At 68.7% G+C, this 55665-nt stretch carries 51 protein-coding genes and 1 tRNA gene (2 of these 52 cut by a window edge); 15 read left to right on the forward strand and 37 right to left on the reverse strand.

The features are described 5' to 3' along the window. The 3 genes in view from J2X20_RS03240 to J2X20_RS03250 are tightly spaced (each overlapping or abutting the next) and all read right to left on the reverse strand, a layout consistent with a single transcriptional unit that may run on beyond the window. On the reverse strand, positions 1 to 2567 hold the 5' portion of the coding sequence (locus J2X20_RS03240; protein ID WP_310260770.1) for an ATP-binding protein. 250 nt of this gene lie to the left of the window's left edge; only the first 2567 of its 2817 coding nucleotides appear in the window; its start codon is at positions 2565 to 2567; its stop codon lies off the left edge, out of view. Then, entirely contained in the window at positions 2567 to 3253 is a 687-nt protein-coding gene (locus J2X20_RS03245) for a hypothetical protein (RefSeq protein WP_310260772.1), read from the reverse strand. The genes J2X20_RS03240 and J2X20_RS03245 overlap by 1 nt, the downstream gene beginning before the upstream one ends. After that, positions 3250 to 4551, reverse strand: coding sequence for a hypothetical protein (locus J2X20_RS03250; protein WP_310260774.1), 1302 nt, complete (start codon positions 4549 to 4551; stop codon positions 3250 to 3252). Before J2X20_RS03250 ends, J2X20_RS03245 begins: the two co-directional genes overlap by 4 nt. A gap of 166 nt (positions 4552 to 4717) precedes the next feature. Here J2X20_RS03250 and J2X20_RS03255 point away from each other — a divergent pair, with 166 nt between their 5' ends. The 5 genes from J2X20_RS03255 (at position 4718) to J2X20_RS03275 (ending at position 8112) form a co-directional block, all read left to right on the forward strand. Next, a complete protein-coding gene (locus J2X20_RS03255; RefSeq protein WP_310260776.1) occupies positions 4718 to 5587 on the forward strand; it encodes a PEP-CTERM sorting domain-containing protein in 870 nt (289 codons plus the stop codon). A gap of 77 nt (positions 5588 to 5664) precedes the next feature. Further along, positions 5665 to 6465 carry a DODA-type extradiol aromatic ring-opening family dioxygenase gene (locus tag J2X20_RS03260; protein ID WP_310260778.1) on the forward strand — a complete coding sequence of 267 codons (801 nt, stop codon included), beginning with the start codon at positions 5665 to 5667 and terminating at the stop codon, positions 6463 to 6465. Positions 6466 to 6524: 59 nt separating this feature from the next. Next, positions 6525 to 6893 carry a hypothetical protein gene (locus J2X20_RS03265; protein WP_310260780.1) on the forward strand — a complete coding sequence of 123 codons (369 nt, stop codon included), beginning with the start codon at positions 6525 to 6527 and terminating at the stop codon, positions 6891 to 6893. Beyond that, positions 6890 to 7438 carry a MerR family transcriptional regulator gene (locus J2X20_RS03270; RefSeq protein ID WP_310260782.1) on the forward strand — a complete coding sequence of 183 codons (549 nt, stop codon included), beginning with the start codon at positions 6890 to 6892 and terminating at the stop codon, positions 7436 to 7438. Before J2X20_RS03265 ends, J2X20_RS03270 begins: the two co-directional genes overlap by 4 nt. Beyond that, a complete protein-coding gene (locus J2X20_RS03275) occupies positions 7435 to 8112 on the forward strand; it encodes a hypothetical protein (protein ID WP_310260784.1) in 678 nt (225 codons plus the stop codon). The genes J2X20_RS03270 and J2X20_RS03275 overlap by 4 nt, the downstream gene beginning before the upstream one ends. On the opposite strand, the gene J2X20_RS03280 is transcribed toward J2X20_RS03275, so the two are convergent. Together J2X20_RS03280 and J2X20_RS03285 are read right to left on the reverse strand one after the other, a co-directional pair. Then, a complete protein-coding gene (locus J2X20_RS03280; protein ID WP_310260786.1) occupies positions 8090 to 8686 on the reverse strand; it encodes a cold shock and DUF1294 domain-containing protein in 597 nt (198 codons plus the stop codon). The two genes, J2X20_RS03275 and J2X20_RS03280, sit on opposite strands and share 23 nt — an antisense overlap. Before the next feature lie 64 nt (positions 8687 to 8750). Further along, positions 8751 to 10439: a DEAD/DEAH box helicase gene (locus tag J2X20_RS03285; protein WP_310260788.1), complete on the reverse strand. Its 1689-nt coding sequence runs from the start codon at positions 10437 to 10439 to the stop codon at positions 8751 to 8753. Positions 10440 to 10953: 514 nt separating this feature from the next. Here J2X20_RS03285 and J2X20_RS03290 point away from each other — a divergent pair. After that, the gene (locus J2X20_RS03290; protein WP_310260790.1) at positions 10954 to 11496 is read left to right on the forward strand and encodes a DUF2087 domain-containing protein; all 543 of its coding nucleotides are present in this window, start codon (positions 10954 to 10956) and stop codon (positions 11494 to 11496) included. Here the strand turns inward: J2X20_RS03290 and J2X20_RS03295 are convergent. The 3 genes from J2X20_RS03295 to orn form a co-directional block, all read right to left on the reverse strand. After that, positions 11476 to 13230 carry a chorismate-binding protein gene (locus J2X20_RS03295; RefSeq protein WP_310260792.1) on the reverse strand — a complete coding sequence of 585 codons (1755 nt, stop codon included), beginning with the start codon at positions 13228 to 13230 and terminating at the stop codon, positions 11476 to 11478. The genes J2X20_RS03290 and J2X20_RS03295 overlap by 21 nt on opposite strands. A gap of 10 nt (positions 13231 to 13240) precedes the next feature. Further along, positions 13241 to 13612, reverse strand: a complete 372-nt coding sequence (locus J2X20_RS03300; RefSeq protein ID WP_310260794.1) for a hypothetical protein — start codon at positions 13610 to 13612, stop codon at positions 13241 to 13243. Positions 13613 to 13842: 230 nt separating this feature from the next. Then, entirely contained in the window at positions 13843 to 14403 is a 561-nt protein-coding gene (gene orn, locus J2X20_RS03305) for an oligoribonuclease (protein ID WP_310260796.1), read from the reverse strand. 49 nt (positions 14404 to 14452) lie between these two features. Here orn and J2X20_RS03310 point away from each other — a divergent pair, with 49 nt between their 5' ends. From J2X20_RS03310 to J2X20_RS03325, 4 genes are read left to right on the forward strand one after another with little or no spacing between them, the layout of a single operon-like run. Then, a complete protein-coding gene (locus tag J2X20_RS03310) occupies positions 14453 to 15724 on the forward strand; it encodes a M48 family metallopeptidase (RefSeq protein ID WP_310260798.1) in 1272 nt (423 codons plus the stop codon). Further along, the gene (locus J2X20_RS03315; protein ID WP_310260801.1) at positions 15721 to 16056 is read left to right on the forward strand and encodes a 4a-hydroxytetrahydrobiopterin dehydratase; all 336 of its coding nucleotides are present in this window, start codon (positions 15721 to 15723) and stop codon (positions 16054 to 16056) included. Before J2X20_RS03310 ends, J2X20_RS03315 begins: the two co-directional genes overlap by 4 nt. Further along, complete coding sequence (gene rsgA / locus J2X20_RS03320; protein WP_310260805.1) at positions 16053 to 16955, forward strand: ribosome small subunit-dependent GTPase A; 903 nt, start codon at positions 16053 to 16055, stop codon at positions 16953 to 16955. The genes J2X20_RS03315 and rsgA overlap by 4 nt, the downstream gene beginning before the upstream one ends. Continuing rightward, positions 16952 to 17635: a DUF3047 domain-containing protein gene (locus J2X20_RS03325; protein WP_310260808.1), complete on the forward strand. Its 684-nt coding sequence runs from the start codon at positions 16952 to 16954 to the stop codon at positions 17633 to 17635. Before rsgA ends, J2X20_RS03325 begins: the two co-directional genes overlap by 4 nt. 1 nt (position 17636) lies before the next feature. Here J2X20_RS03325 and J2X20_RS03330 read toward each other — a convergent pair whose 3' ends face one another. From J2X20_RS03330 to J2X20_RS03355, 6 genes are all read right to left on the reverse strand, one after another. Then, positions 17637 to 17903: a hypothetical protein gene (locus tag J2X20_RS03330; RefSeq protein ID WP_310260810.1), complete on the reverse strand. Its 267-nt coding sequence runs from the start codon at positions 17901 to 17903 to the stop codon at positions 17637 to 17639. Between the two features lie 63 nt (positions 17904 to 17966). Then, positions 17967 to 18692 (reverse strand): SDR family oxidoreductase, encoded by a 726-nt coding sequence (locus J2X20_RS03335; protein WP_310260813.1) that lies wholly within the window; start codon positions 18690 to 18692, stop codon positions 17967 to 17969. Between the two features lie 2 nt (positions 18693 to 18694). After that, complete coding sequence (locus tag J2X20_RS03340) at positions 18695 to 19651, reverse strand: CsgG/HfaB family protein (protein WP_310260815.1); 957 nt, start codon at positions 19649 to 19651, stop codon at positions 18695 to 18697. Positions 19652 to 19743: 92 nt separating this feature from the next. Further along, complete coding sequence (locus tag J2X20_RS03345; RefSeq protein WP_310260818.1) at positions 19744 to 22104, reverse strand: penicillin acylase family protein; 2361 nt, start codon at positions 22102 to 22104, stop codon at positions 19744 to 19746. A gap of 123 nt (positions 22105 to 22227) precedes the next feature. Further along, positions 22228 to 23016, reverse strand: a complete 789-nt coding sequence (locus tag J2X20_RS03350; protein WP_310260821.1) for an SDR family oxidoreductase — start codon at positions 23014 to 23016, stop codon at positions 22228 to 22230. A 67-nt stretch (positions 23017 to 23083) separates the two neighbouring features. Beyond that, complete coding sequence (locus tag J2X20_RS03355) at positions 23084 to 24199, reverse strand: ABC transporter substrate-binding protein (protein ID WP_310260824.1); 1116 nt, start codon at positions 24197 to 24199, stop codon at positions 23084 to 23086. A 201-nt stretch (positions 24200 to 24400) separates the two neighbouring features. On the opposite strand from J2X20_RS03355, the gene J2X20_RS03360 reads away from it, so the two are divergent. Further along, positions 24401 to 26032 carry a sensor histidine kinase gene (locus J2X20_RS03360; RefSeq protein ID WP_310260827.1) on the forward strand — a complete coding sequence of 544 codons (1632 nt, stop codon included), beginning with the start codon at positions 24401 to 24403 and terminating at the stop codon, positions 26030 to 26032. Here the strand turns inward: J2X20_RS03360 and J2X20_RS03365 are convergent. The 14 genes from J2X20_RS03365 to J2X20_RS03430 form a co-directional block, all read right to left on the reverse strand. Then, positions 26026 to 26226, reverse strand: coding sequence for a hypothetical protein (locus J2X20_RS03365; RefSeq protein WP_310260830.1), 201 nt, complete (start codon positions 26224 to 26226; stop codon positions 26026 to 26028). The two genes, J2X20_RS03360 and J2X20_RS03365, sit on opposite strands and share 7 nt — an antisense overlap. Positions 26227 to 26280: 54 nt before the next feature. Next, positions 26281 to 27777 (reverse strand): sucrose phosphorylase, encoded by a 1497-nt coding sequence (gtfA, locus tag J2X20_RS03370; protein ID WP_310260833.1) that lies wholly within the window; start codon positions 27775 to 27777, stop codon positions 26281 to 26283. Next, positions 27774 to 29075, reverse strand: a complete 1302-nt coding sequence (locus J2X20_RS03375; RefSeq protein WP_310260836.1) for an MFS transporter — start codon at positions 29073 to 29075, stop codon at positions 27774 to 27776. Before J2X20_RS03375 ends, gtfA begins: the two co-directional genes overlap by 4 nt. Then, positions 29072 to 29971, reverse strand: a complete 900-nt coding sequence (locus tag J2X20_RS03380; protein WP_310260839.1) for a PfkB family carbohydrate kinase — start codon at positions 29969 to 29971, stop codon at positions 29072 to 29074. The genes J2X20_RS03375 and J2X20_RS03380 overlap by 4 nt, the downstream gene beginning before the upstream one ends. An 8-nt stretch (positions 29972 to 29979) precedes the next feature. Further along, entirely contained in the window at positions 29980 to 32286 is a 2307-nt protein-coding gene (locus J2X20_RS03385; RefSeq protein WP_310260842.1) for a TonB-dependent receptor, read from the reverse strand. Between the two features lie 247 nt (positions 32287 to 32533). Further along, positions 32534 to 33586, reverse strand: coding sequence for a LacI family DNA-binding transcriptional regulator (locus J2X20_RS03390; RefSeq protein ID WP_310260849.1), 1053 nt, complete (start codon positions 33584 to 33586; stop codon positions 32534 to 32536). A gap of 319 nt (positions 33587 to 33905) precedes the next feature. Next, on the reverse strand, positions 33906 to 35585 hold the full coding sequence (locus J2X20_RS03395) for an MFS transporter (RefSeq protein ID WP_310260853.1): 1680 nt from the start codon (positions 35583 to 35585) through the stop codon (positions 33906 to 33908). A 230-nt stretch (positions 35586 to 35815) separates the two neighbouring features. After that, a complete protein-coding gene (locus J2X20_RS03400; RefSeq protein ID WP_310260856.1) occupies positions 35816 to 36475 on the reverse strand; it encodes a 2-hydroxychromene-2-carboxylate isomerase in 660 nt (219 codons plus the stop codon). Continuing rightward, complete coding sequence (locus tag J2X20_RS03405; RefSeq protein WP_310260858.1) at positions 36472 to 36699, reverse strand: DUF1289 domain-containing protein; 228 nt, start codon at positions 36697 to 36699, stop codon at positions 36472 to 36474. The genes J2X20_RS03400 and J2X20_RS03405 overlap by 4 nt, the downstream gene beginning before the upstream one ends. Next, positions 36696 to 37208 (reverse strand): YbaK/EbsC family protein, encoded by a 513-nt coding sequence (locus J2X20_RS03410; RefSeq protein WP_310260861.1) that lies wholly within the window; start codon positions 37206 to 37208, stop codon positions 36696 to 36698. Before J2X20_RS03410 ends, J2X20_RS03405 begins: the two co-directional genes overlap by 4 nt. 35 nt (positions 37209 to 37243) lie before the next feature. Further along, entirely contained in the window at positions 37244 to 37645 is a 402-nt protein-coding gene (locus tag J2X20_RS03415; RefSeq protein ID WP_310260863.1) for a hypothetical protein, read from the reverse strand. 10 nt (positions 37646 to 37655) lie between these two features. Then, the gene (locus J2X20_RS03420) at positions 37656 to 38048 is read right to left on the reverse strand and encodes a DUF3224 domain-containing protein (RefSeq protein ID WP_310260865.1); all 393 of its coding nucleotides are present in this window, start codon (positions 38046 to 38048) and stop codon (positions 37656 to 37658) included. Continuing rightward, positions 38045 to 39280 (reverse strand): cyanophycinase, encoded by a 1236-nt coding sequence (locus J2X20_RS03425; RefSeq protein ID WP_310260868.1) that lies wholly within the window; start codon positions 39278 to 39280, stop codon positions 38045 to 38047. Before J2X20_RS03425 ends, J2X20_RS03420 begins: the two co-directional genes overlap by 4 nt. Before the next feature lie 136 nt (positions 39281 to 39416). Next, the gene (locus J2X20_RS03430; RefSeq protein WP_310260872.1) at positions 39417 to 40874 is read right to left on the reverse strand and encodes a cyanophycinase; all 1458 of its coding nucleotides are present in this window, start codon (positions 40872 to 40874) and stop codon (positions 39417 to 39419) included. A gap of 166 nt (positions 40875 to 41040) precedes the next feature. Here J2X20_RS03430 and J2X20_RS03435 point away from each other — a divergent pair, with 166 nt between their 5' ends. Continuing rightward, complete coding sequence (locus J2X20_RS03435; RefSeq protein WP_310260875.1) at positions 41041 to 43734, forward strand: TonB-dependent receptor; 2694 nt, start codon at positions 41041 to 41043, stop codon at positions 43732 to 43734. Here the strand turns inward: J2X20_RS03435 and J2X20_RS03440 are convergent, their stop codons facing one another. From J2X20_RS03440 to J2X20_RS03450, 3 genes are all read right to left on the reverse strand, one after another. Beyond that, entirely contained in the window at positions 43735 to 44154 is a 420-nt protein-coding gene (locus tag J2X20_RS03440; RefSeq protein WP_310260879.1) for an acyl-CoA thioesterase, read from the reverse strand. Beyond that, on the reverse strand, positions 44151 to 44774 hold the full coding sequence (locus J2X20_RS03445) for a YceH family protein (protein WP_310260881.1): 624 nt from the start codon (positions 44772 to 44774) through the stop codon (positions 44151 to 44153). Before J2X20_RS03445 ends, J2X20_RS03440 begins: the two co-directional genes overlap by 4 nt. A gap of 161 nt (positions 44775 to 44935) precedes the next feature. Then, complete coding sequence (locus tag J2X20_RS03450) at positions 44936 to 45718, reverse strand: SDR family oxidoreductase (protein WP_310260884.1); 783 nt, start codon at positions 45716 to 45718, stop codon at positions 44936 to 44938. A gap of 130 nt (positions 45719 to 45848) precedes the next feature. Here J2X20_RS03450 and J2X20_RS03455 point away from each other — a divergent pair, with 130 nt between their 5' ends. Next, the gene (locus J2X20_RS03455; RefSeq protein ID WP_310260887.1) at positions 45849 to 47525 is read left to right on the forward strand and encodes an electron transfer flavoprotein-ubiquinone oxidoreductase; all 1677 of its coding nucleotides are present in this window, start codon (positions 45849 to 45851) and stop codon (positions 47523 to 47525) included. 72 nt (positions 47526 to 47597) lie between these two features. After that, complete coding sequence (locus J2X20_RS03460) at positions 47598 to 48413, forward strand: DUF72 domain-containing protein (protein ID WP_310260891.1); 816 nt, start codon at positions 47598 to 47600, stop codon at positions 48411 to 48413. Here the strand turns inward: J2X20_RS03460 and J2X20_RS03465 are convergent. Beyond that, positions 48410 to 49027 (reverse strand): FMN-binding negative transcriptional regulator, encoded by a 618-nt coding sequence (locus tag J2X20_RS03465; protein WP_310260893.1) that lies wholly within the window; start codon positions 49025 to 49027, stop codon positions 48410 to 48412. The genes J2X20_RS03460 and J2X20_RS03465 overlap by 4 nt on opposite strands. A gap of 20 nt (positions 49028 to 49047) precedes the next feature. On the opposite strand from J2X20_RS03465, the gene fdhD reads away from it, so the two are divergent. Beyond that, complete coding sequence (gene fdhD / locus J2X20_RS03470) at positions 49048 to 49830, forward strand: formate dehydrogenase accessory sulfurtransferase FdhD (RefSeq protein ID WP_310260896.1); 783 nt, start codon at positions 49048 to 49050, stop codon at positions 49828 to 49830. Here fdhD and J2X20_RS03475 read toward each other — a convergent pair. The 5 genes from J2X20_RS03475 to tilS all read right to left on the reverse strand — a co-directional run. Beyond that, complete coding sequence (locus J2X20_RS03475; RefSeq protein WP_310260899.1) at positions 49821 to 51899, reverse strand: sensor domain-containing diguanylate cyclase; 2079 nt, start codon at positions 51897 to 51899, stop codon at positions 49821 to 49823. The genes fdhD and J2X20_RS03475 overlap by 10 nt on opposite strands. Next, positions 51896 to 52873: a tripartite tricarboxylate transporter substrate binding protein gene (locus tag J2X20_RS03480; protein WP_310260901.1), complete on the reverse strand. Its 978-nt coding sequence runs from the start codon at positions 52871 to 52873 to the stop codon at positions 51896 to 51898. The genes J2X20_RS03475 and J2X20_RS03480 overlap by 4 nt, the downstream gene beginning before the upstream one ends. A 210-nt stretch (positions 52874 to 53083) precedes the next feature. Then, positions 53084 to 53176: transfer RNA gene (locus J2X20_RS03485), tRNA-Ser, on the reverse strand. Positions 53177 to 53455: 279 nt separating this feature from the next. Continuing rightward, a complete protein-coding gene (locus tag J2X20_RS03490; RefSeq protein WP_310260904.1) occupies positions 53456 to 54724 on the reverse strand; it encodes an aspartate kinase in 1269 nt (422 codons plus the stop codon). Positions 54725 to 54783: 59 nt separating this feature from the next. Further along, on the reverse strand, positions 54784 to 55665 hold the 3' portion of the coding sequence (gene tilS / locus J2X20_RS03495; protein ID WP_310260907.1) for a tRNA lysidine(34) synthetase TilS. The gene runs 441 nt beyond the window's last position; 882 of the gene's 1323 nt are visible here — the last part of the coding sequence; the start codon falls outside the window, past its right edge; it ends in the stop codon at positions 54784 to 54786.

The raw sequence follows: 55665 nt of genomic DNA on the forward strand, positions 1-55665 counted from the left end.
TCGTCATCCTTCATCAGGCCGACCAGCAGGATCAGGCTCTTCAGCACCTGCTGGCCGCCGGAGGCCTCGCCGTCGTTGAGCCCGACCTCGCCCTTGCCGTCGAAGTTGAACTTGACCTGCAGGCCGGCCTGGGCAAGCACGGTGTCGTCGTTGTCCAGATGCGGCAGCACGGCCTCGGCCGTCGTGCCGGCCAGTTCACCCAGCTCGGCGACGTTCTTCTTGTAGCGGCGCACCGTGGCACGCAGCACGTCGATATAGCGCTCGCGGGCATTGAAGGCCGCGATGCGCGCCATCTCGTTGCTGGCGCGGCGGTCGCTGAGCTGGCTGTCCTGCTCATGCACCTGGGCGGCCATGCGGGCATGGCGCTCGACGACGCTGGCGTCCACCTCCCAATGGCCGCCTTCCAGCTCCTGGTCCACATGATGGGCGCGGATCTCGGCCTGGCGGGCGTTCTCGAACTCATTGCGTGCGGCGGCGAGTGCAGCCGGCGTGACCCAGGACTTGGGAAACTGGGCCTTCTGTGCACGCGACTCGCGGGACGCCTTGCGCAGCGCCTCGCGCCTGGCTTCGTGCTCGCGCAGACGGCCGGCGGCCGAACCCTCGCCGTCCTTCAGCGCGATCTGGGCGCCTTCGTAGGCCTGCTCGCTGCGCGTGGACTCGCGCACGACGCGGTCGTGCTCGCTGTCCAGCGTGCTCATGCGCGTGGACGCCTCGGCGCGGGCCTGGCGCAGTACCGGCAGGCGTGAGCGTGCCTCGGCGAACTCGTCGGCACGCTCGCTCAATTCCTGGGCCGCCTTGTGCCCCACAGCGGCGCGCTGCACGTCCTTGAACTGGCGTTCGACCTCGGCCTGGGCCTTGGCGATGCGGCTCAGCTCGCCGTCCCAGCGGGCGAGCTCGGCTTCCAAAGCGCCGCGGCGCGAGTCGACGGCCGAGGCACCGAACTGGTGGTCGCGCGGCTCGACGAAGACGCTGCGGCCGCCGCGGCCATCGCGGTAGTAGGCGTCCGTCGTGATCCATTCGCCACTCGTCTTGGCGCCCTCTTCCGTCGATGTGACGCAGCGGATGGCGCCCAGCTGGCGCACCAGCCAGGTCGGCAGCGGCGCGCTGACGTTCAGCGCCGCCAGCAGCGAGCCGGCCGGCGCCTGACCTGCAGCCTGGGTGTCGGCGACGACGTAGTGGCGGTAGCGCTGCTTCGCCGCAATGTCGAAGGCGCGACCTTCGTCGCTGCGATGCTTGAGCACGACCACCCAGCGCGACGGGCGCAATAAACCTTCGGCAGCGGCGCGCCAGGTCTCGTCGGCGATGTCGATGCTGTCGGCCACCAGGTAATGGGCGATGCCGGCATCGTCCAGGGCCCGCTTCATCGGCGCGACCTCCGGCGGCGGCGGCGGCAGCCGCTTGCCGCTCAGCTCGCCGAGCTGGGCCTGGGCGCGCGAGGCCTTGTCGCTGGCGCGGGTGTAGTCGGCGCGCAGGCGCTCGCGCTCGGACGCCAGCTCCTGCATCTTGGCCGTCAGCGCGGCGGCATCGGCTTCCACGTCGGCCAGGGCCTTCAGCTCGTCCTCGCGCTTGACCAGGGCCTCGGCGGGCCGCTCGGCCTCGCGGGCCGCGTCGAAAGCGGCACGGGCCTCGCGGCGTTCGCCATCGAGCGCCTTCAGCCTTTCCTTGGCCGCTTCCTGCGCCGTGAACAGGCCATGCAGGGCTGCGCGCTTCTCGCTCAGCGCCTTCACATCGCCCGAGGCGAACAGGCGCTGGCGGTGCAGCTCGCGCGCATCACGGGTGATGCGCTCGCGGGCCTCGCTCCAGCGCAGCACGGGCAGCACCTCGGTGGCCAGGCGCTCGCGTTCCTGGATCTTGAGCTGGTACTGGCGATGACTGTTGACGCGGTTGGCCAGGTCGCTGAGCTGAGCTTGTGTATGAGCCAGCTCCGCACCGGCCTGCTCGACTTCCTTGCCCAGCTGCTGCTGGTGGCTGCGCGCCTGCTCGTAGCGGTCCAGCACCTCCTGGTCGCCAAAGACCTCGAAGACCAGACGCAGCAATTCCTTCGGCGACAGCTCGCAGAGGCGATCGGTCTGGCCCTGCTCCAACGCCAGTACGCGGCCGATAGCGCGCGTCAGGCCGGCGGCTTCGAGACGCTTCTTCCAGGCCTCGATGCCCAGCCAGTCGCGGTCGCCCTTCTCGGCCAGTTGCTCGATCTCGTGCACGCCATCGAGGATGACGTAGCGCCTCACCCAGTCGCCGCCATGGCGCTCGATGCGGCAGGCCAGCGTCACCTGGTCGGCATACAGCAGCGACGAGGCGAAGGGCCGGCTGCTGTTCTGACGCGAGCGCGGGCGGTTGTCCACCAGGGCGCGCAGCCAGGCCGTCTCGGCGTTGGCATGGCGGGCATAGGTCTTGTAGGTGCGGCCGCCCGAGCATTCCAGGCCCAGCAGGGTGCGCATGGCGTCCAGCAGCGTGGTCTTGCCCGAGCCGTTGGGACCGGCGATGGTGATGATGGCGCCGTCCAGCGGCAGCGTGACGCGCTGGCAGTAGTCCCAGTGCAGCAGTTCAAGCGATTGCAGGTGGAACATCAGTCGTCGAGTTCTTGTTGTTCGGCTTCTTCAACGGGGCGCGGCAGCGGGTGGCCGGCGCGGGCCATCACGTCGCCCAGGGCGCCATCGAGGATGCGCGGCGCCAGCAGGTCGTAGTCGATCAGCAGGTCCAGCAGCGGGCCTTCGGCAATGTCTTCGCCGCGGCGCGTGACGAAGCCGTGGCGCTCCAGCAGCTTGAGGTTGGTGTCTAGGCGCAGCTTCTTGCCGAGCTGGTCGCCGAAGTCGGCCAGCAGGCTGCGGTAGCTGATCAGCGGCGCGACGCTCGCCGCCTGGGGCATGGGCTTGTCGGTGGCGAAGAACTCGCCCTGGCCGGCATGGATGGCATCGCTGCGTGCCACCTGGCGCTGGCGCTTGGGCAGCACGATGAGGCTCCACAGCACGACGAGCAGGGCCACGCCGTCGCGCGGCAGGTCGAGGTTGTTGTTGGCGGCCAGGCCCGTTTCGCCGAAGACGGCGCTCTCGGCCGGGCGCAGCAGGGCCACCGAGATATGGTCGGCGTGCACGTTGTCCACCAGCTGCAGGCCAACGCCGGCCAGGCGGGCGCCGAGCTGTGTCCACAGCTCGGTATCGATCAGCGCGCGGCGCACCAAGGGGTGGCTGCGCGGCAGCCAGCGGCGGGCCAGCAGTTGCGCGGCGAGTTGCTGCGAGTCGTCGAGAGGGCTCATTGGGAAGAGGATTCAGGGGTGAGGACGCCGCGGCTCATCCATTTGACGAACTCGTCGTCGACGGGGCCTTGCTCGGCCGACCAGCGCACGCTCCAGGGCTGGCGGGCCATGTCGCCGGTGGCACCCTTGAGGTGGCGCGCCTGGGCGTCGCCCAGCAGCGGCAGCAACTGGGCACGGTAGGCGGCGCGGGCATAGCTGCCGCCCAGGATGGCGGGCGTCAGGTCGCGCTCGACGGGATCGCCGGCCCAGGCGGTCAGCAGGGCCTGCATCTGGTCCATGTCGGGCGGCAATTGCATGACGGCCAGCTCGCCGGTCGGCGCGGCCTGGCCTTGGGGCAGCGCGGCGGCCTCGGCAGGCTTGGGCCGGTCGCGCTCGAATTCGGCTTCGGCGGTGTCGACGAGGTCGCGCTGGGCCACGAGCACCGGATGCACCGGCCGCTCCCAGGCGCCATTGAGCAGCGCGGCCAGGTCGCCCTGGCTCTGCAGCCAGCGGCGCACGTCGGTCGTGGTGATGCCAGTGGAGCCCAGCGTGACGCGCTGACGGTCCGCCTGCTGCAAAGCCCGGTTGAACTGGCTGGCCATGGCCAAGAGGCGCGCCTGGGCCAGGCCCAGCTCGCGGGCCAGGCGCTCCAGCCGGGCCTCGCCGGCCGATTCGGCCTGGGCAATGATGGCCCCCAGGGCCTCGCCGGCGCGGTCCACCAGGGTCAGCGCCTTCTCGAAGCGGGTGCGGGCGCGGCGCAGGGCGAACTCGCTGCCGCTGGCGATGGCGTCGGCAAATTCGTCATACAGGCGCGACAGCTGGGCCAGCAGATGCTGCAGCTGGGCGGGCTGCAGGGTGCCGAGCTGGTGGGCACCGGCCACGCCGGCCAACAGTGAAGCCAGGTCGCCGTCGGGCGCCTGCTCCTGGGTCAGCGGCTGCAGCAGGCCGACGAGCTGCTGGGCCAGCGGCGTGACGGCATAGGTCTGGGAGGTGGCGTCCCAGGACAGCAGGTCGGCCTCGCGCAGGCGCTTCAGCGCGCTGTCCAGCACCTCGTCGCGCAGCACGTGGAAGGCCTGGTTCAGCGCCTCGCGGGTCAGGCGTGACTCGCGCAGGGCCATCAGCTCGAAGAACACCCACAGCCGCAGCCGCGTCAGGCCGGCCGGGCCCTGGAACAGCGCCCGCAAGGCGATCTGCAGGGCGTCCTGGCGCTCCAGCTGCCACCACAGCAGGGCCTCCACCGGCGCGGCGCCGTCGCGGAAATAGTCCTCGACGCGGTCGGGGCGCAGCGAGTCGTCGGAGTCCTGGGGTGCGGTCAACATGGGGCGCGGATTATCGACGGGCCCGGAAGCCGCCAAATTAGGGGGTGTCGAGGGCTTTGACAGCCTGAGGCGGCGGCATGCCCCGGCACGGTGCCGGCCCCCATGTCAGCGGGGCAATGGCATCGAACTTGCATCACTGACACCCATAACCCGGAGGAGAGCAGAAATGATCCAACGCGCCTTGTTCGCCACTGCCGCCCTGGCCCTCTCCACCCTCGCGCCGCAAGCGCAGGCGGCCGTTGTCATCGACTACGCCAACTTCCTCACCGCCTGTGGCAACACGCTGACCTGCGTGGGCGCGACCAGCCCCACCGCTGGCGGCGACCTGCGGTTGACGCCCTCGACCTTCGCTACCGGTGGCGCCGGCTACAGCACGACCGCCATCTCCCTGGGTTCCGGCGCGACCTTCAGCACCACCTTCCAGTTCCGCATGAGCGAGGCGGCCGGCATCGACCCGGCCGATGGCTTCACCTTCGTCGTCTCCAAGGCCACGGCAGGCCTCGGCGGCCTGGGTGGTGGCCTGGGCTATGCCGGCGTCGCCAACAGCGTCGCCATCGAGTTCGACACCTACAACAACGGCGAGGTCGGCGGCAGCAACCACGTCGGCATCGACGTCAACGGCTCGCTGGCCAGCCTGGCCCCGGTCAGCCCCTACGGCATCAGCAGCTGCGAGTTCGCCAACTACGGCGCCACCGGCTGCATGAGCAACGGCAAGATCTGGTCGGCCTTCATCAACTACGACGGCACGACCAAGAAGCTCAACGTCAGCGTGCAGGAAGCCGGCTCGGCCCTGATCCAGCTGATCACCAACTACGACATCGACATCGCCGCGGCCCTGGGCACCAACGACGCCTTCGTCGGCTTCACCGCCGCCACCGGCTCGGGCTACGAGAACCACGACATCCTGAACTGGCGCCTGGCCAACGACACCTCCATCACCACCGACCCGGGACGCCTGCCCGAGCCGGCCAGCCTGGCCCTGCTGGCCCTGGCGGGTGGCGCAGCACTGACGGCCCGCCGCCGCCGCGCCGTCTGAGCGTCGTTCGACTTTTGCGAATGCCGGCGTCAAGCCGGCTGAAACCAGGCCCGCACCAGCGGGCCTAGTCTTGGGGCATGCAAAACCATCGCCTGCCCACCTTCTTCCTGTCCCATGGCGGCGGCCCCTGGCCCTTCATGGACGGCGACTACCGTCGCGCCCACGCCCAGCTCGAGGCCTCGCTGCAAGCCCTGCCGGCCACGCTGCCGGCGAGACCGAAGGCCATCCTGATGATCTCGGCCCACTGGGAGGAGGCCGCCTTCACGGTGATGACCTCGCCGGCGCCGGGCATGCTCTACGACTACGGCGGCTTCCCGGCCCACACCTACGAGGTCGTCTACCCGGCTCCAGGTGACCCGGTGCTGGCCGAGCGCGTCGTTGCACTGATCCAGGCCTCTGGCCTGCCCGCCGCACGGGATGAAAAGCGCGGCTTCGACCATGGTGCCTTCTGCACCCTGGTGCCCATGTATCCGGACGCCGATGTGCCGGTCGTGCAGTTGTCGCTGAAGCGCGGCCTGAACCCTGCCGAGCATCTCGCCCTGGGCCGGGCCCTGGCGCCGCTGCGCGACGAAGGCGTGCTCATCCTCGGCAGCGGCTTCAGCTTCCACAATCTGCGCCTCTACGGCGAGGCCGGCCGCGAGCCTTCGGTGGCCTTCGACGCCTGGCTGCAAGACGCCCTGCCCGCGCCGGAGGGCCGCGCCGAGCGCCTGCTGGCATGGGCCCAGGCGCCCGCCGCCCGCCTGGCCCATCCGCGCGAAGAGCATCTGCTGCCCTTGATGGTCGCCGCCGGCGCGGCCGAAGGCGACACGGCCACGTGCAACTATCACGAGACCGAATTTCTCGGCGGCGTGACTGCGTCCAGCTTCCGCTTCGGATGAGCGCTTGACCTGACGGCTGCCGTCACCCTGAGGCTCATGGCCTTCCATCTGGAGACGCCATGAACCTCGACGACGCCCAATTCCTCGCCGCTGTAGCCGACGGCTCGCTGCCCGCCAGCGACTTTGGCCACCGCCAGCATCTGCGCCTGGGCTGGCTGCATCTGCAAACCGCGTCACTGGAGGTCGCCATCGAGCGCACCTGCGCCGACATCACCCGCTTTGCAACTCACCATGGCGCCCACGCCAAGTTCCACCGCACCATCACCGAGGCGCTGCTGAGGCTGATGGCGGCTCGCGGTCCCAACGATGCCGCCTTGGTGGACAACGCGCGCGGTCTGCTGGCCCGCCACTATTCGCCGACACTGCTGGCCACGCCCGAAGCTCGCCTGCGCTTCCAACCACCCGACCTGATGCCCCTGCCCGCATGAGCCCGCAGCTGACCCTGGGCCGCCTGGCGCGCGCCACCGGCCTGGCGCGCTCCTCCCTGCTGCACTATGAAGCCCTGGGGCTGCTGAAGCCTCTGGCGCGCAGCGAGAGCGGCTACCGCCTCTATGGCGAGGCCGAGGTGCAGCGGCTGCAGGCCATCCGCCGCTATCGCGAGGCCGGCCTGTCGCTCGAAGCCATCCAGCATCTGCTGTCACGACCTCATGCCGAGGGTCCTGCCCATCTGCTGGAGCAGCGCCTGCTCGCGCTCAGCGACGAGGTGCAGCGCCTACGCGAGCAGCAGCAGGAACTGGCGCGCCTGCTCGCCATGCCGGAGTTCCACGCACTGCGCCGCGCCCGCGGCAAGGCCGACTGGGTGGCGCTGCTGCGCCAAGCCGGCTTCAGCGACGACGACATGCAGCGCTGGCACGCCGGCTTCGAGGCGGCCGCCCCTGAGCAGCACCAGGCTTTCCTGAAGTCGCTCGGCTTGTCGGCCAAGGAAGTGGCCGCGATTCGCCATGCAGCCACGTCCGCGACACTGCGGGCATGAACAAGACCGCACTGATCGAACGGCTCGCCGCCTGTCACCGCGACGGCAGCCGCCTGAAAGCCGCCGACTGGGCCGACGCCGTGCGCGACGAGGCCGATGCCTATGCCGTGCAGGACGGCGTCGCCCAGGCCCTGAGCTGGCGCTTCGAGCGCTGGAAGTCCGGCGGCGCCAGCGCCCAGGGGCCGTTCAGCCATTCGCCGGTGAACCCGGTGGCGGGCAAATCACTGCTGGGCGTCGAGGCCGAAGTGGCGCTGCGGGTTGACTCGAGCGGTGCGCCCGAAGCCATGTGCATCGCCATCGAACTGGTCGCCTCGCGCTGGCAGGAAGGCCTGGACGCCCCCGCCTTGCTGCGCATGGCTGACCACCAGTCCAATGCCGGCCTGCTGCTCGGGCCCTGGCGGCCCTATCGCGAGCTGGACTGGTCCCAGCTCGAATGGCGGTTGACCCTGCCCGGCCAGCCCGACATCGTGCGCCGCGGCGGCCACTCGCTGAACCAGCCGGCCGGCGTGCTGCCCGCGTGGTTCCGCCATGCCACGCGAAACGGCGCCAGCATCGCTGCCGGCACCGTCGTGACGACCGGCGCCTGGGGCGGCCTGCATCCGCTGGCCGGCCCGGCCCTGGGCAGGCTGGCCATCGAGGGCCTGGGCGAATTCAGCTTTTCAGCAGCGGCGTGAAAACCGCGGTGAAGGCCGCGATGTTGACGGCCACCGTCAGCCAGTAAACACGCCGGAAGGCCGGCTTGACGCTCTTGTGCCGCAGCGTTTGCTGGGCCAGCAGAGCGCCCGGCCAGCCGCAGGCCAGGGACAACGCATGCAGGGTGTTCTCGCCCACGCGCCAGTCGCCGCGCCGGGCCGCCCGCTTGTCCAGGGCATAGACGATGAAGGTCGCCATGCTCATGGCGGAATACAGGCCCCAGAGCCAGTTGGGCACGCCCCACAGCAGGTGCACGGTGAGCACAAAGCCCGCGAAGGCCGGCACCAGCAACAGCACCCGTCCGCGGTCACGCGGTGCGGCGGGCGCAGGTGGCGCCTTGACGGGCCGCACGGCCAGGGCTCGAGGTTTGCCCTGGGCATCGCGTCCGGCCGCAAAACTCAGGCGCTCCCCCACCACCGGCCGCTGCGCGCGGGCCGCAAAGGCCTGGATGTGGACGAAGAGGCGGGCCGCGCCGCCGTCGGGAGCGATGAAGCCATAGCCCTTGGCGTCGTCCCATTGGACAAGGGTGCCGGTTTGCCTGTCGTTTGAACTCATCATGAAAAAAGGGCCCGCACAGCGGGCCCTCCATCATCGCCGGGCGGCCGAAGCCGCCGCGGTGTCAGCGGCCGAAGCCACCCTTGCGCGGGCCGCTCGGCGGACGGCGGTCGCCGAAAGCCGGCTTGGCGCCGAAGCTGGGCTTGGCACCCGGCTGGAAGGGGCGCTGCTCGCCACGCGGCGCAAAGCCACGATCTTCACGGGGCTGGAAACCGCGATCCTCACGGGGTTGGAAGCCACGGTCCTCGCGCGGCGCGAAGCCGCGGTCTTCACGGGGCTGGAAGCCGCGGTTCTCACGCGGCTGGAAGCCACGTTCGTCGCGCGGCTGGAAGGCCGGGGCATCACCACGCGGCGCAAAGCCACGCTGCTCGCCACGCGGAGCGAAGCCACGGTCGTCACGCGGCGCAAAGCCGCGGTCCTGGCCGCCATTCCCGTGATTGAAGGGCTTGCCGCCACCATGGAAGGGGCGGCCGCCGTCTTCGCGACGGAAGGGCTTGTTGCCGAAGCCGGGACGGCCACCGAAGTTGCCACGCGGGCCACGGTCGTCAAAGGAACCGGCCGGGCGAGGCGGGAAGATGCGCGGCTCTTGCGTCTTGGGCTCCAGGCCGGCGATGTGCTGGACCGGAATCGTCTGCGTCGTGAACTGCTGGATGCGGCGGATCATGGACACGTCGTCGCGCAGGCCCAGCGTGATGGCCAGGCCCTGGCGGCCGGCGCGGCCGGTGCGGCCGATGCGGTGCACATAGTCCTCGGCCTTCATCGGCAGGCCGTAGTTGATGACGTGGCTGATGGTGGGCACGTCGATGCCGCGGGCGGCGACGTCGGTGGCCACCAGCACCTTCAGGTCACCACGGCGCAGGCCCATCAGCACGCGATTGCGCTTGCCCTGGGGCATGGCACCGTGCAGGGGGGCGACGGCGTGGCCGAGCTCGGCCAGGCGGTCGGCCAGCCAGTCGGCGTCGCGCTGGGTGCTGGTGAAGACGACGGCCTGGTCCAGTTCCGGCTGGGCCAGGATGGACTCCAGCAGCTGGTCCTTGTGATGGGGGTTGTCGGCCCAGTGCAGGCGCTGCTCGATGTTCTCGTGCGTGTCGGTATGCGACGCAACCTCGATGCGCTGCGGATCCTTCAGCAGACTCTGTGCGAGACGGCCGACGTGGCCGGCGAACGTGGCGCTGAACATCACCGTCTGACGCTCGACGGGCGTGTTGCCTGCAATCATCGTGATGTCGTCGATGAAACCCATGTCCAGCATGCGGTCGGCTTCGTCCAGCACCAGCATCTCGACGTTGCCCAGCACGCACTTGCCGGACTGGATGTGGTCGATCAGGCGGCCAGGGGTCGCGATGAGGATGTCCAGCGGGCCGGTCAGCTGGCGGATCTGCAGCGGATAGGGCATGCCGCCCAGCACCGTCGCGACCTTCAGGCCGGGAATGAAGCGGCCGTAGGTTTGTGCGGCCTTGGCAACCTGCATGGCCAGTTCACGGGTGGGCGCCAGCACCAGGATCTTGGGGCCGTAGATCTTGCCCTTCTCGCGACGCTTGCTGTCGTCGCCGCGGGCGGCCAGGATCTTCTCCAGCGCGGGCAGGATGAAGGCGGCGGTCTTGCCGGAGCCGGTGCGCGCCGAGACCATCAGGTCCTTGTTGGCGATGGCTGCGGGGATGGCCAGCCCTTGCACGTCGGTGGCGTTCTCATAGCCGGAATCCTTCACGGCCTTCAGGACCACTTCGCTCAGGCCCAGGTTCTCGAAACTCATGTCTTACTTCTTTCAGTCAAAAGCCCGTCCGTGCCGCAGTGAAAAGCGGGCATGCGGGCGCTGAACAGACCATGCCGTTCAGCAGTCAAAGTCGCTGGGAGAAAGCTCGTGTCGGGCGGCTCGGGTTGCGGGCGCAACGCCGGGTGCGGCACGGGGGAACAGTCAAAGCGACGGCTTCATCGCCGCCGACCGATCCACGAGGGGTGTTCGAGAAGCCACAAGAACTGTGGGCCGAACGAGGTCAGAGGAGACGTACGAAGCTCGGGGTAAGCCGAGCGAAGCCGCGACTGTAGCACGGATCAGGGTTTTCACGGAAGCCACCCCGCAGGCACGGGTGTGCGGTCTGGCACACTCTTGGCCCGGGTCGGCAGAACACCCAGGCCTTGCCGCGCGGCAACCACCGCGAGCTGAACCTGCCAAACCAACGCCTTCGTTCACGTGGACCCCTCGCGTGCGCCCTGGCTGCAAGTCGGCAAGCCCAGCCTCTCGTATGGCGTGCGCATGGAGTGCCACCATGGCCCGTGAATCCCTGCCCCTCGTCGTGGACGATCTGTCCGCCTTCGCCAAGTCGCTGCGCGCCCAGTTGCTCAAGCATGAGCTGCCGCAGCCGCCCGGCCACCAGACCCTGCTGAACATGCTGGCCCGTGCGGCCGGACATCGCAATCTGCAGGCACTGAAGGCGCGGGCGGCGCCCGCACCCCTGCCCAAGCCGCCCGTGCCGGCCACCGAACTGAGCGACATCGTGAAGCGCACGCTGCGCCTCTTCGACGATCGGGGCCGGCTGACGCGCCTGCCCGTCAAGCGCTCGCTGCAATTGATGGCGCTGTGGGGCCTGTGGATGCGCTTCGACGCCAAGCGGCCCTACCGCGAACGCGAGGTCAACGAGATCCTGACCGCCTGGCACAGCTTCGGCGACTACTGCACGCTGCGCCGCGACCTCATCACGCAGAAGCTGATGGCCCGCACGCCGGACAGCTCGGTCTACACCAAGCTGCCCGCACGCCCGGGCGAGGATGCGATGGCGCTGATGCGGGCGCTACGCCAGCTCGGCAGCTAGCCAGCCGCGCAGGCTGTTGAAGAAGGCCAGGCCCGAAGCGCGGGCCAGGTCTTCGCGGGTGAGGCGCGCCTCGCGGATGCGGCCCTGGGCCAGCAACTCGCCGCGCAGCACGCCGGGCAGCAGGCCGGCGGCCAGTGGCGGCGTCAGCCATTGGCCGGCTATTTGCAAGGCGAGATTGCCGAAGCTGCACTCGGTCAGCTCGCCGGCCTCGTTCCAGAGGATGACGTCGAAGGCGTCGGCGGGCTTGGTGAAGGCATACAGCTCGCGCCGCGTCGTCTTGTGGGCCAGGTATTCGGCGCGCGGGCCTCGCGTCGGGATGTGCCGATCCGCCAGCGCCAGGCGCACGGGTTCGGCCGTCGGCGTCAAAGCGCTCAGCGTGTGACCCAGGCGCCCTTCGGCGTCGCAGGTCAGGCGCAGCCGCCAGTTGCCCTGCGGCTTTTCGGCGGCAACCGCCTTCAGGTACGCCCGTGCCTCGGCCAGCGAGAAGCGCAGGCCGAAGTGGCGCGCCGTGCGCTGCATGCGGGCCAGATGGGCGTCGCCGCGCAGCGCCGCGCCGGCCTCCAGGCGCAGCGTCTCCAGGGCCTCGACGGGTGCCTCGGCGCGCGCCAGGAAGCGCGACTTGGCTCGCCACTCGGCAATCTCGGCAGCGGGTTCGCTGTCCAGCGTGATGGCGCTGCCGACGCCGCAGGTCAGCGCGTCCTCATGAAACTCGACGGTGCGGATGGGCACATTGAAGCTGGCCACGCCGCCGGGCTGGATCAGGCCCAGCGCGCCGCAATACCAGCCCCGTGCCGTGGGCTCCAGCTCGCGGATGATCTGCATGGCCCTGACCTTGGGCGCGCCGGTCACCGAACCGCAGGGGAAGAGCGCCGCGAAAGCATCGGCCAGCGTCAGCCCGCTGCGGCTGACCGCCGTCACCGTCGATGTCATCTGCCAGACCGTCGGCAACGCATGCAGCTCGAACAGCCGCGGCACCCGCACCGTACCGAGCTGGGCGACGCGGCTCAGGTCGTTGCGCAGCAGGTCGACGATCATCAGGTTCTCGGCCCTTTCCTTCTCGCTGGTGCGCAGATGCTGCTGGGCGGCCTCGTCGTCGACACGGTCGCGCCCCCGCGGTGCCGTGCCCTTCATGGGCTGGGCGGCCAGCAGCCAGCTGGCCTTGGCGCCGGGCACGGGGCGCCAGTCGAAGAAGAGCTCGGGCGACACGCTGGCCGCGCCGGCCTCGCGCAGAAACAGGCTGAAGCCGCCGGGCTGGCTGGCATGCAGGGCGAGGAAGAGTTGCTCGGGGTCGAGAGTGCCCGCCGTGGCACGCAGCCGCGTCGTCAGATTGATCTGGTAGCAGTCGCCGTCGCGGATGTAGTCCCGGATGCCCTCGATGGCAGCCGTCGCATCGGGCTCGGTGTCCTGCCAGCCCAGCAAGCCGGTGTAGGCCTGAGGCAGTTCGGGCCAGGGCTCGGGTGCCGTCTCGTAGACGGCGAATTCGGCCAGGGGCGCAGTAGCCGCCTGCGTGGCCAGGGCCTTGTCGAAGGCGGCAGCCGCCTCGTAGCGCAGGCCGCCCAGCACCCAGGCGCCGGCCCGCGCGGCAACCTCGGCTTGCGAGATGACGGCGGACACCTCGTCCAGCCGTGTCGCGCGCAACCAGCGCGACGGCGGCGCACTCCAACAGCCGCGCAGTCGCTCGCCGTCCTCGCGGGCCAGCGGGTGGCGGGGGAAATCAAAGGCGGCGTGCAGCACGCGGCCGGGCTTAGAAAGCGGTCAACGCGGACAGCGGCTCGCAGGCCTTGTCGTCGCCCACGTCGGGTCGGAAGCACAGCGCATAGGCCTTGCCCTGGATCGTGCGATCCACCGTGCTGCCCGCCGGCACGCCTATCCACTCGACGTGCAGTTCGGCCTCAGGCGCATCGGCGCGCGGCGCGTCGACGAGGCGCACGCCGCAGCGGCCAGTCATGGACTTCACGCAGCGCAGGCTGAGCTTGCGGTCGCTCAAGGTATAGGCCAGCTCCCAGTCGCGACGCGTGTCGGTGCTGCGTACGACCTTCTGCACCAGGCGCGGCGCGCTGGCTGCCAGTTCTACGGCACGGCTGCCGCCGGCGAACAACGCCAACAAAAGAACCATGGCGCCTCCGGGCCGAGCGCCGGGCCGCTCCCTAGCCGGCCCGCTCAGGCGATGTGCTCGCGGCTCGAAGCCGTGAGCATCGCCGTCCCCTCGGGGGCTGAGGCCGGACACATGGCGCCCAGTGGGCGGCATGTGCCTGCCGAAGAGCTGCGGCGCCTGCCGTAGCGCGGTCTGCAAGACCGACCGGGATCGCCCGCGTCCGGCGGGGCGAGCCTGGGCGAGGGGCTGCGTCATGCCAGGTTCAGGAAGTGGGTGCGGTAGTGCACCAGTTCGTCGATGGACTCATGGATGTCGGCCAGGGCCGTGTGGGCCTGGGCCTTCTTGAAACCCTCCAGCGCGGCGGGCTTCCAGCGCTTGGCGAGCTCCTTCAGCGTGGACACGTCCAGGTTGCGGTAGTGGAAGAAGCTCTCCAGCTCCGGCATGTAGTTGGCGAGGAAGCGGCGGTCCTGGCAGATGCTGTTGCCGGCCATGGGGCTCTTGCCCTTGGGCACGTATTGCTTCAGGAAGGCGATGGTCTGGGCGGCGGCCTCGGCTTCGGAGACGGTCGAAGCCTTGACGCGGTCGATGAGGCCGCTCTTGCCATGGGTGCCCTTGTTCCAGGCGTCCATCTTGTCCAGCGTCTCGTCGGTCTGGTGCACGGCAAAAACCGGGCCTTCGACGCGTTTCTCGAGGTTGGCATCGGTCACGACGACGGCAATCTCGATGATGCGGTCGGTGTCGGGGTAGAGCCCCGTCATTTCGAGGTCGATCCAGATCAGGTTGTTTTCGCTGAGGGCAAGGGTGTCGGACATGGTGGGCTCACTCTGAGGATGGCGAATTCTCGCAGCCTAAAATTTGCCCATGTCTCCCCTGCTCCTGTCCGCCGCATTTGCGCTCGCGCTCGCGGCCTCGACCCTCGTCAAGTTCTGGCTGTCCTCGCGGCAGATCCGCCATGTGGCCGCCCACCGCGGCCAGGTGCCGCCGGCCTTTGCCGGCAGCGTCACGCTGGCGGCCCACCAGAAGGCGGCCGACTACACCATCGCCCGCTCCCGCTTCGGCCTGCTGGCCCTGGCCTTCAATGCCGCCGTGCTGCTGGGCTGGACGCTGCTCGGCGGGCTGAACGCGCTGAACGGCTGGGTGCTGGCCGCCAGCGGCGCCCTGCCCGAAGGCTGGCAGCCCATGGGCTATCAGCTTGGCCTGGTCGCCGTCTTCGTGCTGATCGGCTCGCTGCTGGACCTGCCCTGGGAGCTGTGGTCCACCTTTCGCATCGAGCAGGCCTTCGGCTTCAACCGCACCACGCTCAAGCTCTTTTTCGTCGACATGGCCAAAGGCCTGGGCGTCGGCGTGCTGCTGGGCCTGCCCATCCTGGCCCTCATCCTGTGGCTGATGGGCGCCATGGGCCCGCGCTGGTGGCTGTGGGCCTGGGGCGCCTGGATGGGCTTCAACCTGCTTGTCATGGTCATCTACCCGACCGTCATCGCGCCGCTGTTCAACAAGTTCGAACCGCTGACCGACCTGGCGCTGAAGGAACGCGTCGAGCAGCTGATGGCACGCTGCGGCTTCGCGGCCAAGGGCCTTTTCGTCATGGACGGCAGCCGCCGCTCCGCCCATGGCAATGCCTATTTCAGCGGCTTCGGCCCGGCCAAGCGCGTCGTCTTCTTCGACACCCTGCTGTCCAAGCTCAACGGCGGCGAGGTGGAAGCGGTGCTGGCGCATGAGCTGGGCCACTTCAAGCACAGGCACATCACCAAGCGCATCGTGTTGATGTTTGCCATGAGCCTGGCCGGCTTTGCGCTGCTGGGCTGGCTGATGCAGCAGCCGGCTTTCTACCTGGGCCTGGGTGCCCAGCCCAATCTCGGCGCGCCCAACGACGCGCTGGCGCTGATCCTCTTCCTGCTCGCCGGCCCGGTGTTCGGCTTCTTTGTCACGCCGCTGGCCAGTCATTTCTCACGCCGCGACGAGTTCCAGGCCGATGCCTATGCCCGCGCCCAGGCCAGTGGCGCCGACCTGTCGTCGGCCCTGCTCAAGCTGCACGAGGACAATGCGGGCACGCTGACGCCCGATCCGGTCTACGCCCGCTTCTACTACTCCCACCCCCCGGCCGCTGAGAGGCTTGCCGCACTCGCCGCATGAACGACCTGCTCCTGGCCCAATGTGACCCCAAGGCGCCCTTGATGGATGCCGACACGCGCGCCCGCGTGCTGGCCGCCCTGCCCGGCTGGCAGCCAGACGCCGACAACAAGGTCATCGGCCGCCGCTTCGGCTTCGAGAACTTCTACCAGACCATGGCCTTCGTCGACGCGGTCGCCGAGATCGCCCATGCCCAGGATCACCATCCCGACATGCTGGTCAGCTACGACGCCTGCACCATCAGCTACACGACGCATTCGCGCGGCGGGCTGACATTGAACGACGCCATCTGCGCGGCACAAGTGAGCGCCTTGCCCGAAGCGACCGCTACATGAGCAAGTTCCAGGCGCTGGACCTGGGACTGGTCGTGCGCGGCCATGGCCGCCACTACATCGTCGAGGATGCGGACGGCAAGCGCTTCGTCTGCCATCCGCGCGGCAAGAAGAGCGACGCGGTCGTCGGCGACCAGGTGCGCTTCGCCGAGTCTGGCGACGAAGGCGTCATCGAGGCCGTCGAGCCGCGACGCAATCTGCTGTTCCGCCAGGACGAGTGGAAGACCAAGAGCTTCGCGGCCAACCTCGACCAGCTGCTGGTGCTGGTGGCCGTCGAGCCCGTCTTCAGCGAAAGCCAGCTGGCGCGATCGCTGATCGCCGCCGAGTCCGCCGGCATCCGCATGGCCATCGCGCTGAACAAGACCGACCTGCCCGGCACCGATTCGGCCCGCGAGCGCCTGGCGCCCTACCGCGCCATGGGCCTGAAGATGTTCGAGGTCGCGCTGAAGGCCGACCGCGAAGGCTCGCGCGCGACGCTAGACCCCTGGCTGGCCGATCAACGCACCTTCGTGCTCGGCCCCAGCGGCACGGGCAAGAGCACGTTGATCAATCTGCTGGTGAAGGACGCCCAGGCCCAGGTCGGCGAGATCTCCCAGGCCCTGAACTCCGGCCGCCACACGACGACGACGACGCAGTGGTACTGGACCGACGAGACGCGCACGACGGCGCTGATCGACTCGCCCGGCTTCCAGGAGTTCGGCCTGCGCCAGATCGCTGCCGCCGACCTGTGGCGTTTCATGCCCGATCTGCGCGAGCATGCCGACTGCCGCTTCGCCAACTGTTCACATATTCACGAACCCGGCTGCGGCGTGCGCGCAGCGGTCGAGGCGGGCTTGATCAGCGCCAGCCGATACCGCATATATGGCGAAATCCTCGAAGAACTCCAACGCAAGACCTGGTGAAGACCACCTTACTGACTCTTTGCGCAGCGGCTCTGCTCGCGGCCTGCGCCACGCCCAGCCCACCGCCGCCCGCAACCGCTGAAGGGTGGCAGCCGCTGGCCCTGCCGGGCAAGAAGCCCACGATCTATCACTGGACCGAGAAGGACGGCCGCCAAGCCCTGGAGGCCTCCGCAGAACGCTCGGCCAGCATCTGGCGCAAGCGCCTGGATCCGGCGCTCGCGAGCGTCAGCGAGGTCAGCTTTTCCTGGTGGACCCAGAGCCTGATCGCCGGGGCCAATGTGGCCGACATCGACCATGAGGATGCCGTCGCCCGCGTCATCTTCGGCTTCGCCGGCGACATCGACAGGCTGCCGCTGCGCACCCGCATGAAGTTCGAGCTGGCCCAGGCCCTGACCGGCGAGCTGCCGCCCTACGCGACGCTGATGTATGTCTGGGACAGCAAGCTGCCGGTGGGCACCGTCGTCATCAACCCGCGCAGCGACCGCATCCGCAAGATCGTCGTCGACTCCGGCCCCGCCGAACTGCGCCGCTGGCGCGACCACCGACGCAACCTGGCCGAGGACTTCCGCCTGGCCTTCGGCGAAGCGCCGGGGCCGCTGACCTCAATGGCGGTCATGACCGACAGCGACAACAGCCGGGCATCGGCCCGCACCTGGTACGGGCCCGTCGAGCTGAAGTAGCTCAGTGCTGCTCGGGCGAGCGCAGCGACAGGGGCGCGGCGTCCGGCACTTCACGCGCCTCGACGTCGACCACGTCCCCCGCCGGTTGGCGGCGCTGGGCCCAGGGGTTCTTGTTGACGCGAAACTGCAGATTGGGCTTGCGGCCGGTCAGCAGGCTGACGATCAAAAAGGCCAGGAAGACCAGCACGGCGATCAGGAAAAGGCCCAGACCGATGAGGGCGCCAGCGGCGATCATCAGCAGGCGCACAAGCGTACGGAACAACGACATGGCTCTATTCTGAACGCTGGCCGCCGGCGGGGACTGTGACGATCGTCACCTCAGGTTCCTGTCTCAGCCCCGCCCGACAAACGGCATGGTCGTTGCCATCACCGTCATGGTCTGCACATTGGCCGACAGCGGCAGGCCGGCCATGTAGACGACGGCGCGGGCCACGTCCTCGACGTCCATGCGCGGCTCCACCGCCAGGCTGCCGTTGGCCTGGGGCACGCCACGCGCCATCTTCTCGGTCATCTCGGTGGCTGCATTGCCGATGTCGATCTGGCCTGCCGCAATGTCAAAAGCGCGGCCGTCCAGGCTCAGCGACTTGGTCAGGCCCGTGATGGCGTGCTTGGTGGCCGTGTAGGGCGCCGAGAAAGGCCGCGGCGCGTGGGCCGAGATGGAGCCGTTGTTGATGATGCGGCCGCCACGCGGCGACTGAGCCTTCATCAGCGCGAAGGCCCCACGGGCACAGAGGAAGCTGCCGGTCAAGTTGGTATCGACGACGGCCCGCCACTGCGCCACCGTCAGCTCGTCGATGGGTACCGGCGGCGCGCCGATGCCGGCGTTGTTGAACAGCAGGTCCAGCCGGCCGAAGCGCTCGCGCAGCGTCGCAAAGGCCGCATCGACCTGGCCCTCGTCGCAGACATCGGTCGGCAGCGCCAAGGCGTCAGGCAGGGTCTCGCGCAGGGCATCGGCCCGGCGACCCATCAGCGCCAGCGTCCAGCCCTCGGCAGCCAGCGCGCGGGCCACGGCCCGGCCGATGCCGGAGCCGGCCCCGGTGACGAGGGCGACCTTCATCGTCAACGACCGGTGGGCGAGACCAGGCTGCGCTGCACCCAGCCGCTGAAGTTGGCTGCATCGACCTTGACGAAGCCGTCCTTGACCTCACCGGTGGCGACCAGTTCGTCGCTGCGGTTCAGCGTGGCGACCACCTTGGCGTCGCGCGACGGCGCGGCATAGGCCTTCACATTGGAGATCTTGGCCACCAGCATCTGGCCGGCCGGGACGGGCGCGCCGGCCTGCGTGGAAGCGCCGGCGTTGGCATCGCCCGCGGCGCTGCCGGTGCGGATCAGGCTTTGCTGGTCGCGGATGGTCAGCACGATCTTGTTGTAGTTGTCGAGCAGGCTGGCCGCGATGAGCTTGCCCTCGGGCGTGCTGGTGTAGCCGCCTGCGGCACCGACCAGGCCACCGCCATAGCCCCAACCGCCGATGGAGAAGTCGGTCTTGGTGGCCTTGCCTTCGGCAGCGGCGACCTGGATGCTGGAGCGCACGTCGGCGATCAGCAGGCTGGTGCTGGCTTCCTTGAACTTCAGGCCGCCGGCAATCGAGCTGATGGCGCCCAGCTTGCCGCCGAGCAGGCCGCCCAAGGCACCGCCGACGCCGCCCGTATTGTTGGCAGCGACCAGCACATTGGGCGTCATGACGAAGTCGGCCGCCTGCATCTGGCCCTTGCCGATATTCGATTCCTGGCGCATCTCGCCGGCCGCGGCGAGGTTGCGCTCCTGCTGCAGGTTCTGCATGGCCACGCCGCGCTCGACGACGTCGAAGCAGCCCGACTGCTGCACCATCATGCGCAGCAGCGATGCGGGCGAGCCCAGGCCGTAATGCGACAGGTGGTTCCAGCCATGCTGGGGCTCGGCCACGGCCAGCACGCCAAGCTTCTTGGGGCACTTCTCGACATTGGAGCCCGCCTCCTGGGCCTGGGCGGCCATCGCGGCCAGAGCCAGCACGGCCATGCTGGGAATCTTGTTCTTCATCGTGAACCTCGCGTCGTTGTCGTAAGCCCAGGATTGTGCACAGCGCCCGGCGCCCGCGGCGTCCCCATTCCGCTGGAACGGGGTCGCCTGGATCAGGGGCGCAACACCAGGCGGTGCACCGTCTCGCCCGGCAGGAAAGGCAGGGCCTCGCCGGCCAGCCAAGCGGCATGGTCGCCGCGGTAGAAGGGTGACATCGGATGGCCGCTCTGGCCGCCCGGGATGACGAGGATGCCGCTCTCCTCATGGCCGGGCGAGACCACCATGCGCTCGCTCTGGCCATGGCCGTGGTTGTGCACCCGCGGCATATGGCTGTCGCCCGCCATGCCTTGCGACGCCTGGTCCAGCCAGCCGGCCAGTGCCGGCACGGCCAGACTGAGCGGGTGGCGCATGCTGGTGGTGTTGTCGGCACCCCAGGTGGCCGCGGCCAGGCTGCCGTATTTGTCGACCAGCTCCTTGCGGCTGTCCAGCACGGCGCGCTGCAGCAGCTCGGGCCAGCTCTTGAAAGCGGCCGGAAGGGTGTCGGGCCGTGCGGCCTGGATCAGGGCCCAGCCGGGCGTCTCGGGCACCAGCTTGAGGTCGGACAGCTTGAGCCCTTGAGCCTCCAGCAGGCCGGCCAAGGGGTCGAAGAGGCTCTTCAAGGCTTGCAGGCGGAAGGAACGCACCAGCAGATAGCCGACCGCATCGGGCCGGGCCGCGTCGGCACTCTTGTCGACCTCGGCGCGGTAGTCCGCCAGGCCGTTGGCCGCGACGAAGTCGGGCGTCAACACCTGCTGCTGCAGCAGTTGGCGCCAGCGCTGGTGGAAGAGCGCCCGGTGGTCGAGCTGGATGGCGTGCAGGCCGGCCTCGTCGAACTTGTCCTGGGCGCGCAGGCCGTCGCGGATCTGCTGGGCGCGGGCGCCGAGATCCCAGCCGCCATTGCCAACCAGCTTCATCGCGTCGCCGCCCACCATGCGCGAATTGGCTGTCCACAGGCGCCCGTCGGCCGGGTCGACGATGCGCGGCTGCTCGGCCGCGCCGAGATAGCCCTGCCAGCGCGAACGGCCATCGCTCCAGTCCTGCGGGCGGTCCATGTCTTCGACGCCCACACGCCTGGGCATGGCGCCGATGACGGTCCAGGCGATGCGCCCGCCGGCGTCGGCGACCAGCAGGTTCTGGGCCGGCATGCCGGCGCCCGCGGCCAGCTGCACGGCCTCGTCGACATTGCCGGCCGTCTCCATATGCATGAGGCGCAGATTCATGCCCTCGCGGTCATGGGCCACCCAGCGCAGCACATAGGCCTGGCCGCTGGGCGCCTTCTGGGGCATGACGGGCCCCCATTCGCTTTCCAGCACCACATGGTCGACCGCAGGCTCGCCGGCAATCTCGATGCGCTCGACGGCGCGCTGCAGCGGCTTCTCGACGCCGCCCGCCAGGTAGTGCGTGCCGGCCGCATTGAGCTTCAGAGCCACGACGTCGGCCCAGTCCGAGGTCGTGTTGGTGAAGCCCCAGGCCACATGGCCATTGCTGCCGACTACCAGCAGCGGCGCCCCGGGCAGGGTCACGCCGGCCACGTCGTGGCTGCCGGCCGTGTCCTTCCATTTCATGCGCGCCTTGAACCAGGTGCCGGGCGAGCGCAGGCCCAGGTGCATGTCATCGGCCAGGATGGCCCGGCCGGCGGCACCATGCGCGGCCGCGACGGCGAAGTTGTTGCTGCCGATGTCGCGCGCATCACGCAGGCTGCAGTCGCTGCAGGCCGTCTTGACGGCCCGCAGGGTGGCGGGCGAGGGGCCGGCGGGTAGCGGCACTACCGTCATGCGGCTGTCGTCCATGGCGGCCTGCCAGTCGGCGCTGTGCTGGGTCAGGAAGGCATACCAGTCCTCGGGGACGGCCTCGCGCAGCAGACCGGTCGCGACGTCGTCCCGCCCCTGCGAGCCCTGCAGGTCGAGATACATGCCGTAGGCGACCAGGACGGTATCGGCCGCCACCCAGGGCTGGGGTTGCTGGCGCAGCAGCAGGTATTCGGGTGGCCGCGCCGACAGGCCGGCCAACCCTGCGTTCACGCCGCTCACATAGGCATCCAGCAAGGCCCGCTCGTCGGCCGGCAGGGCCGCGATGCCTGCTTCAGCGCGATGGCGGAAGCGATGCAGACGACGCGATTTGTCCAATGGCAGGGCCTTGGCCCCGACCAGGGCTGACAGCTCGCCGGCGGCGTTGCGGCGCATCAGGTCCATCTGGAAGAAGCGCTCCTGGGCGTGGACAAAGCCCAGCGCCCGGGCCACGTCCAGGCGGCTCTCGGCCGTGATGGTCAGGTAGCCGCGGGCATCTCGTTGCAGCTCGGTGGGCGCGCTGAGGGCGGGCACGGCGCGCTCCCCATCGAGCTGGGCCAGGCTGCTGCGCAGCGTCAGCCAGATCGCCAAAGCAAGCAGCAGGACGAGGGCCAGCAGGCCGATGAGGATGCGCTTGAGCCACTTCATGAATACCCTTTGATCAGTTGGGGACAGAGCTGGCGCCTGCGGCGCTGCGGTCTGTCCCGCAAGTGAAAATCAGTTGGGGACAGAGCTGGCGCCTGCGGCGCTGCGGTCTGTCCCGCAAGTTCATCAGAATGTCCCCGGGTAGTTGCCGCCGTCCAGCAGGATGTTCTGGCCGGTCAGATAGCCCGCCTGGGCGCTGCACAGCATGGCGCAGATGGCGCCGAACTCGGCGGCCGTGCCGAAGCGCTGGGCCGGGATGGTCGAGCGCCGCCTGGCGGCGACCTCGTCGACCGACTGCCCGGCCTTGGCGGCGCCGGCGGCCAGGGTCTTCTTGAGCCGGTCGGTGTCAAAGGCGCCCGGCAGCAGGTTGTTGATCGTCACATTGGCCCCCGCCAGCCGCGGCTGGCGCGCGAGCCCCGCAACGAAGCCGGTCAGGCCCGAGCGCGCACCGTTGGACAGGCCGAGCACGTCGATGGGCGCCTTCACCGCACCCGAGGTGATGTTGACGATGCGGCCAAAGCCGCGCGACGCCATGGCATCGACCGTGGCCTTGATCAGCTCGATGGGCGCCAGCATGTTGGCGTCCAGCGCCGCGATCCACTGCTCGCGGCCCCAGTCGCGAAAATCCCCGGGCGGCGGACCGCCGGCGTTGTTGATGAGGATGTCGATGCGCGGGCAGGCCGCCACGGCTGCGGCGCGGCCCTCGGGCGTGGCGATGTCGCCGGCAACCGCCCGCACCTCGACGTCAGGATTGAGCGCCCGCAACGCATCGGCCGTGACCAGCAGATCGGCCTCGCCGCGCGCCGTGATGACGACGTTGACACCCTCGCCCACCAGGGCCTCGGCACAGCCGCGCCCCAGGCCCTTGCTCGCCGCGCAGACCAGGGCCCAGTGACCCTTCAAACCCAGATCCATCTCAGTCTCCCGACACCGCGAAAGACCGCATCATCGCGCGGCCGGGAGCCGTCGCTGCGCTCCGGGCCTAACGCCAGAACTTGCCGTCAGGCCCGACGATGGACACGTCGGTGAACTCCAGGCCGTTGTGGTCCTTGTCGGTGTAGTGCACCTGCAGGCCGCCGAGGTCGACGCGCGCGCCCTCAAGGGCCTTGGCGAAGGCCTCGCGGCCGATGTCCTTGCCGTTGGCGCGCTTGATGGTCTCGACGACCAGCTTGGCAGCGGCAAAGCCTTCCAGCTGGGCCGGCGTCAGTTCGCTGCGGCCGGCCGACTTGGCCAGGCCCAGGGCCTCACGCACCAGCGGATTGGCCGTGGAGCGCTCATAGGGGAAGAGCTGGGTCACGACGATGCCGCGGGCGTTCTCGCCCAACTGCTTGACGAAGTCGCTGGAGGCATTGTTGGACAGGGTCGCCACATGGGCCGTCGAGCCGGCCGCGCGCAGCGCCTGCACGCCCTCGACAACGGCATAGGCCGGTCCGATCAGCACCACGGCCTCGATGCCGGCCTTGGCGATGGACTGCATCACCGGCGCGAGATCGGGCTTGTTGCGATCGAAGCGCAGATTGGACAGGGCGCGCAGCTTGATGTCGTCCAGGCCCTTGATGGCGCCCTTGCCGGCGTCGTTGCCGAAGGGGTCGTTGACCTGCACGATGGTGATGCGCTTGACACCGATGCCGGCCAGGTGCTTGACGGCGCGCTCGGCCTCCTTCTGGTAGCTGGCGCGCAGGTGGTAGACCCAGGGCTGCACGGGGTCGCGCAGGCTGGCGGCACCGGTGGCGGGCGCAATCAGCGGCAGCTTGTTTTCCTTCAGTACCGGCAACAGGGCCTCGGTCGGGCCGGTGCCGCGGCTGAGCATCAGCGCCAGCACGCCTTGGGCTGCCAGGGACTTGGCGGCGGCCACGGCGGTCGCAGGGTCGTATTTGTCGTCCTGGGTGATCAGCTCGATGGTCTGGCCCTTGATGCCGCCCTGGGCGTTGATCGAGTCGAAATACAGCTTCGCGCCCTCGGCGCTCTCCTGCACGATGCCAGCGACAGGGCCGGTAAAGCCGGCCACCATGCCGATGCGCAGCGTGCTCTGCGCGAGCGCGCCGTTAGTTCCGATGCAAGCAGCGAACAATGCCGCCAGGCCAACCCAACGCTTCACTGTTTTTCTCCAGGCCAAGCGCCGACAGCGGCGCGTTTATGGCCGCGGATTGTGCGGCCAGCCCCCCTGCCCCCAGCAGCCCCCCTGCCCCAGGAAAAACCCGGGCCTCACCGGGCCCGAATGCGCATTTCGACCGCTTTTGCCCGGCCTACACTCTGGCCGCCCTGGCGCCCTTCCTGCGCCCGCCGGCACCATCCGCCCATGTCGGAAAGCCCCCTGCCGCCACCGCCCATCGCCCTGCCCCGCACGCCCGCTCCGGCGTTCGGCTGGCAGCGCAATTCCCTGACCTTCGCCGTCGTGCTGGCCCTGCTGCTGGGCCTGCTGCTGCCAACGACGGCCGTGCTGCTCTACGACGGGCAGAAGACCCGCGCGACCGCAATGGAAGACCTCAAGCGCGACCTCGCACGCGCCACCGAGGTCATGGCCCTGTCGCTGGCCGAGCCGGTCTGGCAGGTGTCGCCCGACCTGGCCGACCCCATGGTCAAGGCCCAGATGGACGACCCGCGCTTCGTGTCGGTGCAGGTCGTCGAGCCGGCCTCGTCGGCGCCCTTCTTGTCGCAACAGCGTGCCGGTGATGCCCCAGACGCCGACCTGGTGCTGAGCCAGACCCGCCCCATCCAGCGCGACGGCCGCGAGATCGCCAAGCTGACCGTCAAGATGAGCGCAGCCCCGCTGCTGCAGACCAAGCAGGCCGAGGTCTGGCGCACGGTCTGGCGCAGCGTGCTGACACTGACCCTGTCGCTGGTGCTGATGCTGTGGGTGCTGCAGCGCTATGTGATGCGTCCCATGACCGAGCTGACCGGCGCGGCCGAGGCGCTGGCGGCCGGACGGCTGGACCAGCCTTTGCGCGTGGGCGGCGCCGACGAGATCGCCCGCGTCGGCGTGGCCATGGAGCGCATGCGCCAGGCCCTGCTGTCGGCTTTCGAGGCCCTGCGCCAGCACAACCTCAACCTCGAGGAGACCGTCGCCCAGCGCACCGCCGAGCTGACGACCAGCAATGCCGAGCTGTCCGAGGCACTCGAGACGCTGCAGAAGGCCCAGCGCGAACTGGTCGAATCAGAGAAGCTGGCCTCGCTGGGCCGGCTGGTGGCCGGCGTGGCGCACGAGCTGAACACGCCCCTGGGCAACGCGCTGACCGTCGTGTCGGCCCTGGACGACCGCTACAAGCAGCTCGAGGCCATGCTGTCGGGCAGCGTGCAGATGCGCCGCAGCACGCTGGAGGAGCTGGCGCGCGACACGCGGCGCGGCCAGGACATCCTGCAGCGCAATGTGCAGAAGGCCGCCGACCTGGTGCGCGACTTCAAGCAAGTCGCCATCGACCAGACCGCCGACCTCAGACGCGACTTCGACCTCGCCAAGGTCGTCGAGGACGTGATGGTCATGGTGGAGCCCAGCTTCAAGCACACGCCCTTCGTCATCGACACCGACCTGCGCCATGGCCTGATGATGAACAGCTACCCCGGCGCCCTGGGCCAGGTGCTGACCAATCTGCTGATGAATGCGCTGCTGCACGGGTTCGAGGGGGTGGAGCGCGGGCACGTCAAGGTCTATTGCGCGCCGCTGGACGATCAGCAGGTCGAGCTCAGCGTCACCGACGACGGCCGCGGCATGGACGAGTCCGTGCGCCGGCGCATCTTCGACCCCTTCTTCACGACCAAGCTCGGCACCGGCGGCTCGGGCCTGGGCATGCACATCGTGCACAGCATCGTGACCAATGTGCTGGGCGGCCAGATCGAGGTGCGTTCCTCGCCCGGCCAGGGCACGCAGATGCTGATGAAGCTGCCGCTGCTGGCGCCTCAACGCGTCAGCGGCACGGCTTCAGAAACTCACTGAGACGCGGCCGAGGCAGGCGCCGAGGGCGCGTCGACGGCGGCCACGGCGGCTGATGCGGCCGACGCCGCCGGCTCATGGGCGCCGGCCGTCACATCATGCTTCTCGCCGCCCATGTCGATATTGCCGCCGCCCTTCATCAGGATGAAAAGCGCCAGCGCGGCAAACACGGCAAAACCCACCACCATCTTCCACATACCGTCACTCCGGTTTCGTTGAACTGGCGTGATTGTGTGCGGCAAGGCTGACGCTCAACTGAAGGCGAAGCGTTCGCCTTCCCCCCCCGCCGCGCTGTAGCTCAGCTCATGGGCCAGGCTGGCGAAGTTCACGCGCAGTACGGCCCATTCGCCGGCCCGCTCCCAGCGCAGGCTGAGTTCCTCGTCGCCGCTGGCCAGCAGCCGGAAGCTGCCACCGAAGGCGGGATGGCGGTTGCGCAGCCGGATCAGCTCGATGAGGCGGCGCACCACGGGGCGCTCGCACTCGGTGGCGATTTCGTCCGCGCCGTAGAAGTGGCGGTTGATGTCGCGGCCGACCTGGGTGCGTGACAGCAGCGCCATGTCGTTGTGGCCCGCGAGCAGCCCGACGTAGTAGACCTGGGGCACGCCCGGCAGGAAGAACTGGATGGCGCGGGCCAGCAGATAGGCGGTCTCGTCGCGGCCCATCGCGTCGAAGAAGCTGCAATTGACCTGGTAGAGGTCGAGGTTGCTGGCGGCGGCCCCCGTCGCACGCCGGCTCTCACCCTGGCTGGCGTCGTGGATGCGCTCGACCAGGGCGTCCAGCTCCTCGGGCGGCACCAGGCCGGGGTGGGCCTGGCGGTCGCCGGTGTCGGCGCCGATGTCGATGATGCCGATGCCGTCATGGGTGTCGAGCACGGTCAGCGCATTGGTCGGCCGGATGCCTATCCAGCGCTTCAGCGCGGCGGCAGTGCGGAAGTTGAAGGCATGCAGCACCAGCGGCGGCAGCGCGAAGTCGTAGACCCAGTCGACCTTGGACGCGATCTCGATCTGGCGCTGGTGATAGGCGTGGATCTCGACCAGCACCTCGATGCCCAGCGCCTTCGCCTCGCCGGCAAATTCACCGATGAAGTCGAAGGTCTCGGCCATCATGAAGCAGTTCTCGCCTGCCTTCTTGATGGCGTAGCCGACGGCGTCCAGCCTGACCATGCGGATGCCGTTGTCGGCGAAGGTTCGCAGGATGCCGCTGAGATAGGCGCGGCCCTGGGGATGGCGCACGGCGATGTCGATCTGCGCGGCGGTGAAGGTCGTCCACAGCATGCGGCGCTCGCCGGTCTTCAGCGTCACCGGGGCCAGCGGCAGGCCGGGGCGCGGGCGGTAGATGGCCAGCAGGTCGCGCTCGCGGGCGCCGTGCGGGAAGACGGCGTCCAGGGTCAGGAACAGGCCCGCATAAGCCGAGGCCTCGCCCTTCTCGGCGTAGTCCTGGAATTGCGGCGACTCGCTGGACATGTGGTTGACGATGACGTCGGCCATCACGTCCAGGCTCTCGGTCAGCGCCTTGACGTCGCCCCAGTTGCCCAGGCGCGGGTCGACCTGGGTGTGGTCGATAGGATCGAAGCCCGCGTCCGCGCCGTCGATGGCATGGAAGAAGGGCAGCAGGTGCACGCCGCCAAAGACGCCGGCCAGCGGGGACGACGGATCGCTGAGCAGTTGCTTCAGCCGGCGCAGGTCGGCGCCGTCGCGCTGGCCGCCCAGGCGGTCGACATAGGTGATGAGCTGGACTTGGTTCTTCATGAAAGCTTGGGACTCTTGACGGCTAGCACGCAGGCCGCGGCGACGGCCAGCAGCACGCCGGCGAGGCAGATGACGTTCTCGGGCCGGCCCGCCAGCAGGCTGTCGTAGAACAGGGGCAGCGTCACCGCCTGGATCAGCATGGGGATGACGATGAACATGTTGAAGATGCCCATGTAGACGCCGGCGCGCTCGGGCGGGATGCTGCCGGCCAGCAGCACATAGGGGTTGCCCATGATGGAACCCCAGGCCAGGCCGATGCCGACCATGGGCAGGAACAGCCAGGCCGGGTCGTGGATGCCGGGCAAGACCCACATGCCGGCGGCCGCACAGGCCAGCGCAAAGGCGTGCACCCATTTCGCGCCCAGGCGCCGGGTGAACGGCATCATCGCGAAGGCGGCGACGAAGGCGACGGCGTTGTAGAAGCCGCCGACCTGGCCGTTCAGCAGGGCCGCGTCGCGAAAGCCCGCACTGTGCGGATCGTCGGTGCCGAAGACCGTGGCGGCCAGCGTGGGCACGATGTAGATCCAGTAGCACATCATGCCGTACCACTGGAACAGCGCCATCCACCACAGCCGCCGCATCGTGGGCGGCATCTCGCGCAAGGCGGCCCAGATCTCGGCCAGCGCGGGGCCCAAGCCATGCGGCAGCGCGCGCAGCCGCGCCATCTCCTCGGCCGGCAATGGCAGCTCGGGCACCTTGTGGATGGACCACCAGACCGTCGTGAACGACAGCAGCGCGCCGATGACGAAGGCCAAGATCGTGACGACCGGGATGCCGTTGGCGCCCAGCGCGTCCTTGTTCATGCCGAAGGCCACGAGCAGGCTGGGCGTGAGGTAGGCCAGCGTCTGCGCCAGGCCCGTGAAGGAGGCCTGCGTGAGGAAGCCGCTGGCGTGCTGCTCCTCGCGCAGCCGGTCGCTGACATAGGCGCGATAGGGCTCCATCGTCACGTTGTTGGCCGCGTCCAGGATCCACAGCAGCCCGGCCGCGAACCACAGCGCGGGGCTGAAGGGCATGGCCAGCAGGCCCAGCGAACAGATCAGCGCACCGATGAGAAAGTAAGGCGTGCGCCGGCCGAGACGGTGCGTGGTGCGATCGCTCAGCGCGCCGATCAGCGGCTGCACGAGCAGGCCGGTGATGGGCCCGGCCAGCCAGAGATAGGGCAGGCTTTTGCCGTCGGCGCCCAGCATCTGGTAGATCGGGCTCATATTCGCCTGCTGCAGGCCGAAGCTGAACTGGATGCCGAGGAAGCCGACATTCATGTTGACGATCTGGGCGATCGACAGGTGGGGCTTGTTCATGGCTGCGCGTCCTCTGCGGGTAGCGCGTGCAAGGCCTCGCGCCAGGGGGTCAGCGCCGCCGGGTCGGTGGGCAGCGGACCGCGTACGCCGCAGATCATCGCGGCGTAGCGATTGCCCAGTTGCAGGGTCGCCCCCAGGTCGCGGCCCAGCGACAGGCCGGCCAGCAGCAGGGCCGTGAAGCCATCGCCCGCGCCGACGCTGTCGACGAAGTCCGGCTGGGCCACGCCCTCCCCCGTCGCCAGCAGGCGGCCCTGCTCGCCGTGCAGCGAGTAGCCGGCGGCGCCGCGCGTCAGCACCAGGCCCTGCAGCGCGAAGCGCGCCATCAGCGCCGGCAGCGTGGGCTCGAACCAGGCCAGCAGGCAGCCCAGTTCGTCCTCGTTGAGCTTGACCCAGTCGGCCAGCATCAGCGCTTCAGCCGCCAGCTCGGACGTGTCGGTGCCGGGGCGCAGGTTGAGGTCGAGCAGGCTCGGGCCTGAAGGCCGTCTCACGCGCTTGACCGCGGCGCGGATGGCGGCACGCGACACCACGTGACGCTGAGCCAGGCTGCCGAAGTAGACGATGCCGGCGTCGTCGGCTGCAGGGGCTTCGAGGTGGTCCCAGGCCGCGTCGGCATGGATTTCAAAGCGATGACTGCCACCCACGTCCTCATGTACGCTGACGCGGCCGGTGGCGCGGGCCGCGTCGCGCTGGATGCCGTCGACGGCGAGGCCGAAGCGAGCGGCGCTGTCCAGCACGAGGCGGCCGGCCGCGTCGTCCACGCCGATGCGGCTGATGAACCGCACCGGTGCCCCGAGCGCGGCCAGAGAGCGCGCGACGTTGAACGGCGCCCCACCGGCGACGGCACCGTCGTGGAACTCGTCCACGAGGGCCTCGCCGAGAACGAGGATGGGAATCATCTGCCGGCTCAGAAGCTGTAGCGCAGCGAGGCCTTCACGGTGCGACCCGTGTAGGCGCGCGCGGCACCGCGGCCGTCGTTGCTTTCGGTGTAGGCCAGCTCGTTGAAGAGGTTGTTGGCCGCCAGCGAGAGCGTGGCGCGTTCGGTGAGCGCGTAGCTCGCGAAGGCGTTGACGACGGTGTAGGCGGGCAGCGTGATGGTCAGCGAACCCGTAGGGCCGTCGTCCAGGCTCTTGGTCGTGCCGACGATGCCGACGCCGAACGTCAGCGCATCGTTGAGATTGACCGTCGGCGTGAGCTGGTAGACGACCTTGGCCTGGCGCTTCGGCGCGCGGCCGTCGGCCTGCTTCGCGTCGGTGTACGTCAGCCCACCCAGCACGTTGACGACGCCGAAGCGGGCCGAGCCCTCCAGTTCCAGGCCGTTGCTGCGGTAGCTGTTGGCCCTTGCGACGATGGGGTTGGTCGTCACGTCGACGTTGACCTCGTCCGTCTTGGCGTGGAAGAGCGTGGCGAACAGGCTCATGCCGTTGCCGCGGATCTTCACGCCGGCCTCGGCCTGCCTGACCTTGTTGGTCGGGATGGTGGGGCTCTTGCCGTTGACGAGGTTGGGGTTGTTGAAGAAGGTGATGCGATCGGCGTTGTAGGCGGCGCCGTCGGAGTAGCGGGCAAAGACGGACAGGTCCTTGCTCAGCGCGTAGTTGCCACCCAGCGAGTAGGACGTGCGACCAAAGTCGTAGTCGATGGCGTTGGGCTTGCTGAGGTCGTAGCTGACGCCGGCGTTGGACTGGTAGTAGGCACCGCTGGCCTTCTGGTTGTCGCGGCGCAGGCCAATGTCGGCGGACAGCGGGCCGGCCTCGTAGTTCAGCACCAAGTAGGGCGCATTGGTCGTGTACTTGCTGTCCTGGGTGTTGCTGCAGCAGCCACCGAAGCCGGGAGAGCCATTGACGATGCCGGGCACGTTCAACACGCGGGCACCCTCCCCGCTGGCCGACAGCGAGTACTGGTTGAAGTTCCACGTCAGGTCCAGCTGCTGCACCGAGGTGTAGAGGCCAGCCACGGCGCTGAGCCTGGCCTTGCCGCCGAGATCGAAATCGCGTGAGAACTTCAGGTCGTTGGCCATCAGGCCGGCGTTGTCGACCCTGGTGTTGAAGACGACGGCGGTGAACTTCGCCCCCGTATAGGCCGCACCGGCGTCGGGGCCGGTGGCGAGGGTCGTGCCGGCCGGCGCCGCAGCCACGTCGTCGCCGGGGAAGATGCCGATGAAGCGACCCGAGTTGCGGCTCCACGAGAACTTGTTCTGCAGCCGGAAGCCGCCGCCGGCATCGAGGTCGAGATCGGCGCCGAAGGCATCGCTCCTGGCGCTGAGGCCGTCGCGGATATTGCTGGTGGCGCGGGCGTTGGTCTTGGTCAGCGTGCTGTCCAGCGGCCAGGCCACGTCGTAGAAGGCGGCGCGGCGGGGATCCAGGCCGGGGATCTCCTGGATGCTGCCGTTCACATACTTCACCGGCGTCGGCATGAAGGTCGGCGTGTGATCGTCCAGATGCTTGAAGCTGAAGCGCACGTAGCTCTTGCCCTGCAGCTCGAAGGTCAGGTTGCCGCGCACCTGACCGCCGTTCTCGGTGCCATCGGCACCCTGGCGGCCGCCATCGCCGACGCGGTAGAAACCGCCGATGAAGAAGCGCGTCTTGGGCGCCAAGCGGCCACCGTAACCGAAGTCGACGCGGGTCTGCTCGAAGTCCAGGCCCTTGGTCAGCTGCAGGCTGCCGCCCTCTTCCAGCCCGGTCTTGCCGATGAAGTTGATGATGCCGCCCGGCGCGCCGGTGGCCAACAGCGCGGCCGAGCCGCCGCGCACGACTTCCAGGCGCTCAAAGCCGGCGTCGGCGCGCATCCAGGTGTCGGGCGTGGCGAAGGCGATGTCGCCGAACTGCAGCACGGGCAGGCCGTCTTCCTGGAACTGGATATAGCGCGCACCACCGGCCGAGACCGGAATGCCGCGCACGGCGACGTTGGCGTTCGATTCACCACCGCTGGCCTCGGCGCGGATGCCGGGCACGCCGCGCAGCAGGTCCGTCGAACTCGCGGCGGTGACGGCGGCGACGCCTTCGCTTTCGATGGTCGAGATGGCGACGCTGGAACGCATCTTGGACTTGGCCGTCGACGTGCCGGTGACGACGACGGCGTCGAGCTTGAGGCCATCGGCCGGCTCGGTGGCGGCGGCCTGCTGGGCTTGCACAGCGGCGCTCATCAGCGCGAAAGCCACGGCAGCGGACAACGGCTGGACGGACGGGCGACGGTGGTTAGGGCGTGGGCGGGTCATGGTGTCTCCTGGATGTCGGTATGCGGGCGCCCTCTGCGGGGCGGACCGGACCGGCTCCTGTCGAGCCTCGGTCCGTGCCGTCATTCTGCGTCGGTTCGATTTGTTTTGCAATCGATTGCATTTCGGTAGAAACACGTATTTAAATGACGACTAGCCACATACGACATCGCTTTTTGGAAACGATCGGCAGCGGGCAAAAAAAGCGGGTCGCCGTCCCCCTGGGGCGGGCACGCTCAGAGCGGGTCGCTCAAGTGTTCGGCGCGCTTTCGCGCAGCTTCAGATAGACCGGCAGGGTGCGCGGCCCGGCGCGCTCGCCGCGCAGTTGCCCCAGCAAGGCCTCCACCAGCTCGGCACCGGCCTCGGCCACCGGTTGATGCACCGTAGTCAGCGGGGGGTCGCAGTAGGCGGCCAGCGGCATGTCGTCATAGCCGATGACGGCCACGTCGCCCGGCACGCTGCGACCCGCTGCGCGCAGCGCCTGGATGGACAGCAGCGCCAGCACGTCGCTGCAGCAGAAGACGGCGTCGAAATCGCGCCTTGCCGCAAAGAACTCGCGCAGCTCACCGGTCGCCACGCCAGGCTCGAAGGCCGCCGGCAGCTCCAGCGCCGGGTCGGCCTGCAGGCCGGCGTGTTGCAGTGCCTGCTGATAGCCCTGCTGGCGCAGCCAGACCTCGGGCAGGCGGGCGTCGCCGACGAAGGCAATGCGCCGGCGCCCGAGCGCCAGCAGATGGCGGGTGGCCAGGGCGCCGCCCAGCACGTTGTCGCCGCCGACGCTGCAGTACAGCTGCTGGGGCATCTCGCCGCCCCAGACCACCAGCGGCAGCTTGCGCGCGGCCATGTCGTTGAGCTGGTCATGCTGGCGCCACTGCCCGATGAGGATGACGCCAATGGCCTTGCCGGAGTCGAACCAGTGCGAGGCCAGGTCCAGGCGCTCGGCGTCCACGCGCGACAGCAGCATGTCGTAGCCGCGGTCGGTCAACGCATCGGCGATGGAGCCGACGATGGACAGGAAGAAGGGATCGGAGATGTGCTGGCGGGACTTGGCGTCGTAGGGCACGACGACGGCCACCGTCTTGTTCTCCTGCAGCCGCAGGTTGCGGGCGCCGAAGTTGATCGAGTAGTTCAGCGAGCGCGCCAGCTCGGCCACGCGCTGGCGGGTCTCGGCGTTGACGAGCTCGCTGCCGTTCAGGGCCCGCGACACGGTCGACACCGACACGCCGGCCAGGCGGGCGATGTCGACCATCTGCAGCCGCCGCTGTTCGCCGGCACTGCCGTCGGGGGAGTCTTTGGACTTGGGCATCCGCGGCATCCTCGCAGGGCCGGGTGCAATCGACAAGCAGGGTGACCCAGAAAGGGAAAGGCCGGCTTGCGCCGGCCTTTCGGTCTCTGTCTCGCCTTCGGGCCGAGCGCCGGGCCCGCTCCCTAGCCGGCCCGCGCTGGCGATGTGCTTGCCGGTCGATCCGGCAAGCATCGCCGTCCCCTCGGGGGCTGAGGCCGGACACGGTGAGTCCAGTGGACTCCCCGTGCCTGCCGAAGAGCTGCGGCAGTGCCGCAGCGCGGTCTGCAAGACCGACCAGCCGAGCCGGCGTTCAGCCGGGCTCGACTGGGCGAGGGGCTCGTCAGTCGCGGGCGTAGATGTCCACGTCCTTGGTCTCGCGCACGAACAGCACACCGATGACGAAGGTCGCCGCGGCGATGACGATGGGGTACCAGAGGCCGTGATAGATGTTGCCGTTCTGGGCCACCATGGCGAACGTGATGGAGGGCAGCATGCCGCCGAACCAGCCGTTGCCGATGTGATACGGCAGGCTCATCGACGTGTAGCGAATGCGGGTCGGGAACATCTCGACCAGCATGGCGGCGATGGGGCCGTAGACCATGGTCACGTACAGCACCAGCACGAACAGGATGGCGATGACCAGCGGCACATTGGCCTTGGCCATGTCGGCCTTGGCCGGGTAGCCGGCGGCCTTCATCGCTTCGCCCAATTCCTTCTTGAAGGTGGCGATGGCCTTGGTGCTGGCTTCGTCGAACTTGTGCTCGGTCAGCTTGCTGGCGGTCGGGACGGCGATTTCCTTGTCGCCCACCTTGACGACGGTCGGCGCGCCTGCGGGGGCTTCGACGGTCTCGGAACTGGCCGAGGACTGGGCCAGGGCACGCTTGGCGATGTCGCAGGCACTGGTGAAGTCCACCTCACGCGCCAGCGGGCTGCCCTGGAAGGAGCAACTGGCCATGTTGGTGCTCAGCATGACCTTGGAGGTCTCCTGGGCCTTGGCGAGGTCGGGGTTGGCCGCGCTGGTCAATGCCTTGAACAGCGGGAAGTAGGTCAGCGCGGCGAGCAGCAGGCCGGCCATGATGATGGGCTTGCGGCCGATCTTGTCCGACAGCGTGCCGAAGATGACGAAGAAGGGCGTGCCCAGGATCAGCGAGATGGCGATCCAGATGTTGGCCGCGGTGAGATCCACCTTGAGCACCGACGTCAGGAAGAACAGCGCGTAGAACTGGCCCGAATACCAGACCACGCCCTGGCCGGCAACCAGGCCGAAGAGGGCCAGCAGCACGATCTTCAGGTTGCGCCATTGGCCGAAGGACTCGGACAGCGGAGCCTTGGAGGTCTTGCCCTCGGCCTTCATCTTCTGGAAGGCGGGCGACTCGTTCATGCTCAGGCGAATCCACACCGAGATGCCCAGCAGCAGGATGGAGACGATGAAGGGAATGCGCCAGCCCCACTCGCCGAAGTCCTTGTCCGACATCGAGTTCTTGACGCCGAGGATGACCATCAGCGACAGGAACAGGCCCAGGGTGGCCGTCGTCTGGATCCACGAGGTGTAGGCGCCACGCTTGCCGTGCGGGGCATGCTCGGCCACATAGGTGGCCGCGCCGCCGTACTCACCGCCGAGGGCCAGGCCCTGCAGCAGGCGCAGGCCGACCAGGATGACCGGGGCCGCGGCGCCGATGGTCGCGTAGGTGGGCAGCACGCCGACGATGAAGGTCGACAGGCCCATGATCAGGATGGTCACCAGGAAGGTGTACTTGCGGCCGATCATGTCGCCGAGGCGGCCGAACACCAGGGCGCCGAAGGGGCGCACGATGAAGCCGGCGGCAAAGGCCATCAGCGAGGCGATGAAGGCGGCGCTGGGGTCCAGGCCGGCAAAGAACTGCTTGGCGATGACGGCCGCCAAGGAGCCGTAGAGGTAGAAGTCGTACCACTCGAACACCGTGCCCAGCGAGGAAGCGAAGATGACCTTCTTTTCCTCCTTGGTCATCGGCGCGGCGGCCGTCGAAGTCGCAGTTGCCATGAAAAGTCTCCATCAGTTGTCGGGCCGCCCCACAGGCTTCCCTTGCTGCGACTATTCACACCGCCTCTGACCGTGTTCTGACGCCATTCTGAATCGAGGCTGACAAACCCCGCAGGAACCCGGAGTCAGCATTTCTCAATGCGAGATCAAATGATCCTCACGGGTAAATCCTGAGACGTTTTGAATCATGCCCGCAGGGCCAACGGCACTGCATGGTTCGCGATCCACGCTCAGTGTTTCCGGGTGATGCCGGGCCGGGCCTGAGCCGCCGATTCCCAGACGCCGCTGCGAAACCAGGGGTCGCCGTCCAGTGCCGCTCGCAGCATCGGCAACGCGTCCTGGCCCCAGAACAGCCGGCCTTCGAACTCGACCGTGGGCACGCCGAAGACGCCCAGGGCCAGGGCGGCCTCGGTCTCGGCGCGCAGGCGCTGCTTGACGGCCTCGCCGGCCGGATCCTGGGCCGGCGCCAGGCGCTCGGTCAGGGCCGCCAGGCGGGCCGCATCATTGGCATCGGCGCCTGCGCCGCGCCACACATGATGGAAGAGCTGCTCGACAACCCAGCGCCCCGGCGTGTCGCCCGGCTGGCCTTCGGGCGCTGCACAGGCCCAGGCCAGGCGCAGCAGCGGCAGCGGGTTGAAGGGATGCTGGGCCGGCGGGTCCAGCACGATGCCCTGGCGGTGGGCCAGCCAGGCGACCTGGCGGAAGGTCCAGCGCCGCTTGGCCTCGATCTCGGCCGGCCCCTTCTGGCCCAGGGCCTGCAACAGGGCCGCGAACAGGATGGGCCGGTAGACGACCTCGACGCTATGGCCGGCCAGGGCTTCCGGCAGGGCCTCGAAGCCCAGGGCCGCATAGGGCGAGATGGGGTCGAAATAGAAGGTCAGCCGCTTCATCGATCCTGTTCCTCCGAATGCGGCCAGGGCCCGAGCCACAGGCCGTGTCTATGCATCTCGACCCGCCTCTCGGGCAACTGGTCGAGGATGTGGCGCTGCACGGTTTCGGGCGCCCCACCCCAGCCGGCGATCTCGTTGAGGCTGCGCGCGCAGCCGCGGCACCAGCCGGTGGCCGCGTCCATCTGGCAGACGTTGACGCAAGGCGAGACGACCGCGGGTTTCATGCCTGGACGACGTCGATGACCGGGGCCCCGGTGATCTTTTCCAGCTCGCCCGGCGTCAGCTTGAACACGCCGTTGGGATGGCCCGCGGCGGCCCAGATGATGTCGAAGCGGAACAGCTCGCGGTCGATGAAGAGCTGGGGCGTGGCGAAACCCTCGGTCGGCGCAAAGCCGGCCGGCGACACGCCGCCGATGGAGAAGCCGGTGCGGGCCTTGACGAAATCGGCGTCGGCGCGGCCCAGCGGCCCGGTGTGGGGCTTGAGCTTGGCCTCGTCGACGCGCTTGTCGCCCGAGGTGATGACGAGGACGGCGGAGTCGTCTGCCTTGCGGCGGAAGACGACGGACTTGGCAATCTGGCCCAGGGTCACACCCAGCGCGTCGGCCGCTTCCTGGGCCGTGCGCGCGGCGACGTCCAGCCACAGCGGATGGTGGGGGTGGGCCAGCGCCGCCAGCGCGGCGCTGACGCGCTGGAAGCCTTCGGGACGGGTGTCGCGGGGATCGGGATCAATCATGGCCGCAATTGTGTCGCGGCCGAAGTGACTCGCCGTCAGTCGCGATCCTTGCCCTTGTGCTTGCCATGGCCCTTGCCGTGGCCCTTGCCCTGGTCGCCCTGGTCGTTGTCATTGCCGCGCCCGCTGTAGCGCTCCTGGTACCAGTCCTCGCGGACAAAGTAGACCGGCACGCCGCAGGCGTTGTACTTGGCGCAGTGCTTTTCCCAGTGCTTCTGATGGCCGGGCGGGATGCGCATATAGACGGGCTCGACATGCACGGGCCGGCGCTGCACCCAGACCGGCTGGGCCAGCACGACGGGCGGCGGTGCGACATTGCCGATGTCGATGCGCCCATAAAAGCCGGGCTGGCCGATCTGCACGGACACGCCGACATCGGTGGCCTGGGCGCCCCCCGCCAGCAAGGTCATCGCAACGACGGGGAGGAGGATCTTCTTCATGGTGTCTCCTTCAGGGGGTGGGCAAGGTGAAATCGAAGTCGTAGAAATGCTGGTGGCCTTCGACGCGGATGCGCATGCTGCCGGCCAGGCCGGTCAGCCCGGCGGTACCGGAGTCGGGCACGACGCTGATGTCGAGCGAGGGCTGGCCGCGGTTCATGCGGCCCTGGTGGACGAGGGCAAAGCTGCCCTCCCGCCCCTGCAGCGAGCCCGTCACCGTTTCCAGCGCCACATAGGCGGCCGAACCCGGGACGCTGCCATGGGTGGCCAGCATCTGGCCGGCGCCGCGCGCCTCGAGGGCGCCGTGGTATTGCTTGTCAAGCAGCATGCGGCCGATGGCCGGGCTCTGGCCTTCAGCGTCCCGGGCCGTCATGCCGACGCTGAATTCACCACTGATCGTCGTCACTGCAGTTCTCCTTGGAGCCTCTGCCCCGATTCGACCACGCTCAGGGCCTCGGCGGCCAGCGGCGTGAACAGGGGGTTGGCCACGCGCACCGGCACGACGTCGAGCCTGGCGCCGAGCACCGTGTAGTCCTCGCTGCCCAGCGTCGGGCTGCACCAGCCGGCCAGGCCGGGGCCGCGGCGCAGGCGGAACTCGAAGCCGATGTCGGCCATCGCGTCGCCGGGCCGGGGGTTGGCGCGATAGGCCAGGCCGCGCACCTCGGCAGACGGACCGTCAAGCAACTGCGTCAAGGCCTCGAGGAGGCAGCCATCGCCGAGGATGTCGAGGAAATAGCGGTCGGATTGCAGGCCGGGTTCGAAGTCCGGCGCGGCCGGGTCGATGCGCGGCTCGCGCAGCTTGTGGGCGGCTGGCGTCGTCGCGCCGCTGGCGAGGTCATGGCGGTCGCCCTGGTCGAGATAGGACAGGCGGGCACCACACAGGTTGAAGGCCGGCAGCGCCGCATCATGGGTGGCCTCGCCCAGGTCGACGAGGACGGCGCCGCTGCCGCCGATGACCTCGAGCTCGGTCCCCTTGATGACAACGGCGGCGTTTTCATCGACGCCCAGGCCCAGGCGATAGCCCAGGCCCAGCAGGGCTGGCAGCATGCGGCCGATGCGGCCGCGCTTCAGGAAATGCTGGTCGATGAGGAGGTCCGGGGCGACGAAACCGAAGCCGCGGTCGTATTCCTGGCCGGCCCGCCACTGGCCGCGCAGCACGGCGAGGTTGTCCATGGCGTCGCGGAACATCAGCCGGCTCATGACGGCGGCACCCGCGCTGGTGCCGGCGATGACGCCGCCGGCCGCGAAGACGGCGCGGATGGCGTCCAGCATGGCCGTGGACTTGCCGCCGGGCTGCAGGGTGTCGACGAGGTATTCCTGGGCGCCGCCGGAGAAGAACACCGCCCGGGAGGCCGCGACGCGGGCGATCAGCGCCGGATCGTTCAGCGTGGCTGCCAGGTCGACGCCCTCGAGGTGGGGCGCGAGGGGGACCGTCTCGGCGCGGGCGCCGCAGCGGTTCAGCGCGGCGACGATCTGGGCCGCGATGCGCTCGGGTTCATAGGCCGCGGTGGGGAAGACGGCGATGGCGGCGCCAGCGCCGCCGGCCTCGTCGACGATGCGCTGCCAGACGGCGTCGCTGTCAGCTTTGAGCGCGCCGCCAATGACGATGACGGTGCCGGCACGGGCGTGGGAGGTCAAGGTGGGCGAGAGGGCCCGGCGCAGGCACCGGGCGGGCAGGAATCAACAGCCCGTCATCATGGCAGCGCCAGGGCGCCCCCGGCAACCGGACATGCCCGGGGAAGCGCAAGCAGCCGTGAGCAAACGCTGCAAGCCGTCACTGCCCCGACGGAGCCGACGCCGCCGGAACCTGTATCGGCGGCACTGGGGTCTTGGGTGGCGTCCAGCCGCCGTAAAGCGGCATGGGCAGGCGCACCGGGCTGATGTCGAGGTAGAGATTGGTGACCGTGAACTGCTCGCCGCCAAACTCCTCGGTGCTCCAGCCCAGGGAATCCGAGCCCTTGTAGAGGCGGAACAGGAAACCCAACTCGGCCAGCGGGTCGTTGGCGCGCGGCAACACGTCGAAGGCCAGGCCCTTGACCTCCTTGCGCACGCTGTCGATGAGGCGGCTCATGGCGCCCGAGATGGTCGAGTCGCCCAGCATGTCGAGGTGAAAGACGTCGTCGGTGTAATAGGGCTTGAAGCTCGGCGACTCCGCGTCGTGCAGGTCGCCGCGCAGCTTGGGCGCCGACGGCGTCGTCGAGCGCGCGCGCAGGTGGTAGCGGTCGCCATGCTCGAGGTAGGACAGGCGGGCGCCCTGGATGTTGAAGGCGCCCAGGGACGGATCCATCCTGGCCTCGGTGACATCCACGATCAGGCAGCCGCGGTCGCCGATGACCTCGATCTCGTCTCCGCGGATGACGGCGGCCGTGTTCTCGTCCACGCCCAGGCCGATCTTGTAGCCCTTGACCATCATCAGCGGGATCATGCGCCCGAAGCGGCCGCGCTTGAGGAAGTGCTGGTCGACGAAGAGATGCGGGCCGACGAAGCCCAAGCCGCGGTCGATCTGCTTGCCCTCGGCAAAACGGCCCTTGAGGATGTTGATGACGCTGGGCGCGTCACGGAACATGATGGTGCTCATGATGGCCGCACCGGCGGAGGTGCCGGCAATGACGCCGCCCTTGCGGTAGACGTCCCAGATGGCCTCCAGCATGGGTGTGCTCTGGCCGCCGGGCTGCAGCACGTCGACGATGCGCTCCTGCACGCCGCCAGTGAAGAAGATGCCCTTGGCGGCCTTGACCTTGGCGATCAGGGCCGGGTCGCGCACGACCTTGTTCAGGTCCACCCACAGGAATTTGGGCGCCACCGGCAGGGCCTCGGCGATGGCGCCGCGGCGCTGCAGCAGATCGACGACCTGCTTGGCGCTGGCTTCGGGATCTTCGCTGGCGGTGCCAAAAACGACGAAGCGCGCGCCCTTGCCGCCGGCCAGCTGGACGATGCGCTGCCAGACCTCCTCGTTGTCGGCCTTCAGCGCGCCGCCGATGGGCACGGCATAGCCGCGGATGGCGGGTTCGCTGTCGACGACGGCGGGCGTGGGTGCCGGCGCCGGCGTTGGCGTGGCCGCAGCGGGCTTGGCCGGCGCCGGCGCATTGGCGCGCGGGGCCGAAGCCGGCGTGGCGGGGCGAAACAGCTTGAAACCCTGGGGCGCACTCGCCGCCGGTGCCGCTGGGGTGGCCGCCTGCACGCCGATGGCCATTGCCATGGCTGCCGTCGCGGCCCAGATCCTTGCCCTCATGCCCACTACCCTCCTTGGTCAGACCGCGCATGATGACAGAGGCGGGATGACCATTCGCCCCTAATTCGAACGACGACGGCGTGGCGCGGGCGAGACGAATCGACGCATGGAAACCGGCAGCTAGCGGCGCCGTGCCTAGACTCGCGCGAACCAAGGAGGCCTGCCAATGAAAACGCCCTGCCCTTCCCGCATTGCCGCCGCCGCGGCCCTGCTCGCGCTCAGCTGCGCCGCCCAGGCCCAGGCCACGCTGGAGCGGGTCGAGATCACCGGTACGGCCATCAAGCGCATCGAAGGCGAGACGGCGCTGCCGGTGCAGGTCATCACGCGCAATGACATCGACAAGGCCGGCGTGACGACGGCGGCCGAGCTGATCGCCCGCATCAGCGCCAGCGCCAACAACCTGACCGACGGCGGCAGCGTGGCCTATGGCGGCTTTCGCGACCAGATGGGCTTCAACGCCGCCAATCTGCGCGGCCTGGGCGTGTCGTCCACCCTGGTGCTGCTGAACGGCCGGCGCGTGGCCAATTTCGCCTCGCCGGGCGACGCGGCCGGCGTGGACCTGAACAGCATCCCCGCCGCCGCCATCCAGCGCGTCGAGATCCTGCTGGATGGCGCCTCGTCGCTGTACGGCTCGGACGCCATCGGCGGCGTCATCAACTTCATCACGCGCAAGGACTTCACCGGCGTCGAGGTCAGCGCTCTGGCCGGCAACACGACCGAGGGCCATGGCGCCGCCAAGCGCTCGGCGACGCTGGCCGGCGGCTTCGGCGACTTCGGACGCGACGGCTTCAATGTCTTCGGCGTGCTGGACGTGCAGAAGACCAGCAGTCTGAACGCCTCCAGGCGCCAGTTCATCAAGGACCTGGACATCCCGGGCCGCCTGCCCGATCTGCTGTCCAGCGCCAGCTTCCCCGGCAATATCCGGCTGTCCAACTATCAGCGCGACACGCTGATCGACGAGGGTTATTCGAGCAACGGCTCGACGGTCATCGACTCCAAGACCGTCAACCCGGCCGCCGCCAACGGCTGCAACCCGCCCGCCAGCCTCTATCTGCCCGACGGCATCGGCGGCGCGGACGGCTGCACCTTCGACTACATGCGCGACATCGAGCTGTATCCGAAGTCCAAGAAGAGCAGCATCTTCGGCCGCGGCATCTTCAACCTCGGCGGCGGCCATCAGGCCTTTGCCGAGGTCTCGCTGGCGCGGGCCCGCACCCTCTACACCGGCACGCCCAACCGCGTCGACGCCGACATGGACGTGTCACGCGTGCCCGCCTTCGCCGGCAGCGCGCTGAACAGCCTGGCCGCCGATGACGAGGAACGCATCATCACTGTGCGAACCCGGCTGGCCGAGGCCGGCCTGCGCACCAGCGAGCTGGTCTCGACGACGCAGCGCGTCGTGGCCGGCATGACGGGCCTGGTGTCGGGCTGGGACTATGAATGGGCGCTGAACCACAGCACCAGCAAGGTCTCCGACCGCGACTATCAGGGCTATCTGAACGAGCAGATGATCCTGGACGGCTTCGCCAACGGCACGTTGAATGCCTTCGGCCCGTCCAGCGCCGCAGGCCTGGCCCTGTACGAGAAGGCCCAGATCCGCGGCGAGGTGCGCCATGCCACCGGCAATATGGACAGCCTGGACTTCAAGGCCTCCAAGGCGCTGACGCCACTGGCCGGCGGCGACCTGGCCGTGGCCATCGGCGGCGAGTACCGGCGCGAGAAGCAGAACTACCACCAGTCCGACGCGCTCAAGCAAGACCTCATCCTCGGCGAGACCTCGCAGGGGCCCGACTCCGACTTCGGCAAGTCGCGCAAGGTGGCCGCCGTCTTCGGCGAGATCAGCGCCCCCATCACCAAGCAGCTGGAGCTGCAGGCTGCACTGCGCTATGAGCACTACCAGGTCAGCGGTGGCGCGGCCAGCCCGAAGATCGGCCTGAAATACGTGCCCATGCCGGAGCTGCTGCTGCGTGCCTCCCTCGGCAAGGGCTTTCGCGCGCCCAGCCTGTCGGACCTGTATCGCCCCGTCACCCAGGGCTCGTCGGCGACCCTGGTCGACCCGGTCTGCCTGGCCGAGGATCCGAGCAACACGCCCACTGACTGCTCCGACATCTGGACCACGCTGAACTTCAGCAATGCCAAGCTCAAGCCCGAGAAGTCGCGCCAGTTCTCGGCCGGCATGGTCTTCGAGCCCAAGCGCGGCGTCAGCGTCAACGTCGACTACTGGAACATCGAGAAGACCAACCTCATCAGCAGCCTGGGCGTGGATGTCATCCTCGGCAACCTGGCCAAGTACGGCAGCCTCGTACATCGCGACGAGGACAACGTCATCGACCACATCGACCTCGTCAAGGAGAACCGCGGCAAGCAGCGCATCTCCGGCCTGGACCTCGGCCTCAACCTCAGCGGACTCAAGACCAGCGTCGGCCAGTTCGGCCTGCGTCTGAATGGCACGCTGACGCTGAAGTCCCAGCAGCAGACCGGCGACGGCGACCCCTTCGTCAGCAACCTCGGCGTCTTCATCAACGACGGCGTCGTGCAGCGCTGGCGCCATACCCTGGCCCTGGACTGGGAGGCCGGCCCGGTGTCGATGACGCTGTCCAACAACTATCTGCAGGGCTACGACGACCAGCACATCATCGGCAAGCCGGATCGCAAGGTGTCGGCCTATTCGCTGTGGAATCTGTCGGCAGGTCTGGAGGCTAGCAAGGCCCTCACCTTCCGCGTTGGCGTGCAGAACCTGCTCAACAAGGCGCCGCCCTTCTCGCAGCAGGCCTGGTTCTTCCTGTCCGGATACGACCCGAGCTACACCGACCCGCGCGGCCGCTTCGTTTACGCCAGCGTCAAGTACGCCTTCCGCTGATCAGCTGACCAGCTCGCGGACCCAGTCCGGCAGGGCAATGGCCTTGTCGGTCTGGGCGTCGAACCACAGCGTCGTCGCGCCGCCCTCGGCGTAGATGACGCCAGGCTCGTCGAGCCTCTCCAGCGTGATCCAGGTCTCGAAACTGGTGCGGCCAGGATCGCTGACATAGTGCTTGGCCAGCACTTCTCCCGGCACCTTCAGCTGGCGATAGAAGTTGCAGAAGGCGTTCACGATGACCGGCCCCTGCCCGCCCGGGTTGGGCGGCGCCCCGATGGAGGCCAACCAGTCCACACGCGCCATCTCCAGGTAGCGGAAGTAGAGCGTGTTGTTGATATGGCCCATGGCGTCCATGTCGCCCCAGCGCATCTGGATGCGCAGCTCGAAGGTCAACTTCTTCTCGGCCGGGACGAGATACCTCATGGTGTGATGCCGAGTTCGACGGCGATGCGGTTGACGAGCTGGCGCAGGGAGGCGACCTCCGCACGCAGCAGGGCAACCTCCTCGTCGCGCGGCATGGCCGCCACAGCGGCCTGCTCGACGGACGCCACCGGCCCGCACAGCAGATGCGCCCAGCGCGCCTCGCGAGCGCCCGGCGCCTTCGGCAGCTTGATGGCAAAGGGCTGCTCGCGCTCGGCCAGCTCCTCGAGGAAGCCTTCCACCGAGGACACGTCGGCAAAGCGGTGCAGGCGCTCCGTGTTCTGGCGCAGCTCGGCGGCCGTCTGCGGGCCGCGCAGCATCAGTTGGGTCAGCAGGGCCACCGCGGCACCAGGCACGCCGAAGCCGCGCGCGAAGTTGTGCTCGTAGCGCACCACGCGGCTGCCGCTGACCGTGTTGACCAGGCTCAGGCCCTTGAGCTCCTCGACGGTGGCCAGCACCTCGGCTTCGGACACGTCCATGACGGGGTCGCGCGCCGTCTTCTGGTTGCAGCCCGAGGTCAAGGCATTGGCCGACAGCGGATAGCTGTCCGGCACGGTGGATTCCTTCTCGACGAGGACGGCGAGGACGCGGGCCTCCAGCGGGGTCAGGTCTCTTTTCTTCATTTATTTGTTTGGTATTGCGGGCCGAGCGCCGGGCCGCTCCCTAGCCGGCCCGCGTTGGCGATGTTGCATGGGCTCGATGCCCGTGCCATCGCCGTCCCCACGGGGGACCGACTGGGCAGGCCCGCGTTCAGAGCGGCCGGACCGGGCGAGGGGCTTCATGATCAGACGCCGAACCCATCATCAGCTTGGATCACCGCGCCATTGATGAAGTGGCTCTCGTTGGCGCACAGCATCAAGAGCGAGGTATCCAGGTCCTGGGGCTGGCCGACACGCTTCCTCGGCAGCAGGTCGACGAGCTTCTTGCCCTGCTCGGTGCCCCAGTGGTGGTGGTTGATCTCGGTGTCGATATAGCCCGGGCAGATGGCATTCACATTGATGCCGTACTTGCCCCACTCCAGGGCCATGGCCCGCGTCATGTGGATGACGGCGGCCTTGCTCATCGCGTAGACACCGATCTGGCCCAACACGCGCAGGCCGGCCATGGAGGCGACATTGACGATGCGCCCGCCGATGAAGGTGCCCGGTGCCGAGCCGCGGGCGCGGGCCAGCATGCGCTTGCCCACCTCCTGCGCGACGAAGAAGGCGCCGCGCGTGTTGGTGTCCATCACGTAGTCGTAGTCGTTCTCGGTGACGTCGGTGAGGCGCTGGGTGGTGGACACGCCCGAGTTGTTGATCAGGATGTCCAGCGTGCCGACCTCGGTCTCGGCGTGGGCCACGGCGGCCTTGATGCTGGCCACGTCGGTCACGTCGAGCTGCACGACATGGGCGTCGCCGCCATTGCCTTCGATCTCCGCACGCAGGTCCTTGAGCCGCTCGACGCGGCGGCCGGCGAGCACGACGCAGGCGCCGGCTTGCGACAACGTCTTGGCGAATTGCGCGCCCAGGCCGCTGGAGGCGCCGGTGATCAGGGCGACACGGCCTTCGAGATTGATGGAGTAACTCATGAGACTGCCTTCCGAGTGGGTTGCAGCCATCCTACCGGCCTAGGCTGCCCATACTAAAAAAGCACGATCGTTCGATTCGCAATCCAGCCTCTCTAGAATCGCGCGCAATTCAAAGCTGACGGAGACCTGCATGACATCCGAAGAAATCCTCGCCCAGTTCGGCCCCCGCGAGTCCATGGAGTACGACGTGGTCATCGTCGGCGGCGGGCCCGCAGGCCTGGCCACGGCCATCCGCCTCAAGCAGATCAAGCCCGACGCCAACATCGTCGTGCTCGAAAAGGGCTCGGAGCCCGGCGCCCACATCCTGTCCGGCGCCGTCATGGACCCGCGTGCCATGGAAGAGCTGTTCCCGAACTGGAAGGAACTCGGCGCGCCGCTGAGCCAGCCGGTGTCCGGCGACGACGTGCTTTTCCTGAGCGAGACCGGCAGCCAGCGCACGCCCGACTGGCTGGTGCCGCGCAACTTCCACAACCACGGCTGCTACGTCATCAGCCTGTCCGACGTCGTCAAGTGGATGGCCCAGCAGGCAGAGGGCCTGGGCATCGAGATCTTCCCGGGCTTTGCCGCCGCCGAAGTGCTCTACGACGAACAGGGCCGCGTCAAGGGCGTGGCCACCGGCAATATGGGCCTGGGCAAGGACGGCGAGCCCACCGACCACTTCCAGCTCGGCATGGAGCTGCTCGGCAAGTACACGGTCTTTGCCGAGGGCGCTCGCGGCCATCTGGGCAAGCAATTGCTCGCCAAGTACAAGCTGACCGAAGGCAAGGACACCCAGACCTATGCCATCGGCATCAAGGAGCTGTGGGAGATCCCCGCCGACAAGGCCCAACCCGGCAAGGTCGTGCACACGGCCGGCTGGCCGATGGAGGGCGACACCTTCGGCGGCGGCTTCCTGTATCACCTGGCAGACAACAAGGTCACGCTGGGCTTCGTCATCGGCCTGGACTACGACAACCCCTATCTGAGCCCGTTTGAAGAGATGCAGCGCTGGAAGGCCCACCCGGCCATCCGCGCCCATATCGAAGGCGGCAAGCGCATCGGCTACGGCGCCCGTGCCATCAACAACGGCACGCCCCAGGCCCTGCCCAAGACGGTCTTCCCGGGCGGCTGCCTGATCGGCTGCGACGCCGGCTATCTGAACGCCGCCCGCATCAAGGGCAGCCATGCGGCCATCAAGAGCGGCATGCTGGCCGCCGAGGCCCTGGCCCCGGCCCTGGACGCCGGCCGCGCCCAGGACGAGCTGACGGCCTACCCCGAAGCCTTCGAGAAGAGCTGGCTGAACGAGGAACTGCAGCAGACCCGCAACTTCAAGCTCTGGTTCAAGAAGGGCAAGACGACGGGACAGCTGATGACGGGCATCGAGCAGTGGCTGCTGCCCAAACTGGGCGTCAAGAGCCCGCCGTGGACCCTGCACAACCACAAGGCCGACAGCGCCTCGCTGCGCCCGGCCGCCGAGTGCCAGCCCATCGCCTATCCCAAGCCGGACGGCAAGCTGACCTTCGACCGCCTCTCCTCGGTATTCATCTCCAACACCAATCACGAAGAGAACCAGCCCGCCCACCTGACGCTGAAGAACGACACGGTGCCGGTGCAGGTCAACCTGGCCAAATACGCCGGCCCCGAGAGCCGCTACTGCCCGGCAGGCGTCTACGAGTTCGTGCCCAACGAGGGCGGCAGTGGCGAACGCCTGCAGATCAATGCGCAGAACTGCGTGCACTGCAAGACCTGCGACATCAAGGACCCGACGCAGAACATCGTCTGGGTCACGCCCGAGGGCGGCGGCGGTCCCAACTACGCCGGCATGTAAGCCCGCTTGCGTTGGCAGCCTTCTGGCCGATAGACTGTTTTTTCATACAGTCAGCAGCCAGGAGGCGCTAGCGTGAGCTCAGCAGCAAAGATCAGGGTCGGTATCGGCGGCTGGAACTTCGAGCCCTGGCGCGACAACTTCTACCCCAAGGGATGGCCGCAGGCCCGTGAGCTGGAATACGCCAGCCAGCATCTGACGGCCATCGAGATCAACAGCACCTATTACGGCGCCCAGAAGCCGGCCACCTTCGCCAAATGGCGCAAGGAAACGCCTGAGGGCTTCATGTTCTCGCTGAAGGCCATCCGCTTCGCGACGCAGCGCCGCGTTCTGGCCGATGGCGCCGACTCCATCAAGCGCTTCATCGACAGCGGCATTGCCGAGCTGGGCGACAAGCTCGGCCCCATCGTCTGGCAGCTGGCGCCGACCCATAAATTCGACGCCGCCGATCTGACGGCCTTCCTCGAGCTGCTGCCGACCCAGGTTGATGGCCTCAAACTGCGCCATGCGCTGGACGTGCGCCATGCCAGCTTCCAGAGCCCCGAGTACCTCGCCCTGGCACGCAAGTACAAGGCCGCGACGGTGTTCACCGAATCCGACGACTACCCACCGATTGCCGAGCCCACGGGCGATTTCGTCTACACCCGCATCATGCGCACGCACAGCGAGGAGCCACTGGGCTGCAAGCCCGAGGTCTTCCCGCAACTGGCGGCGTCGGCTCAAGCATGGGCCGAGGGTGGTGAGCCCGAGGGCGTGCCGCGCATCGAGCCTGCCGCCGCCGCAGCGGCTCCTCGCGATGTCTTTGTCTACTTCATCAGCGGCGCCAAGGAGCGCGCTCCTCATGCGGCCATGGCGCTGCGGCGGGCGCTGGGCGAGGACGTGCCGGCCTAGGCTTGCAGCCGCGCCATCCAGTCGGCGGTGGCGCGGTCCTCGGCACGGTCGGAAGCCGCCAGCGCCTCGCGAATGCGCTGGCGCTCCGTCGCCGCGCGGTTCTGGCTCATCTTGAGCTTGAGTTCCCAGCGCGTCACGCGGATGCGAAAGCCGACGATGGCGCCCAACAGCTTGTGCTGGTAGTCCTCTTTCAGGCCGCGCCACTGCTCGGCGTACTCGGGCTCGAAGCGGCCAATGAGGCGCTTCAGCAGCGCGTCCTTGTCGGCCTGGCCATCGATCAGCTCGATGTCGCCATAGGCGTGCAGGGCCGCATAGTTCCAGGTCGGCACGTTCTGCACGGAGTCATAGTGGCTGGGGCTGACATAGGCGCTCGGGCCGCTGAAGACGGCCAGCAGGCTCTGCTGCTGCGACAGCCAGCCCCAATGCGGATTGGCACGCGCCATATGACCTTCCAGCACCAGGCCGCCATCGTCCGGCACGACGACCAGCGGCAGGTGGCTGCCGAAGCTCTGCCCTGCCGCGTCCGGGCCCAGCAGCAAGGCCAGCGGATGCTCGTCGATCAGGCGCAGGGCATGGTCGAGATCGGCAGACTTGAAGTGGGCGGGCAGGTACACGGCGGCTCCAGAAAAACAAGGTGCCTATCATCGCCGCCATGCTGAATGTCGATGCCCTGCAAACGCTGAAACCCCTGAACACGGCGGCCGACGAGGAGGTCGCCACCGAAGTGCCGGTCGCGCTGACCGTCAACGGCATTTCGCAGGCCGTCATGCTGGCCACGCCGGCCGACCTCGAGGAGTTCGCGCTGGGGTTCGGTCTCGCCGAGGGCTGGTTCACATCGCGGCGGGATCTGCTCGACATCGAAGTCCAGCCCCAGCCACAAGGGCTGGAACTGGCCTTGACCGTGACCGCCGCCTGCGATCAGCGCCTGAAGGCCCGCCGCCGCACCCTGGCCGGCCGCACCGGCTGCGGCCTGTGCGGCGTGGACAGCCTGGCGGAGCTGGCGGCCGTCCGGCCCCAGCCGGTGCTGCCGCCCCGGCTCGCGGGCGACGCCCTGGACCGAGCCCTCGCCGCCCTGCCCGCTGCCCAGGTGCTCAACGCACGCTGCGGCGGCCTGCACGGCGCGGCCTGGTGCCAGGCCGACGGCGAACTGCTGCTGGCCCGCGAAGACATCGGCCGTCATAACGCGCTGGACAAGCTGACCGGCGCCCTCGCCCGCCGCGATGCCGACACCCGCGGCGGCTTCGTGCTGATGTCCAGCCGTGCCAGCTATGAGCTGGTGCACAAGACGGCCATGGCGGGCATTGGCCTGCTGGCCTGCATGTCGGCGCCCAGCAGCCTGGCCATCGCGACGGCGCGCGGTCTGGGGCTGGAGCTGTGGGCCTTTGTGCGCGCGGGCCGCGCGACGCGCTACGCCTGAGGGCCGCTCAGGGCCATGGGCTCCGACGGCCTGGCCTCGGCTTCGCCTTCGCCGGCCAGGAAGCAGCGCATGACGACCTGGTCGCGTCCGCCGCGCTTGGCCTCGTAGAGAGCCTCGTCGGCGGCGGCGTACATGGCCTCGGGGGTCAGCAGGGAACTCGGTGCGGCCCACCAGGCCAGGCCGAAGCTGGCCGTGACCACCTTCCGCGGGCTGCCCTCGTGCGGCAGGGCCAGGGCATGTAGGGCGGTCGTGAGCTGGTCGACGAAATGCAGGGCCGTTTCGGCCGAGGTGGCCGAGAAGATGATGCCGAACTCCTCCCCGCCGAGGCGGAACAGCGCATCGGTCGAGCGCTTCAGGCCGTCCTTCAGGGTCTGGGCCAGCGCCTTGAGGACGGTGTCGCCCGCCTGGTGACCATAGCGGTCGTTGTAGGCTTTGAAATGGTCCACGTCGAGCATGCACAGGGCCACGGCCTGGCCACGCTGGGCGCCGGCGAGGGCCGCCAGGCAGACGTCGTTGAAATGACGCCGGTTGAAGGCCCCGGTCAGCGCGTCGACGATGGCCAGGTCGCGCAACTGGCGATTCGCCGCCTCCAGGGCCCTGGCGTCGTCCTGCAGGCGCTGCTCGTCGGCCTTGCGGCGCGAGATGTCCATATGCGTGCCGGCCAGGCGCAGCGGGCGGCCCTCGGCGTCACGCTCGAAGACGCTGCCATTGCTCTGCACCCAGACCCAGTGGCCGTCGGCATGGCGCATGCGGAACTCGGCCGTGTAGCGCTCGTCCGCGCCGCTGAAATGACGCTTCATGGCCAGGCTGGCCTCGATGAGGTCACCGGGATGGCACAGCCTCTCCCAGGTCGTGCCCGTCACGGGTTCGAGCTCGGCCCGCGTGCGGCCCAGCATCTGGGCCCAGCGCTCGTTGATGTCCAGGCGGCCACTGTCGATATGCCAGTCCCAGGTGCCGGCGGCCGTACCGTCCAGCACATTGGCCATGCGCTGGCGGTCCTCGGCCAGGTCGACCTCGGTGCGCTCCAGCCGGCGCCTGACGACGAGGCTGCGCGCCACGGCCAGCGCGACAAGCAGGCTGGCCAGGCCGCCCGTGGCCAGGGCCAGCAGCGGCGTCCTGTCGCCTTCACTGGCGAAGGCGCCCGGGCGGGGCCTGAGCACCAGTTGCCAGGGGCGGCCGCCGACATCGACGCTGAGGGCCGTGTCGCGCTCGTCGGTCTGGAAGGGTTCGCTGCCGGCCGAGGAGTAGATGAGGCGGTGCTTCTCCTCCTGATCGAAGACGAAGACGTCCAGGCCATTGGCATCGGCCCGCAGCGCCGCCTCGGACATGAGTGCAGGCAGTTCGATGACGCCGGCCAGGTAGCCGACCAGCTCGTGGCGACGCGCCTCGACACCGGCCGGCCGGGTCGACCGATAGACGGGGGCGGACACCGCGAAGCCATTGATGGCCGCCGTCTGCTGGCCGCGCCGGATCAGCGGGAAGGTCTCGGACGCGATGGGCACGCCGGCATCGCGGGCGATCTGCTTGGAGCGCATACGGCGCGGGTCGAAGGCCATGTCCACGCCGACGGCCGCACCGCTCTCGGGCCAGGAATAGCGCACCGGCACATGCAGCTCACGTTCGCGGGCGGGCACGAAACCCTCGCCCTGATGGTCAGGTGCCGGCTCGACGACGCGATAGCCGGGTTGCTCCAGATTCGCCAGACGCTCGAATTCACCCAGTTGGGCATGCGGCACGACGGGCTGCCACTCCAGCAGGCTCAGCGGCGACAAGTCGCCCACCAGCCCCGTGCCATAACGCGCAAACTGGGCGTGCGTCAGTTGGGGCTGGGCCGACATCATCTGGCTGGCCGCCTGCAGCGTCTCCACGACCCGCACCAGTTGCAGGTCGAAGGCGCCGACGACGCTCTGCCCCATGGCATTCAGCAGCTCGCGCTGCTGGCCGGCGGCCTTCAGCGCCAGAGAACGATAGGCGGCAACGCTGCCCACCAGGCCCACGGCAAGGATCAGGATGACCAGGGCCACATCGACGATCCAGGGCCAGAGGCGGCGGCGCGGTGGCGAATTCATGGCCTGGCCTCCAGTGTCGTCACGAGGCGCTCGTAGAACTGAGCCTGCTGGCGCAGATACTGGGTCGGATCCTTGATGGCCTGGATGCGGGGCGAGGCCCCCATGGTTTCGGTGCCGGCCTGCCACTCGGGATCGGCGGCCACCTTGTCCAGCACGCTGCGCCAGCGCTGAACCGCCTGCACCGGCATGCCCGCCGGCCCCAGCAGGGCCGACCAGCCCTGCAGCTGCTGCATGTCACGCAGGCCCAGTTCGGCGGCATTCTGCAGGCGTGGCAGCGACTTGAGCCGGCCTTGTGCCGTCGTCATCAGGGCGCGCAGGCTGCCCGACTGCACGGCCGGCACCATGGTGCGCGCGTTGTTGCAGCTGAAATCGACCTCGCCATTGAGCAGGGCCTGGGTGGCCAGGGACCCCTGGCCGAAATGCAGGGGCTTGGCCGCGTCGGCCGGCAGGCCGCTCAGCGCCAGCAGATAGCGCACGGCCAGGTTCTGCAGCGTGCCGGCCCCGGCGGTGCTGTAGCGCAGCTTCCCGGGCGTGGCCTCGATGGCCGCCAGCAGCTCGCGCATGGACAGAACGGGTGTCCCCGTGCGAACGGCACAGATGAGCGGCGCCTGATCGAGCAGGGCCAGCACGGTGAAGTCGCCCACCGGCGGGGCTGTACCGGGTGACAGTGCCGGCAGGATGGCGACGCTGCCCACGCGGGCCAGCAGCAGGGTCTGGCCATCCGATGCGGCCTGCTTGACGGCACGGCCCGCGGCGGCACCCGACTCGGCCGTCAGATGGATGATCTCGAAGCCCAGACCGCCCACACGGGTCGCGCTCTGGATGAAATTGCGCGCCGACCCGTCGGCCTCGCCGCCGGCCATGAAGGGCACAAAGATCTTCACCGCCGGGGCCGGCGGCGGCGCGGCGTGCACGGCCGCACCGGCCAGCCAGGTGCCAGCCAGTGCAATCAGGGCGCGGCACGCCCTTCCCAACCGATTTCTTCTTTTGATCGCCACACAGCGATCATAAATAACCGATTCGCCGACCGATTTGGCAAATTTGGACTCGAATCGCTCAATTCGTGACGAATCGCCCAAAAGCGGCCAGAGGCGCACGGAGCGCGCAGCGGCGGACAAAAGGCCCGTCCATGGAACGGGCCCAAAAAAAGAAAAAGCCCGTCGATGACGGGCTTTGAATGTGTCTGGCGGAGACGGAGGGATTCGAACCCTCGATGCAGGTTTTGCCCACATACTCCCTTAGCAGGGGAGCACCTTCGGCCACTCGGTCACGTCTCCAGCACAGCCGCGCATTCTATACCAGCGCGGCGCCTCTCTCAGAGGGAAATCAGTTTTTCGTTCCGTTTTCCTGCGGGCCGAGCGCCGGGCCGCTCCCTAGCCGGCCCGCTCTGGCGATGTGCTTGCCGGTCGAGCCGGCAAGCATCGCCATCCCCTCGCGGGCTGAGGCCGGACACATGGCGCCCAGTGGGCGGCTTGTGCCTGCCGAAGGGCTGCGGCTCATGCCGCAGCGCGGTCTGCAAGACCGGCCAAGGTACTCCTTGGACGAGGGGCTCCGTTTCAGGCGGCTTCCTGATCCAGGTCGAAGGCCTTGTGCAGCGCGCGCACGGCCAGCTCCATGTACTTCTCGTCGATGACGACGCTGGTCTTGATCTCGCTCGTCGAGATCATCTGGATGTTGATGCCCTCTTCCGACAGCGCGCGGAACATCTTGCTGGCCACGCCGACATGCGAACGCATGCCGATGCCGACGATGGAGACCTTGCAGATCTTGGGATCGCCGACGACCTTGCTGGCGTTGGTGGCCGGGCCCACGGTGTTCTGCAGCAGCTCCATCGTGCGCGCGTAGTCGTTGCGGTGCACGGTGAAGGAGAAGTCGGTCTTGCCGTCGTGGGAGACGTTCTGGATGATGACGTCGATGTCGATGTTGGCCTCGGCCACCGGACCCAGGATCTGGAAGGCGATGCCGGGCTTGTCGGGCACGCCGAGCAGCGTCACCTTGGCCTCGTCACGGTTGAAGGCAATGCCCGAAACGACGGCTTGTTCCATTTTTTCGTCCTCTTCAAAACTGATCAGGGTGCCGGACTTGGCTTCCTCGTTGATGTCGATGTCCCAGGGCGTGAAGCTGGACAGCACGCGCAGCGGCACGCGATATTTGCCGGCGAACTCCACCGAGCGGATCTGCAGGATCTTGGAGCCCAGCGACGCCATCTCCAGCATCTCTTCGAAGCTGATGGTGTGCAGGCGGCGCGCCTCGGGGACGATGCGCGGGTCGGTCGTGTAGACGCCGTCGACGTCGGTGTAGATCAGGCACTCGTCGGCCTTCATCGCGGCGGCGATCGCCACGGCCGAGGTGTCGGAGCCGCCACGGCCCAGCGTCGTGATGTTGTTGTCGGCGTCGATGCCCTGAAAGCCGGCGATGACGACGACCTTGCCCTCGGCCAGGTCGGCGCGCACGCGCTTGTCGTCGATGCTCTCGATGCGGGCCTTGGTGTAGGAGGAGTCGGTCGCGACCGGCACCTGCCAGCCCGTGTAGCTGACGGCCTGCACGCCTTCGGCCTGCAGCGCGATGGCCAGCAACCCCACCGAGACTTGCTCGCCGGTGGCGGCGATCATGTCCAGTTCGCGGTTGACTTCCGCGCTCATGCTGGCGGGCGACAACTCCTTGGCCAGGCCGAGCAGGCGGTTGGTCTCGCCGCTCATCGCCGAGGGCACGACCACCATCTGGTGGCCGGCGCGCACCCATTTGGCGACGCGCTTCGCGACATTGCGAATGCGATCGGTGGAACCCATCGAGGTGCCGCCGTACTTGTGGACGATCAGAGCCATGAGATTGAGCGAAGGCTGAAGGTGAGCCGCCGGGACGGCATGCTCGCAAACCCCTGATTTTATGCGGCAGTCCCGCCCTCGCCTTCGCTCTGCGGCAAGGCTGAGTCCTCCAGCCAGCGCAAAGACAGCTGCGGCTCATCTTGATTGGCGAAGGCACGGGCGTCCATGCCGAGGCCGGCGACGGCGATGAGGCGGTCTGCGGCGTCGAACAGCAGCGGCCCGCCACGCCGCCAGGGCGGCAGACCGGCCTCCTGGCAGGCCTTCTTGAGGCCGCGTGGCACCGCGGCCGGGGCGCGCTGGAATTGCTCGGCACCGCAGCGCGCGCGCTGCGTCAACCCGGCGAGGCGCCCGCTCGCGATGCCCGGCGTAGCCGGCTCGACGAGCCAGGCACCGCCCCAGCCGGGCTGGGGATGCAGCCCCGGGCGCTGCAGATCGAGGGCGGCAGGCGGCGGTGGCTGCAGGGATTCAGCCGCCCAGAACAAGCCGCCGCGGTAGGCATGCAACGCGCCGCCCGGCGCCGGCCAGCTCAGCGTCGCGCCCGGCCGCCACTCGGTCAACAGGCGCTCCACCAGGCTGGTGGGCGCGGCCGTGTGCGGCGCCAGCCAGGCCCGCAGCGCATTGCTGGCCCGCGCGGGAGACAGCTCGGCCAGGGCCACGAGGTCCAGGCGCTCGGGAGTCGAAAGGCGGGCCAGGTCCTCGGCCGCCACTTCCGCCGCCAGCGCCCCGGCCTGCTGGGCCCAGCGAGCGGCCTGGGCCAACCCGGCCTCGGCCGCCGGAAAGGCCGGCCACAGCGTCTGGCGTAAGCGGTTGCGGGCATAGCGCGGATCGGCATTGCTGGGATCCTCGATCCAGCTCAGCGCGTGCTGTTCGGCATAGGCACGGATGAGATCCCGCGGTTGATCCAGCCAGGGCCGCGCCCAGCACAGGCCGTTTCGCCATTG

The sequence above is a fragment of the Roseateles saccharophilus genome (assembly GCF_031458095.1).
GTDB classification, from domain to species: Bacteria; Pseudomonadota; Gammaproteobacteria; order Burkholderiales; family Burkholderiaceae_C; genus Pelomonas; species Pelomonas saccharophila_A.

Excerpts from the sequence above, each read along its gene's own strand:
- J2X20_RS03245 (WP_310260772.1), bottom strand. The coding sequence starts at position 3,253 with ATGAGCCCTCTCGACGACTCGCAGCAACTCGCCGCGCAACTGCTGGCC.
- J2X20_RS03250 (WP_310260774.1), bottom strand. The coding sequence starts at position 4,551 with ATGTTGACCGCACCCCAGGACTCCGACGACTCGCTGCGCCCCGACCGC.
- J2X20_RS03255 (WP_310260776.1), top strand. The coding sequence starts at position 4,718 with ATGATCCAACGCGCCTTGTTCGCCACTGCCGCCCTGGCCCTCTCCACC.
- J2X20_RS03260 (WP_310260778.1), top strand. The coding sequence starts at position 5,665 with ATGCAAAACCATCGCCTGCCCACCTTCTTCCTGTCCCATGGCGGCGGC.
- J2X20_RS03265 (WP_310260780.1), top strand. The coding sequence starts at position 6,525 with ATGAACCTCGACGACGCCCAATTCCTCGCCGCTGTAGCCGACGGCTCG.
- J2X20_RS03270 (WP_310260782.1), top strand. The coding sequence starts at position 6,890 with ATGAGCCCGCAGCTGACCCTGGGCCGCCTGGCGCGCGCCACCGGCCTG.
- J2X20_RS03275 (WP_310260784.1), top strand. The coding sequence starts at position 7,435 with ATGAACAAGACCGCACTGATCGAACGGCTCGCCGCCTGTCACCGCGAC.
- J2X20_RS03280 (WP_310260786.1), bottom strand. The coding sequence starts at position 8,686 with ATGAGTTCAAACGACAGGCAAACCGGCACCCTTGTCCAATGGGACGAC.
- J2X20_RS03285 (WP_310260788.1), bottom strand. The coding sequence starts at position 10,439 with ATGAGTTTCGAGAACCTGGGCCTGAGCGAAGTGGTCCTGAAGGCCGTG.
- J2X20_RS03290 (WP_310260790.1), top strand. The coding sequence starts at position 10,954 with ATGGCCCGTGAATCCCTGCCCCTCGTCGTGGACGATCTGTCCGCCTTC.
- J2X20_RS03300 (WP_310260794.1), bottom strand. The coding sequence starts at position 13,612 with ATGGTTCTTTTGTTGGCGTTGTTCGCCGGCGGCAGCCGTGCCGTAGAA.
- orn (WP_310260796.1), bottom strand. The coding sequence starts at position 14,403 with ATGTCCGACACCCTTGCCCTCAGCGAAAACAACCTGATCTGGATCGAC.
- J2X20_RS03310 (WP_310260798.1), top strand. The coding sequence starts at position 14,453 with ATGTCTCCCCTGCTCCTGTCCGCCGCATTTGCGCTCGCGCTCGCGGCC.
- J2X20_RS03315 (WP_310260801.1), top strand. The coding sequence starts at position 15,721 with ATGAACGACCTGCTCCTGGCCCAATGTGACCCCAAGGCGCCCTTGATG.
- rsgA (WP_310260805.1), top strand. The coding sequence starts at position 16,053 with ATGAGCAAGTTCCAGGCGCTGGACCTGGGACTGGTCGTGCGCGGCCAT.
- J2X20_RS03330 (WP_310260810.1), bottom strand. The coding sequence starts at position 17,903 with ATGTCGTTGTTCCGTACGCTTGTGCGCCTGCTGATGATCGCCGCTGGC.
- J2X20_RS03335 (WP_310260813.1), bottom strand. The coding sequence starts at position 18,692 with ATGAAGGTCGCCCTCGTCACCGGGGCCGGCTCCGGCATCGGCCGGGCC.
- J2X20_RS03340 (WP_310260815.1), bottom strand. The coding sequence starts at position 19,651 with ATGAAGAACAAGATTCCCAGCATGGCCGTGCTGGCTCTGGCCGCGATG.
- J2X20_RS03345 (WP_310260818.1), bottom strand. The coding sequence starts at position 22,104 with ATGAAGTGGCTCAAGCGCATCCTCATCGGCCTGCTGGCCCTCGTCCTG.
- J2X20_RS03350 (WP_310260821.1), bottom strand. The coding sequence starts at position 23,016 with ATGGATCTGGGTTTGAAGGGTCACTGGGCCCTGGTCTGCGCGGCGAGC.
- J2X20_RS03360 (WP_310260827.1), top strand. The coding sequence starts at position 24,401 with ATGTCGGAAAGCCCCCTGCCGCCACCGCCCATCGCCCTGCCCCGCACG.
- J2X20_RS03365 (WP_310260830.1), bottom strand. The coding sequence starts at position 26,226 with ATGTGGAAGATGGTGGTGGGTTTTGCCGTGTTTGCCGCGCTGGCGCTT.
- gtfA (WP_310260833.1), bottom strand. The coding sequence starts at position 27,777 with ATGAAGAACCAAGTCCAGCTCATCACCTATGTCGACCGCCTGGGCGGC.
- J2X20_RS03375 (WP_310260836.1), bottom strand. The coding sequence starts at position 29,075 with ATGAACAAGCCCCACCTGTCGATCGCCCAGATCGTCAACATGAATGTC.
- J2X20_RS03380 (WP_310260839.1), bottom strand. The coding sequence starts at position 29,971 with ATGATTCCCATCCTCGTTCTCGGCGAGGCCCTCGTGGACGAGTTCCAC.
- J2X20_RS03385 (WP_310260842.1), bottom strand. The coding sequence starts at position 32,286 with ATGACCCGCCCACGCCCTAACCACCGTCGCCCGTCCGTCCAGCCGTTG.
- J2X20_RS03390 (WP_310260849.1), bottom strand. The coding sequence starts at position 33,586 with ATGCCCAAGTCCAAAGACTCCCCCGACGGCAGTGCCGGCGAACAGCGG.
- J2X20_RS03395 (WP_310260853.1), bottom strand. The coding sequence starts at position 35,585 with ATGGCAACTGCGACTTCGACGGCCGCCGCGCCGATGACCAAGGAGGAA.
- J2X20_RS03400 (WP_310260856.1), bottom strand. The coding sequence starts at position 36,475 with ATGAAGCGGCTGACCTTCTATTTCGACCCCATCTCGCCCTATGCGGCC.
- J2X20_RS03405 (WP_310260858.1), bottom strand. The coding sequence starts at position 36,699 with ATGAAACCCGCGGTCGTCTCGCCTTGCGTCAACGTCTGCCAGATGGAC.
- J2X20_RS03410 (WP_310260861.1), bottom strand. The coding sequence starts at position 37,208 with ATGATTGATCCCGATCCCCGCGACACCCGTCCCGAAGGCTTCCAGCGC.
- J2X20_RS03415 (WP_310260863.1), bottom strand. The coding sequence starts at position 37,645 with ATGAAGAAGATCCTCCTCCCCGTCGTTGCGATGACCTTGCTGGCGGGG.
- J2X20_RS03430 (WP_310260872.1), bottom strand. The coding sequence starts at position 40,874 with ATGAGGGCAAGGATCTGGGCCGCGACGGCAGCCATGGCAATGGCCATC.
- J2X20_RS03435 (WP_310260875.1), top strand. The coding sequence starts at position 41,041 with ATGAAAACGCCCTGCCCTTCCCGCATTGCCGCCGCCGCGGCCCTGCTC.
- J2X20_RS03440 (WP_310260879.1), bottom strand. The coding sequence starts at position 44,154 with ATGAGGTATCTCGTCCCGGCCGAGAAGAAGTTGACCTTCGAGCTGCGC.
- J2X20_RS03445 (WP_310260881.1), bottom strand. The coding sequence starts at position 44,774 with ATGAAGAAAAGAGACCTGACCCCGCTGGAGGCCCGCGTCCTCGCCGTC.
- J2X20_RS03450 (WP_310260884.1), bottom strand. The coding sequence starts at position 45,718 with ATGAGTTACTCCATCAATCTCGAAGGCCGTGTCGCCCTGATCACCGGC.
- J2X20_RS03455 (WP_310260887.1), top strand. The coding sequence starts at position 45,849 with ATGACATCCGAAGAAATCCTCGCCCAGTTCGGCCCCCGCGAGTCCATG.
- J2X20_RS03475 (WP_310260899.1), bottom strand. The coding sequence starts at position 51,899 with ATGAATTCGCCACCGCGCCGCCGCCTCTGGCCCTGGATCGTCGATGTG.
- J2X20_RS03490 (WP_310260904.1), bottom strand. The coding sequence starts at position 54,724 with ATGGCTCTGATCGTCCACAAGTACGGCGGCACCTCGATGGGTTCCACC.